The organism is Methanomassiliicoccales archaeon (assembly GCA_036504055.1).
Classification (GTDB): domain Archaea; phylum Thermoplasmatota; class Thermoplasmata; order Methanomassiliicoccales; family UBA472; genus DASXVU01.
The window spans coordinates 56537-114207 of the sequence record DASXVU010000034.1 but is presented as its reverse complement, the minus strand read 5'-3'; the positions used below and the strand labels follow the sequence as shown (position 1 = coordinate 114207).

Annotated in this window: 40 protein-coding genes and 2 tRNA genes (2 of these 42 running past the window's edge); 21 read left to right on the top strand and 21 right to left on the bottom strand. The window is 56.6% G+C overall.

Features of this window, described 5'->3' with window-relative positions:
• Together VGK23_08465 and VGK23_08460 are read left to right on the top strand one after the other, a co-directional pair.
• Positions 1-5138 carry the 3' portion of an ATP-dependent helicase gene (locus VGK23_08465; GenBank protein ID HEY3420569.1) on the top strand. It extends 244 nt beyond the left edge of the window, so the window shows 5138 of its 5382 coding nt (coding positions 245-5382); its start codon lies beyond the left edge, outside the window; its stop codon occupies positions 5136-5138.
• 174 nt (positions 5139-5312) lie between these two features.
• On the top strand, positions 5313-5699 hold the full coding sequence (locus VGK23_08460; GenBank protein HEY3420568.1) for a helix-turn-helix domain-containing protein: 387 nt from the start codon (positions 5313-5315) through the stop codon (positions 5697-5699).
• On the opposite strand, the gene VGK23_08455 is transcribed toward VGK23_08460, so the two are convergent.
• The 3 genes from VGK23_08455 to VGK23_08445 are packed head-to-tail and all read right to left on the bottom strand — an operon-like array spanning position 5696 to position 7747.
• Positions 5696-6499, bottom strand: coding sequence for a DNA glycosylase (locus VGK23_08455; protein ID HEY3420567.1), 804 nt, complete (start codon positions 6497-6499; stop codon positions 5696-5698). The two genes, VGK23_08460 and VGK23_08455, sit on opposite strands and share 4 nt — an antisense overlap.
• Positions 6496-7320: a class I SAM-dependent methyltransferase gene (locus VGK23_08450; protein ID HEY3420566.1), complete on the bottom strand. Its 825-nt coding sequence runs from the start codon at positions 7318-7320 to the stop codon at positions 6496-6498. Before VGK23_08450 ends, VGK23_08455 begins: the two co-directional genes overlap by 4 nt.
• Positions 7265-7747, bottom strand: a complete 483-nt coding sequence (locus tag VGK23_08445; GenBank protein HEY3420565.1) for an adenosine-specific kinase — start codon at positions 7745-7747, stop codon at positions 7265-7267. Before VGK23_08445 ends, VGK23_08450 begins: the two co-directional genes overlap by 56 nt.
• 104 nt (positions 7748-7851) lie before the next feature.
• On the opposite strand from VGK23_08445, the gene VGK23_08440 reads away from it, so the two are divergent.
• The gene (locus tag VGK23_08440) at positions 7852-8682 is read left to right on the top strand and encodes a TIM barrel protein (protein ID HEY3420564.1); all 831 of its coding nucleotides are present in this window, start codon (positions 7852-7854) and stop codon (positions 8680-8682) included.
• A 54-nt stretch (positions 8683-8736) separates the two neighbouring features.
• Entirely contained in the window at positions 8737-9813 is a 1077-nt protein-coding gene (locus VGK23_08435) for a zinc ribbon domain-containing protein (protein ID HEY3420563.1), read from the top strand.
• Positions 9814-9828: 15 nt separating this feature from the next.
• On the opposite strand, the gene VGK23_08430 is transcribed toward VGK23_08435, so the two are convergent.
• Positions 9829-10872: a DUF835 domain-containing protein gene (locus tag VGK23_08430; GenBank protein ID HEY3420562.1), complete on the bottom strand. Its 1044-nt coding sequence runs from the start codon at positions 10870-10872 to the stop codon at positions 9829-9831.
• A gap of 158 nt (positions 10873-11030) precedes the next feature.
• On the opposite strand from VGK23_08430, the gene VGK23_08425 reads away from it, so the two are divergent.
• A tRNA-Thr gene (locus VGK23_08425) sits at positions 11031-11105 on the top strand.
• 11 nt (positions 11106-11116) lie between these two features.
• Here the strand turns inward: VGK23_08425 and thiC are convergent.
• Positions 11117-12391 carry a phosphomethylpyrimidine synthase ThiC gene (gene thiC / locus VGK23_08420; GenBank protein ID HEY3420561.1) on the bottom strand — a complete coding sequence of 425 codons (1275 nt, stop codon included), beginning with the start codon at positions 12389-12391 and terminating at the stop codon, positions 11117-11119.
• 268 nt (positions 12392-12659) lie between these two features.
• On the opposite strand from thiC, the gene gyrB reads away from it, so the two are divergent.
• From gyrB to VGK23_08395, 5 genes are all read left to right on the top strand, one after another.
• On the top strand, positions 12660-15092 hold the full coding sequence (gyrB, locus tag VGK23_08415) for a DNA topoisomerase (ATP-hydrolyzing) subunit B (GenBank protein HEY3420560.1): 2433 nt from the start codon (positions 12660-12662) through the stop codon (positions 15090-15092).
• A 10-nt stretch (positions 15093-15102) separates the two neighbouring features.
• Positions 15103-19260, top strand: a complete 4158-nt coding sequence (gene gyrA / locus VGK23_08410) for a DNA gyrase subunit A (protein ID HEY3420559.1) — start codon at positions 15103-15105, stop codon at positions 19258-19260.
• A gap of 189 nt (positions 19261-19449) precedes the next feature.
• Complete coding sequence (locus VGK23_08405; protein HEY3420558.1) at positions 19450-20127, top strand: ATPase domain-containing protein; 678 nt, start codon at positions 19450-19452, stop codon at positions 20125-20127.
• Positions 20128-20146: 19 nt separating this feature from the next.
• Positions 20147-21322: a hypothetical protein gene (locus tag VGK23_08400; GenBank protein ID HEY3420557.1), complete on the top strand. Its 1176-nt coding sequence runs from the start codon at positions 20147-20149 to the stop codon at positions 21320-21322.
• Between the two features lie 188 nt (positions 21323-21510).
• Positions 21511-27132, top strand: coding sequence for a CARDB domain-containing protein (locus VGK23_08395; GenBank protein ID HEY3420556.1), 5622 nt, complete (start codon positions 21511-21513; stop codon positions 27130-27132).
• Positions 27133-27328: 196 nt separating this feature from the next.
• Here the strand turns inward: VGK23_08395 and VGK23_08390 are convergent, their stop codons facing one another.
• The 5 genes from VGK23_08390 to VGK23_08370 are packed head-to-tail and all read right to left on the bottom strand — an operon-like array spanning position 27329 to position 33723.
• A complete protein-coding gene (locus VGK23_08390) occupies positions 27329-29053 on the bottom strand; it encodes a type II/IV secretion system ATPase subunit (protein ID HEY3420555.1) in 1725 nt (574 codons plus the stop codon).
• Position 29054: 1 nt separating this feature from the next.
• Positions 29055-29972 (bottom strand): type II secretion system F family protein, encoded by a 918-nt coding sequence (locus tag VGK23_08385; GenBank protein ID HEY3420554.1) that lies wholly within the window; start codon positions 29970-29972, stop codon positions 29055-29057.
• A 9-nt stretch (positions 29973-29981) separates the two neighbouring features.
• Positions 29982-31022, bottom strand: coding sequence for a type II secretion system F family protein (locus tag VGK23_08380; protein HEY3420553.1), 1041 nt, complete (start codon positions 31020-31022; stop codon positions 29982-29984).
• Positions 31012-32736, bottom strand: a complete 1725-nt coding sequence (locus VGK23_08375) for a type II/IV secretion system ATPase subunit (protein ID HEY3420552.1) — start codon at positions 32734-32736, stop codon at positions 31012-31014. The genes VGK23_08380 and VGK23_08375 overlap by 11 nt, the downstream gene beginning before the upstream one ends.
• A gap of 12 nt (positions 32737-32748) precedes the next feature.
• Positions 32749-33723 carry a hypothetical protein gene (locus VGK23_08370; GenBank protein HEY3420551.1) on the bottom strand — a complete coding sequence of 325 codons (975 nt, stop codon included), beginning with the start codon at positions 33721-33723 and terminating at the stop codon, positions 32749-32751.
• 285 nt (positions 33724-34008) lie between these two features.
• On the opposite strand from VGK23_08370, the gene VGK23_08365 reads away from it, so the two are divergent.
• Positions 34009-34081 (top strand) — tRNA-Phe (locus tag VGK23_08365).
• Positions 34082-34151: 70 nt separating this feature from the next.
• Positions 34152-34577, top strand: coding sequence for a hypothetical protein (locus VGK23_08360; GenBank protein HEY3420550.1), 426 nt, complete (start codon positions 34152-34154; stop codon positions 34575-34577).
• A 49-nt stretch (positions 34578-34626) separates the two neighbouring features.
• On the opposite strand, the gene VGK23_08355 is transcribed toward VGK23_08360, so the two are convergent.
• A complete protein-coding gene (locus VGK23_08355; protein ID HEY3420549.1) occupies positions 34627-36567 on the bottom strand; it encodes an ATPase domain-containing protein in 1941 nt (646 codons plus the stop codon).
• Positions 36568-36852: 285 nt separating this feature from the next.
• On the opposite strand from VGK23_08355, the gene VGK23_08350 reads away from it, so the two are divergent.
• The 4 genes from VGK23_08350 to VGK23_08335 all read left to right on the top strand — a co-directional run bounded on the left by VGK23_08350 (position 36853) and on the right by VGK23_08335 (position 40966).
• Positions 36853-38907 carry a histidine kinase N-terminal 7TM domain-containing protein gene (locus VGK23_08350; GenBank protein ID HEY3420548.1) on the top strand — a complete coding sequence of 685 codons (2055 nt, stop codon included), beginning with the start codon at positions 36853-36855 and terminating at the stop codon, positions 38905-38907.
• 118 nt (positions 38908-39025) lie between these two features.
• A complete protein-coding gene (locus tag VGK23_08345; protein ID HEY3420547.1) occupies positions 39026-39199 on the top strand; it encodes a hypothetical protein in 174 nt (57 codons plus the stop codon).
• Positions 39200-39267: 68 nt separating this feature from the next.
• Positions 39268-40347 carry a deoxyhypusine synthase family protein gene (locus VGK23_08340; protein HEY3420546.1) on the top strand — a complete coding sequence of 360 codons (1080 nt, stop codon included), beginning with the start codon at positions 39268-39270 and terminating at the stop codon, positions 40345-40347.
• A 55-nt stretch (positions 40348-40402) separates the two neighbouring features.
• Positions 40403-40966 (top strand): DUF531 family protein, encoded by a 564-nt coding sequence (locus VGK23_08335; protein HEY3420545.1) that lies wholly within the window; start codon positions 40403-40405, stop codon positions 40964-40966.
• Positions 40967-40972: 6 nt separating this feature from the next.
• On the opposite strand, the gene VGK23_08330 is transcribed toward VGK23_08335, so the two are convergent.
• Positions 40973-42295 carry a hypothetical protein gene (locus VGK23_08330; protein HEY3420544.1) on the bottom strand — a complete coding sequence of 441 codons (1323 nt, stop codon included), beginning with the start codon at positions 42293-42295 and terminating at the stop codon, positions 40973-40975.
• 1 nt (position 42296) lies between these two features.
• The gene (gene purM, locus VGK23_08325; GenBank protein ID HEY3420543.1) at positions 42297-43322 is read right to left on the bottom strand and encodes a phosphoribosylformylglycinamidine cyclo-ligase; all 1026 of its coding nucleotides are present in this window, start codon (positions 43320-43322) and stop codon (positions 42297-42299) included.
• A 111-nt stretch (positions 43323-43433) separates the two neighbouring features.
• Between purM and VGK23_08320 the strand changes: the two genes are divergently transcribed.
• From VGK23_08320 to VGK23_08305, 4 genes are all read left to right on the top strand, one after another.
• Entirely contained in the window at positions 43434-44114 is a 681-nt protein-coding gene (locus VGK23_08320) for a class I SAM-dependent methyltransferase (GenBank protein HEY3420542.1), read from the top strand.
• Between the two features lie 85 nt (positions 44115-44199).
• Positions 44200-44844 (top strand): RlmE family RNA methyltransferase, encoded by a 645-nt coding sequence (locus VGK23_08315; protein ID HEY3420541.1) that lies wholly within the window; start codon positions 44200-44202, stop codon positions 44842-44844.
• A gap of 45 nt (positions 44845-44889) precedes the next feature.
• Entirely contained in the window at positions 44890-45156 is a 267-nt protein-coding gene (locus VGK23_08310) for a hypothetical protein (GenBank protein HEY3420540.1), read from the top strand.
• Positions 45157-45167: 11 nt separating this feature from the next.
• Positions 45168-45797, top strand: coding sequence for a fumarylacetoacetate hydrolase family protein (locus tag VGK23_08305; protein ID HEY3420539.1), 630 nt, complete (start codon positions 45168-45170; stop codon positions 45795-45797).
• Here the strand turns inward: VGK23_08305 and VGK23_08300 are convergent.
• From VGK23_08300 to VGK23_08290, 3 genes are all read right to left on the bottom strand, one after another.
• Entirely contained in the window at positions 45794-48535 is a 2742-nt protein-coding gene (locus VGK23_08300; protein ID HEY3420538.1) for a DEAD/DEAH box helicase, read from the bottom strand. The two genes, VGK23_08305 and VGK23_08300, sit on opposite strands and share 4 nt — an antisense overlap.
• A 132-nt stretch (positions 48536-48667) precedes the next feature.
• Positions 48668-49870 (bottom strand): heterodisulfide reductase-related iron-sulfur binding cluster, encoded by a 1203-nt coding sequence (locus VGK23_08295; protein ID HEY3420537.1) that lies wholly within the window; start codon positions 49868-49870, stop codon positions 48668-48670.
• A gap of 200 nt (positions 49871-50070) precedes the next feature.
• On the bottom strand, positions 50071-50589 hold the full coding sequence (locus VGK23_08290) for a ferritin family protein (protein ID HEY3420536.1): 519 nt from the start codon (positions 50587-50589) through the stop codon (positions 50071-50073).
• Between the two features lie 105 nt (positions 50590-50694).
• Here VGK23_08290 and mgtA point away from each other — a divergent pair, with 105 nt between their 5' ends.
• Positions 50695-53223, top strand: a complete 2529-nt coding sequence (gene mgtA, locus VGK23_08285; GenBank protein HEY3420535.1) for a magnesium-translocating P-type ATPase — start codon at positions 50695-50697, stop codon at positions 53221-53223.
• 29 nt (positions 53224-53252) lie between these two features.
• On the opposite strand, the gene VGK23_08280 is transcribed toward mgtA, so the two are convergent.
• The 5 genes in view from VGK23_08280 to VGK23_08260 are tightly spaced (at most 43 nt apart) and all read right to left on the bottom strand, a layout consistent with a single transcriptional unit that may run on beyond the window.
• Positions 53253-53933 carry a hypothetical protein gene (locus VGK23_08280; protein HEY3420534.1) on the bottom strand — a complete coding sequence of 227 codons (681 nt, stop codon included), beginning with the start codon at positions 53931-53933 and terminating at the stop codon, positions 53253-53255.
• On the bottom strand, positions 53933-54862 hold the full coding sequence (locus VGK23_08275) for an Ig-like domain-containing protein (GenBank protein HEY3420533.1): 930 nt from the start codon (positions 54860-54862) through the stop codon (positions 53933-53935). The genes VGK23_08280 and VGK23_08275 overlap by 1 nt, the downstream gene beginning before the upstream one ends.
• Positions 54863-54905: 43 nt before the next feature.
• Positions 54906-55604, bottom strand: a complete 699-nt coding sequence (locus tag VGK23_08270; GenBank protein HEY3420532.1) for a hypothetical protein — start codon at positions 55602-55604, stop codon at positions 54906-54908.
• A complete protein-coding gene (locus tag VGK23_08265; GenBank protein HEY3420531.1) occupies positions 55605-57626 on the bottom strand; it encodes an Ig-like domain-containing protein in 2022 nt (673 codons plus the stop codon).
• Positions 57627-57643: 17 nt separating this feature from the next.
• Positions 57644-57671: the end of a hypothetical protein gene (locus VGK23_08260; protein HEY3420530.1), read on the bottom strand. The gene runs 641 nt beyond the window's last position; only the last 28 of its 669 coding nucleotides appear in the window; its start codon lies off the right edge, out of view; it ends in the stop codon at positions 57644-57646.

Sequence of the window (57671 nt, the reverse complement as noted above, 5' to 3'; positions counted from 1 at the left end):
TGGAGGACAAGATCTACGCGGTCTATATCTCGCCGCTGAAGGCGTTGGCCAATGACATCAACAAGAACCTCGAGGAACCGCTGCAGCAGATAAACGACCTGGCTGTACAGAAGGGAATGGAAGCACCGAAGATCCGGGTCGGTGTGCGTTCCGGTGATACCTCGCAAGCGGAGAGACAGAAGCAATTACGCAAACCCCCGCACATATTCATCACCACGCCGGAATCTCTAGCGATGGTGTTGGCTGCCCCCAAGTTCCGTGAGAAGTTCGCTAGTGTTGAATATCTCATCATCGACGAGATTCACGAGGTCTGCGATTCGAAACGCGGCGTGCATCTGTCGTTGACCATCGAAAGGCTTCAATCGCTCTGCACGAGGCAGATCACCCGTATCGGCCTCTCCGCCACGTTGGCACCGATCGAGCATATCGCCTCCTATCTGGTCGGATACGACGATGGCCAGATGAGGGACTGCAACCTGATCGAGATCAAGACGAAGAGGAGCCTGGACCTCCAGGTCATCTGTCCCACCGAGGACATCACGACGCTGCCCTATGAGATCGTGAACGCCAAGATGTATGACATGCTCCGGGACATGATCGAGGCGCACAAGACGACACTGATCTTCACGAACACCAGGAGCGGCACGGAATCGGTGGTCTTCAAGCTCAAGGAGCGAGGGGTGGAGAGCATCGAGGCGCACCACGGCTCTCTCAGCAAAGAAAGCCGGCTGGACGTCGAGGACCGGCTGAAGAACGGCGAGCTCCGATGCGTGGTGTCATCGACGTCCCTCGAACTAGGCATCGACATCGGTTCCGTCGACCTGGTCTGCCAGATCGGATCCCCGAAGAGCGTGGCCAAAGGCCTGCAGAGGATCGGACGGTCAGGGCACTCCCACGGAAAGACCCCGAAAGGCCGAATGCTGGTGTTCGACCTGGACGACCTGGTGGAATGCGCCGTCCTATGCCGTGCGGCACACGACCGGAACATTGACCGGGTGACGATCCCGGAGAACTGCCTGGACGTTCTGGCACAGAGCATTGTCGGAATGTCGCTGGAAAAGCGCTGGGAAGTGGAGGAGGCGTTCGAGGCGATCAGGCGCTCCCACTGCTACCGCAACCTGCCTCGGGAGCAGTACATGGAAGTGCTGCGCTATCTGGGTTCGCGGGACGCATTCGAAGGCGTCTACTCCAAGATATGGTACGACGAGACGGAGATGCGATTTGGCAAGAAGAAGGGCGCCCGGATGATCTATTTCATGAACCTGGGCACGATCCCCGAGGAGGCGCACTACAAGGTCTTCACCGAAAAGGGATCGCTGATCGGCGACCTCTCGGAGAAGTTCGTGGAACGCCTGGCCACCCGGGACGTTTTCGTCCTCGGCGGACGCTCCTACGAGTTCGTCCGGGCCAAGGGCATGAAGGCCTTTGTCAAGTCTGCATCCGGCCGGAAGCCCACCGTTCCATCCTGGTCCGGGGAGATGCTCCCGCGCTCGTTCGATCTGTCCCTGGAGATCGCCCGTTTCCGCCGGGAGATGGCCGGGCGCCTGGACGACCCAGACGGAAAGACCATTGAGTGGCTGGTGGAGGATTTCGACATCGACACCGGCTCCGCCCGTTCGATACTCTCGTATTTCCGTGAGCAGAAGAAGGTCTCACTGATCCCAGACGACAAGATGCTTGCGATCGAAGGTTACCGGGACATGGCCGACAACTCCTCCCTGATCTTCCATTTCCCCTTCGGGAGGAGGGTCAATGACGCACTCTCACGAGCCTATGCATTCGAGCTGACCCAGCGCCTGGGCGGGAACGTGTCCGTCTCCATCGTGGACGACGCCTTCATGGTCACCACGCAGAGGGGGGTGGACCTGGAGTCGGTAAAGGATATGGTCTCCAGCCTGAACCTGGACAATGTGCTGCGCCGGGCGGTCAAGGATTCGGAGCTGTTCAAGCAGCGTTTCCGGCATACCGCCGCCCGATCCTTCATGATACTCCGCAACTACAAGGGACGCGAAGTGTCGGTGAACCGCCAGCAGGTGCGTTCGCAGTATCTGCTGGACTACCTGATATCGGCCGAGGGCGTACCGGTGATCGAGGAGACCTTCCGGGAGATACTGGAGGACGTGATGGACATCAAGAACGCCAAGGGCATCCTGGAGCAATTGGAACGAGGGGAGATGACACTATCGTTCATCCCCTATTCCAGCACCCCGTCGCCTTTCGCCGCGAACGTCGTCCTGGCCGGTACATCGGACATAGTCCTGATGGAGGACCGGAGCTCATTGCTGAAGCAGTTGCACCGGAAGGTCCTGTCAAAGGTGATGGGGGCAGAGGCGAAGGAGTTCGAGTTCGAGGAGGAGCAGGTGGCCACATACTTCCGCCAGAAGGTGGGGGCCATTGAGGACAAGGCCGGTATCTTGGAGCTTCTGCGCCGGGCCGGGCCGATGCACATCTTCAAGGAGAAAGGGAAGAGCGTGTATCCCTTTGCCACCCCGTCCAGGGAACAGATAGATCGTTGGGCGGAGGAGCTTCTGGCCGAAAAGAAGATCGCCTCGGTCTTCAACGAGGACACCATGTTCGTGGCGGCCGAGCAGATGCCCTTCTACGCTGAGGTCCTGCGCAAAGAGCGTCCGTTCGGTGAGCTGGAGCAACGCATCCTATCGTTCCTGACCGAGGAGCGGACCCATAAGCAGATCGAGGCGTTCGCCCAGGCGGAACCGACCAAGCTGCAGCGGGCCCTGAGGAACCTGGAGTCCTCGTTCCGGATCGAGCGTCCCCGCTACTCTGACGGCAAATGGACCTATATTGCCCGGACGGTCCCGCCCCGGTCCCGCCAGGAGGCGCTGGACCACGCCCTGACGACGTACCTGGAACTGTGGGCCCCGGCCACGGTGGAGGAGATCGCCTATACTCTAAACCTTAACGAGATGGAGACGAAACGCGCCATAATGGACCTGGTAGAGGAAGGCATCGTGGACGAAGGCAAGTTCGTCATCGCCGAGAGCACGCAGTACATGCTGAAGCGGGACCATCTGCGCCTCAGGAGCAGCAATCTGTCATCGTACGACAACCGCACGGTCGAGTCGTACCGGCGCCAGAAGACGCACGGACCATTCCGTTCCATCGTGGAGTGCATGCAGATCATCGGCGAGGCCGGTATGCCTTTGGACGTCTTCAACCGGGTCGAGAGATTCGACATCCACGACTGGCAGGAGATGCGCCGGAACGGCGAATTGCTACTGGGCCGTTTCATGCGCGGAAGGGTCCGCTATGTTCTGGCGGAAGACGGGCCGATGTACGCAGCGATGTTCCGCAGTTCCGAGCTGAGCGGTCTGGACAACACCATACTCCGCGAGCTGGAGCTCTGCGGAGGGCTGAGCCTTAGGCAGCTGGCGTCCATTCTGGACATGGACAAGGAGGTGCTCAAGGAGGCGGTGGACCGTCTGGACAGGAACCTGTACCTGGTCCGCAAGTACGAGGAAGGGGAGGACTGGGCGCGGGAGAACATCTACATCCCTTATCACCCGAACGAATACCAGGGCGATGCCCCGGCGAAAATGGTGGAACGCTACCTGCGGGCCTACGGGCCGGTACAGCCCTATTCCATCGGCACCGCGCTGAACATGATGTCCGGCGAGGTGCGGGAGCTGCTGCGGAAGCTTGATCTGGCGACCATATCTGTGGGCGAGACCCGCACCGAGATGGTCATGCTGGAGGACGAGCTGCCTGCTTTGGACCGCTTCAAGCACTCGGAGGAAGGGGTCCGGGTGGTGTCCTTGTACGATCCGGACGTCCAGCCAATGTGGGCGGAGATCGCCTCCCGCTACGGGGAAGGCTGGATATTCCCCATCCTGTCAGACGGCCGGCTGGTGGGCGCCATTGAAAAGTGGGAGATGAGCGGCTGCACCGAGGTCCGCTCGTTCGACCTGGAAGACCCCAAGATGCTCCCTGACGCACTGGAAGCCATCGACGGGATGATGAAGTTTTATGGGCTGGTAGGATATGACGTGGTCCGCATCCGGGAGGTCCTCGGCACCCCGGTGAACGACCTGGACGAGGAGACCTCGAACATCCTCCGGTCGAGGGGATACATCAAGTTGGACGGCATGTATGCCAAGGGGAACATGGTGCCCCTTCAGGTGAGCGAGAGGGACTTCATCTCCTACCTGATAGGCAAGCAGCACATCGGCGCCGGAAGAAGGTTCCCGGACGAGATCGAGGCGGTCCGGTACATAGGCGGTCTGCGCTCGGATGCCGCTGCCTACCTGCGGTCCGAGGTGCGGATCCCGCTCAAGAAGCTGGCCGAACAGGGAAACCTGATCAAGGTGTGGGCCATACCGGAATATGCCACCTATACCTCTCTGGAACATGCCGCCCTCTACCGAAAGGTGCGCAGCGAGACGCTCTCGGCGGACATGGCCAATTTGCTTCGAATAATCGAGGAGGAGGCGCCCATCAGTAAGCACAAGCTCTTCGACCTGTCTCCGGTCGGGCATCGCCGCAGCTATGACGCGCTCAGGTCGCTGCTCCGTTCGACGATCGTGTATGCGGATGCGCACGGCCTTCTCAGGCCGGTCCCGGACAATGGGATGGATCAACACGAGGCCAAGAAGGAGCTGATGCGGATGGCGTTCCGCAACTATGGCATATTCAGCGCGGAGAACCTGTCCCGATTCCTGGGATTCATCATGCCGATGCGCGAGCTCCGCACGATGTTGGCCGGGCTGGAACTGGACGGCCTCCTGGTCAAAGGGTTCCTGCTGGAAGGGGACGATACCATGCATTGGATGCTGGCGGAGGATGTCGATTCCATCAAAGGCATCGAGGCCCCGGATCGGTTCGTCCTCACCTCCGATGATAACCTGGCATTCTACCTCCAATATCCCTGGATCAGGACCAGGTTCGGTTGCACCTGCAACGTCATCTTCGAAGGGGTGGAGATGAGGGCGGCTTATAAGGCACGCACCAAGGGCAAGGACATCTTCATAACCCAGTTCATCGGCGACCGAGAGGCAAGACGGACTCTGAACGACCACATAAGGACACTTGGCCTTACCCTCCGGGACGAGGAGGGGGACCGCCTCGCCGAATGGGAGATACAGGAGTTCTTCGAGAAGACCCATCTCGGGGAAGAGGATTGAGTCCGCAAAGTCAGGATCGACCCAGGCCTTAACAGGGTTCAAAAAACTGCTGCCTGGAAGGCGGATCGCGAGGCGAGACATGTCATAGCATGACGGGGTATGCATTTATCGGTCCGGCCGCACAATGTTAGCAATAGTTTAAACTAGCCTACAATGATATTCCTTCAGATTCTTATGAAGATTCCGTGCGAGCTCATCGTTTGGTATGTTTTGCCCTCTATCAGGAGAGAACTCGCAAGGGAATTGGTCGAGAAGCACCACCTGAGCCAGGCAGAAGTGGCAAGGCGGTTCGGCGTGACCGACGCAGCGATATCCCAATACCTCAAGGCGAAGAGGGGCACCAGTAAGGAGATAGAGAACTCCGGGAAGTACGAGGAGTTCAAGCACGAGGTCGAGGTGGCCGCGGTCCGTATCATGAACGGATCCGACATGGTCACGGAGACGTGCCGCATCTGCGAGATGGTCAAGAAGAGCGGGATGTTGATCAAGGTCTACGAGATCCACACCGGTCTCAAGGCTCCGGACTGTGTCTGTCCAGAGGTCAATGCGCCTCTGCTCTAGGTCGGTCTTTTCCTCTGGAACGAATAGTAGATGTACTCCTGGGCATAACCGGCGAACCGGCCAAAATAATCCCTGCCATACCGGTTCACATGTCGGTAGGTGCCTCTGACCCCATACATCTCTTCCATGGCCTTTTTTATTCGAACGTCCACCGGGAAAGCCTCCAAGTGGTCCAGGCTGAACACCGCGACGCAATCCGCCACCTTGTCTCCTATGCCAGGGTATGATTTCAATTCCTTGTGGCATGCTTCGTAGTCGACGTTCCTCAAAGACTCCAGATCGATCTCCCCGCTATCCACCATCCTGGCGAACTCCACGAACCTGCCGCAGCGGAAGCCCAGCCCGCAGGTCTCGGCCTTCTTCCTTCCGCAGGCGATCTGGTCCGGGCGCGGGAATGCGAACGAGCCGCCAGGGAGGGGATCGCCGAAGGTGCGGCACACCTTTTCGATCATTTTCTGTATGCGGGGAATGTTGGCATTCGTTGCCAGGACGTAGGAGGCGGCACATTCCCAGGGGTCCTGGCGGATGAGACGAAGACCAGGGCGGTCTGACACCATGGTGCTGATCATCGGGTCCTTGGATATCTCGGAACGGATGAGGTCCAGATCATCATCGGAACGGAAATAGCGTTCCAGGGCGTCGTCTCCTAAGTCTCCCCGGGCCACAATGGTCTCGCCGACCTGACGTAGTTGGACCTCCACACCCTTCAATACGCCGTTCCAGGTCTCTCCCACCTTACGCCAGCGGAAGACCTGGCCGCAGCCCAGCGTGCTGTCAAGGTCGATCGGCCCGACCTTCATGCCGATTTCCTGGCCACGAACACCATGATGTCGCTGGTCTTCTTGAACGGCGATAGCAGATAGTCGCCGTACTCTTCGGCAACCTCCAGCCCGCAGCGTTCCATCAGATCGACGACCTCCCTCTCGAACATGTACCGCAGCGTCATCGTGGCGGTCACCCGGCGCAGCGGTTGGTCCTGCCGGGAGATGTCATAGAAGTAGTGGATGGTGGTGGTCTGTTCGGGGGTGTTGAACTCCTGTGCCTCCATCTTGGTGATGATCTCCCCCTGGGAGGTGATCCTGGTGCCGCGATGCCTGAGCAGCCCTTCGGGCCGGTCAAGCCTGGGGTTGAAGATGCTCAGGATGAAGAGCCCGTCCTTGGCCATGTGATCGACCACGTTCTTCAGCGCCGCCTCCTGTTCCTCGGTCTCCAGCAGGTGCAGGAAGGAATTGAACGGAATGATCACCAGCTTGAACTTCTTCTTGCAGACGAAGTTCCTGACGTCCCCGTGGCCTATGTGGACGTTCTCCTGGATCGATTCTGGAAGGGTCTCGATCTTCGCCGTCAGCTTATCCAGCATCGCCTCTGACGCGTCAAATCCGGATATCTTGTAGCCTTCCTTGGCCAGCGGGAGCAGTGTCCTTCCGGTGCCGCACATGCAATCCAGAATGGGTCCTCCGGTACGTTCCGCCATCCGCTTCAGGAACTCGACGTCCTCGGTGAAGTCCTCATACCATATGTCGTAGTACTTGGCGGTGACCTCGTACTGGTCCAGGTAGTCATCGTCAGCGCTTGTATCCGATCTTGCGGAGGAATTCTCTTCTTTCTTTGATGTTGGCATCTTTCTCCACTCCCATTGGCGATCTACCGTCGATAACCCCGATCACGCCGCGGCCCTCGCCCTCCTTGGCGACGATGACCTTCAGCTCGTTGGCCGTGGCACAGAATATGGAGCACACCTCGGGCACTGCCTTGATGGCACCTAGCACGTTCACCGGGAAGGCGTTCCTGAGAAGCACCACGAACGTGTGCCCGGCACCGATGAGCATGGCATTATCGGCCGCCACCCGTTTCAGCTCCTCGTCATTTCCCTCGACCCGTACCAGCCTGGGGCCCGACGCCTCGCAGAAGGCGATGCCGAACTTTGCCGACGGCGTGGAGTTGACCATCGCCTCATACAGGTCCTCGGCCGTCTTGATGAAATGCGACTGCCCGATGATGACGTTGCAGTCAGGCGGGATCTCCACCGGCACTCCTTCTGTCTCCATGTCCTCTCCAGGGATACTAGGGGCATACCGAATAGATAGCCTTTTTGAGTCCAGCCCTACCGTGTTGGGTCAAATCATATATCGGCCGGAGGCGATGAGCCATCATGGTTAGGTTCGGGCCGGCGGGCTATCCGAAAGGGGCGAAGGACGGAGCCGAGGCCGTCGGAATGGTCAGGGAAGCGGGCCTGGATGCGCTTGAGCTTCAGTTCGGGCGACAGGTGAACTTGAGCGACCAGCGGGCCGAGGCCATCAGGCGCAAGGCGGAGGAGACGGACGTGATGCTGAGCGCCCATGCCCCATACTACATCAGCTTCAATTCGGTCCCAGAGACCTATGAGAAGAGCAAGGAATGGGTAATGCGCACCGCCCGGGCGGCCGCAAAGGCCGGGGCCTGGATCATCGTCATCCATGCCGCTACCTACGCCGGAAAGGAGCCGGAGATCGCCACGGCAGCGGTGATGCGCGGTCTATCCGAATGTCTGGAGCAGATGGAGAAGGAATCCCTGGACGTCGTGCTGGGCCTGGAGACCATGGGGCGGGGGAGCACCTGGGGCACCCTGGAGGAGATCGGGACCGTGACGCGGGCGCTGAAGGGGGTGCAACCGGTGATCGACTTCGCCCATATCCACGCACGTTATGGCGGCTCCCTCCGCACCGAGGACGATTTCCGGAAGGTGATGGACGAACTTACCCGGATATGGTCAGGCAGACTTCATTGCCATTACAGTTGCATCGAGTACACCAGGGCCGGGGAGAAACGGCACCTGCCGCTCAGCGCCAAGGATCCGGACTTTTCCCACCTGGTGCCATCTCTGTTCGGCCTTGAAAGGGAATGCACCATCATATGCGAAACCCCCTTGCCCGTCGAGGACGCGCTGGCCATGAGCAATGAGTATGGCCAGACATATTCTCAGGAAGGGCACCCACGTAAGTAGCAATAAATAATCTAAGGTTAATTGGATAGAAAATAGCGGTCGAGTCGTGATTCGATGACAGGTTCTAGTTCACCCAACGACGCAGAGAAGGAATCGTTCGAGTTCGACTGCCCAGAGTGCGGGACCCACATCTCCGGCGATTCGACAAAGTGCCCCAAATGCGGGGTGGAATTCCTGATCGAGGAGGTCTCTGAATCGGAGTGTCCTGAATGCGGCAAACAGATACCCACGGACAGTGACGAATGCCCTGCCTGCGGCGCCAAGTTCGAGGTTGCGCCCGAGCGCGAGGAAGAACCGAAACAGGGACAGAGTGAAAGAGAGAAAGATTTGGAGATGCAGAAGGAGCAGGCACGCATCGAGGCTGAACAGAACGAGGAACTGAAGAAGCAGTTCCCTGTGCTGGTGGCCGAAGTGAAGCCGCTTATGGCCATGGCCAAGGACTACGACATCGATACATCCGAGTGCCGGAGGATGATCGACAAGGCCGTACGTGCCGGAAAACAGAAGGATATCTCCACTGCGGTACAATCCGTCAAGGAGTGCCGTTCGTCCGTGCGCTTCGCCATTGAGGAGAGGCTTGCCCGGGACCTGGAGCATCTGGAAAAGCTCGTTGGAGTGGCCAGATCCATGAACGGCGACACGTCAGAGATGACGGAATCGATCGGCCGGATGCGGGAACAGACATCGAAGGGAGAGCTCCTGGCGGCATTGGAGGAATCCAAGAACGGCCGTAAGATAGCAGAGAAGGTCACCGGGAAATATGTTGAGGCGCACGACATCTGTGAGTCGCTCGAGAAGCTCGTCCAGAACTCTGAAAGGTTCTACGTGGACGTAAGACAGGCAAGGAACCTGCTCAAGGAGGCCCAGGAGGCAGGAGAACGGGGTGACTGGAGCATGATGGGTATTTTGTCGCGTAAGGGCCGCGAGGACATCATGAAGACGTTGCCAGAAGTGCTCAAGAGCGAGATGAGGAAGGCCAAGAGCACTCTCTTGGACTACAAGGCCGACGGCAAGGACGTGACCGTGATGGTCAAGATCCTGAAGGACGCCGGCATGGGCATGAAGCGGGAGAAGTACGAGGAAACGCTGGACCGGCTCATCGAGTTCAAGGCAGAGATGAAGCGGATCTGAACACTTCCTTCGTGATCAACGGTCCCGCACCACCCGCAATTCCCTTTCCAGGACGGAACGCTCCTGGGCGCTTAGCGAGTTCGGGTCGACGGACAGAAGGAACACCGCCGAGCGCTCCGATATCTTGTCCACCAGGTTACGGATGAATCTCACCGCTCCTTCGAAGGTGTTGCAGCTTATCAGGTACTGCAGATCGTCCACCAACACCACGCTCAGCTCGTTATTGAGGATGAACTCCTCCAGGACCACCATGATCTTCTCCAGTGACGGAGGTATGGTCTCCTCCTGGGTGGACTCATGGTCGGTCAACCAGAGCAAGCGGGGCTTTGCTCCGCTGATCCTCGAGCGTAGAAGTCTGGGATTGATCCGGGTTATGCCGATGCCCTTGTAGTTGTCGTCCACCATTGAGGCGAAGATCCCGTAGGAGAAGTCCCTTGTCTGTTCCTCCACCAGGTATGACTCGCCCTCCACGATATCGATCTCCAGTTCGTGGTATCCGGCCTTCCTGGCGCCTCCTTCGGCGTTCCGTTTGTGATGCTGCACGATCAGGTCCTTGATCGAGTCGAGAGAATCCGTTTGAGGTGCCGGTTGATGGCAGGGGTCGCTTTTAACCCCCAACGAGACCGGCTCCGGCTGATGGACCGTCTCTTCCAGCCGGTCATGGTAGAAATTATCGAGGAAATGTGGAAGGTCCACACCATCCTTTGCCTCACCGATGATCTTCTTGATCTCCTTCAGGTCCTTGAGCGCGTGCAGTTCTAGCTGCGACTCCGGGCACAGTGCGTCCCCGCAGGTGAACTCCACCGCCCTTTCTCCCCGGTAGGTCATCTCCACGCTGTTATTGCCTGACGGGCGGAAGGCGTACAGAGCCAGGATCGCCTTGCCGACATCCACAACTATGACGCCGTTGGTGGTGTCCTCGTCCAGGGTCATCCCGGTCATGAGATATCCGGTGAAATGGGGGTCCCTCATCAGGTCCAGGAGGGATCTCAGGGACTTCTGGCCTCCGCGCCGCTGCTCGACCAGGACGCCAGGCGGGACACCGAACTGAGGCTGCAATAATATCGGGGAAACATGAGCCGGAGCGCTTAAATCGTTTTGCTAATGCGTTTGCATTCCCGGATTTTGAGCTCAGAAAGCACCATCTGTCAGCAGAACCGCCATGCTGGAACCGCAAAGAAACCTTTAAATGATGGGAACATTTGTTGGAACCAGACGCCACTGTAGCCTAATGGCGGGGCGAGTGATTCGTAATCACTAGGTTGGGGGTTCGATTCCCCTCAGTGGCTCCATCTTCTCCCGATCAATCGGTCTTTTTCAGGTATTCCCCGACGATCCTCATGGCGCAGACGTCCCCGCACATGGAGCAGCCTTCCTTCTGTTCCGTCTTGCCCCGGGACCTATAGCGTCTGGCCTTCTCCGGGTCCAACGATTCTGAGAACATGCCCTCCCAGTCCAAGGCCTTACGCGCCCGGGCCATGCGGTCATCCCTTTCCGTGTCGATGCCGCGGGCGATGTCGGCGGCATGGGCGGCGATCTTCGAGGCGATCAGGCCCTCCTTTACATCGTCAAGATCGGGCAACCCCAGGTGTTCCGCCGGGGTCACGTAGCAGAGGAAATCAGCTCCGGCGAAAGCGGCGATCGCCCCGCCGATGGCGCCGGTGATATGGTCGTAACCGGGTGCGATGTCCGTGACCAAAGGCCCCAGGACATAGAACGGTGCCCCGTCGCACACCGTCTTCTGAATTCGGACGTTCGCCGCGATCTGGTCCATGGGGACGTGTCCAGGTCCCTCGACCATGGTCTGTACGCCGGCCTTGCGGGCGCGCTTGACCAGTTCTCCCAATATGATCAGCTCGGAGATCTGCGCACCGTCACTGGCATCATGCAGGCAGCCGGGCCGCAGGCCATCCCCCAGCGATAATGCGAACTCGTACTTCCTGGCCATCTCCAATAGATAATCGTACTGCTCGTAGAGCGGGTTCTCCTTGCCGTTATGCAGGATCCATGCCACCAGGAACGATCCGCCCCGCGAGACCACATCTGTGATGCGGTCGGAATGCTTGAGCCGGTCCACGCTGTGCTTTGTGATGCCGCAGTGAACGGTCATGAAGTCGACGCCGTCCTTGGCATGCTTCTCGATCCCGTTGAATATGTCATCCTCCTTCATGTCCACGACGGCGCTCCTGCGTGCTGCCCGGAGCCCTTCCTGGTAGATCGGGACGGTGCCGATCGGGACCTTCGTCTCCTTTAAGATGAGTCTGCGAATGGCATCAATATCACCGCCGGTGCTCAGGTCCATGATGGCATCGGCGCCGTAGCGGACAGCGAGCCTTGCCTTGGCCAGCTCTTCCTCGACGTTGACGATGTCCCGGGAGGTGCCAAGGTTGACGTTGACCTTGACCCGAAGACCTTCCCCTATGCCGCAGGGCGCTGCGCCGTGAATGGGGTTGAGCGGAATGACCACTCTGCCGGAGGCGACCAGCCTTCTCAGCTTCTCTGGGTCCATCCTTTCGTTCTTGGCGACCGCATTGGTCTCCTCGGTAGGACCGCCCTTGGCAGCCTCCATGATTGTCATGTTCCGGCAAACCCCTTCCCGTCTAAAAGACATTTCCCCGGACCGTTCGCAAACTGGCGTCGGCGATCGTGCTGAACGGTGCCCATTAGACCCGAAATCCAGGCATTATTTCTACACCATAGCCAGATGAGGGTATCATTTAAATACCGCGATGCCATTAGGTTTTATATAACAGAAGGATGGGAGTCTACCACTTTTCCCAGGGCATGGAAACGTGGTTGGGAAGAGTGCAGGGACATCAGGTTAACAGTTCATCGGAGTTGACATTATGGAGGATACTAGCTACACGGCCGAGAGCATCCAAGTGCTCGAAGGCCTACAAGCCGTTCGAAAGCGGCCGGGCATGTACATCGGGAGCACGGACACGAGAGGGCTCCACCATCTGGTGTATGAGATAGTCGACAACAGCATCGACGAGGCGATGCAGGGTTTCTGCTCCCGCATCGAGGTCACGATCAACCTGGACGGCAGCTGTACGGTGGCCGATGATGGCAGGGGCATTCCGACCGGCATCCTGCCCAAATACAACCGACCAGCGGTGGAGATGGTGCTCACCACCCTTCATGCTGGCGGCAAGTTCGACCGGAAGTCGTACAAGGTGTCCGGCGGGTTGCACGGTGTTGGAATGTCCGTGGTGAACGCGCTCTCCGAGTGGCTCGATGTGCGCGTACGAAGGGAAGGGAAGGAGTGGCACATGCGCTGCGAACGCGGTATACTCTCCAAGCCCCTGGAGTTGGTGGGCGAGTCCACCGACACGGGCACGACGATCGCCTTCATGCCCGACCCGGAGATCTTCCCGGACCGCAACTTCGACGACGAGGTCCTCGCTTCCCGGCTCAAGGACCTGGCGTACCTGAACAAGAACGTTGCCATCTTCTTCAAGGACCTGCGGAACGGACGCGAAGAGAAGTACCATTATGAGGGGGGCATCATCGAGTTCGTGCAGTCGATCAACAAGAACAAGGTGGCGCTGCACGAGAAGCCCATATACCTGATCGCAGAAAAGGACAATGTGATCGTCGAACTGGCGATGCAGTACACCGACGCCTACAGCGAGGCGTTCTATTCCTTCGTCAACAACATAAACACCATCGAGGGCGGGTCCCACGTGAACGGGTACCGTTCCGCGCTGACCAGGACGATAAACGATTATGCCCACGAGTACAAATTCATCAAGGAGAGCGAGGAAGGCCTCACCGGTGACGACGTCCGGGAGGGGTTGACCGCCATCCTCAGCCTCAAGGTGCCCGAGCCGCAGTTCGAGGGACAGACCAAGACCAAGCTTGGAAATTCGGAGATCAAAGGGATCGTCGACTCGGTACTGAGCGCCAAACTGAAGGAGTTCCTGGAAGAGAACCCGAAAGTGGCGGAGAAGTGCATCGAGCGGTCGATCCTCGCCGCACAGGCCAGGGAGGCCGCGCGCAAGGCAAGGGAGCTGACCAGGAGGAAGGGGTTCCTGGAGTCCGCGGCGCTGCCGGGAAAGCTGGCCGACTGCGCTGAGCGGGACCCGTCCAAATGTGAGATCTATATCGTCGAGGGCGACAGCGCTGGAGGGTGCTTCTCAGGCGACACCAAGGTGGCACTGGCGGATGGTCGGGAGCTCACCTTCGTCGAACTGGTCGCAGAACACGCTTCCGGAAAGGAGAACTACTGTTATACCGTCGGCAAGGAAGGCAACGTCTGCGTGGAAAGGATCGCAGAGCCGAGGATGACCCGGTCGATGGCGGAGGTCGTCGAGGTCACGCTCGATAACGGCGAGAGCATCCGATGCACACCGGACCATCTCTTCATGATGCGGAGCGGCCGGTTCAGGATGGCGAGGGAACTGATCGAAGGGGATTCGCTGATGCCTTTCCATTGCGAGGGGTATGATTCAGAACCGAAGGTCTGGAACCCCACCAGCAGCGAATGGGACTTCCTCAACCCGTCCATGGAACCGGTCTCCGCCGATGGCACCATAAAAGAGGTGCTTTCATACTGGAACCACAAGGTAGTGTCGGTGAAGCCGTTCACTGAGAGGATGGACGTCTACGACATCGAGGTCCCCGGAACCCACAATTTCGCATTGGCGGCCGGGGTGTTCGTTCACAACAGCGCCAAACAGGGCCGAAACCGCGAGTTCCAGGCCATCCTGCCCCTTCGCGGCAAGATACTGAACGTGGAGAAGGCGAGGATGGACAAGCTCCTCAAGAGCAGCGCCATCCGCGACCTCATCACGGCGCTCGGTACCAATATCGGAACCGAGTTCGACCTGGCCAAGGCCCGATACCATAGGGTCATCATAATGACCGATGCCGATGTGGACGGTGCGCATATCCGGACGCTGCTGCTGACGTTGTTCTACCGGTACATGAAACCGCTGGTCGAGAACGGATACATCTACGTGGCCCAGCCGCCCCTTTACAAGGTCTACCGTGGACAGAAGGAAGTGTATGTCTACACCGACCAGGACATGCAGAAGGCGGTGGAGGAGATGGGCAAGGGTGCGAACGCACAGAGATACAAAGGTCTGGGTGAGATGAACCCGCACCAGCTCTGGGAGACGACGATGGATCCCACGACCAGGGTGATGAAGCACGTCACCATCGAGGACGCTGTCAAGGCGGACGAGATGTTCACCGTGCTCATGGGTGACGCGGTCGAACCGAGGCGGGAATACATCATGTCCCATGCCAAAGAAGTAGAGAACCTGGACGTGTGAGGTGAGCTAAATGGCAGACAATGAAGAGCAGAACAACCAGCCCGCCGAACAGAACGTTCCGGAAAAGAAGGAAGAGCAGATCGCACCTGTAACCGAACAGATAGAACCAGCCGCCGCTCCGTTGGCCCCAGAGGACAAGAATGCCGGCTTCCAGGTGGTCCCGAAATCGATCGAGATCGAGATGAAGAAGTGCTATATCGACTACGCGATGAGCGTGATAGTCGGCAGGGCACTGCCGGATGTGCGTGACGGTCTGAAGCCGGTGCACCGGAGGATCCTCTATGCCATGAACGACCTGGGGATCACCTCGAAATCCGCTCCAAAGAAGAGCGCCAGGGTGGTCGGAGAATGTTTCGTCCCGGGAACCCGTGTTCTCACCGAGAAAGGATTGCTTCCGATCGAGGACATACAAATCGGTGACCTGGTCTACACCCAATCAGGCAAGTGCCCGGTCACCGAACTCTATGAGATGCCAGAGCGTGAGCTGGTCAAGATCACTCTGGAGAGTGGAGTCAGCATAACGGCCACTCCTTCCCAGATGATCAAGGTGATCAATCGCTCGCTGGAATATGAGTGGAAATTGGCGAGCGATCTGACATCTGAAGACCACGTCGTCATGAGAATGGACTATCCAGATGATCTTTCCCCGGTCAGATTGCCTGACTATGAAGGGAAGGCGATCTATCTCAATGAGGACATCGCCTACCTGGTCGGTCAATTCCTGTCCGATGGTTGGTATGAGGCAAACTACAGTGGCGCTGGAAGGTTCAATTTCTTTTCCACATCTGTCAGTGTTGCAGATCGGGTCAGAGACTCTCTCGAGAACGCTTTCGGATACAAAGCGAATGTAGAGGCCAAAACCTATAACGCGGTACACAACCAAGGTCCTGGCTATGTTGGGACCGCATATCAGGTCAGAGTCAACAGCAAAGCTCTCAACGTATACTTGGCGGACACATTCGGAATCGATTCGACGTGGAAAGCACCGACGAAACGCATCCCCGAGCAGTTCTACCAATCTCCGAAGAATGTATTGAGCGCGCTCCTGTCCGGATTGATCGATGGCGATGGATCGATCCATACCAACCGCTCGACGGTGCACTATGGAACAGTCTCAACTGCCCTTGCTGACGGGGTCCAGATAATATCCCAGCACCTTGGGGTCATGCTCAAGCGGTATCGGACATTGCCTGAGAACGCCGAACTCCACCAGATCGATGATCGCTATACCAAGCTAAATCACGAATTCTTTGCACTGGAAGCCAGTGGAAGGTACTCTAAGGTACTGAGCGGCCTGCTTAACCTGGCATGTGATGATAAGAGAGAGCGGTTGGAAAGAATCGCATCCGCACCGCAAAAAGTGGTTAGGTTCGACCAGATCCCTTATTCCGCAGACGTCATATTCTCTGAGCTGTCCAGATACCATATCGGTAGTGGATGGTATGAGGACACAGAAGGCAGCAAATTCCGTGCGGGGATCAAGTTCCCTGATGGGGCGAAGATCAGATATTCGTTCGACCTAAAAGATAAGAACCTAGGGCGGACCCAGATCGTTGATTGGGGCATCCAATCCAAATTGCAGAGGATCGGTTCGGAACTAGCTCCTGTTCTGGAAGAGATGCTTGATAAGAACCTATACTTCCAGAGGGTCGAGAGCACAGAGGCCGCTTCGAAACAGAAGACCTATGATATGCAGGTCGCCGGAGCCCACGAATTCGTAGCAAACGGAATACTGGCACACAATTGCCTTGGAAAATATCATCCGCACGGCGACACCGCCGTCTACGACTCGATGGTCCGCATGGCCCAGACGTTCTCGCTGCGTTACCCGCTCGTTGATGGGCAGGGCAACTTCGGTTCGGTCGATGGCGATTCCGCCGCGGCCATGAGGTACACCGAATGCCGTCTCCAGAAAACAGCAGAGGAGATGCTGGCCGACCTGGACAAGGAAACGATCGACTGGGTCGATAATTTCGACGGTTCGTTGAAGGAGCCGTCCGTTCTCCCGTCCAAGCTGCCGAACCTGCTGATCAACGGCTCGTCCGGCATAGCGGTAGGCATGGCGACCAACATACCGCCGCACAACTTGCGCGAGATCGTCGATGCCATCATCTATCTGGCAGACCACCCCGACGCAGAAGTGATGGACCTGATGCAGTTCGTAAAGGGTCCAGACTTTCCGACCGGCGGCATCATCTATGGCATCAACGGCATCATCGAAGCTTACCAGACCGGCCGCGGCAAGATCAAGGTGCGCGCCCGCACCATCAGGGAAGAGGTCGAGGGCAAGCAGCGCATCATCGTAAATGAAATACCCTACCAGGTCAACAAAGCGACCTTGATCGAGGCCATCGCCGAGCTGGTCAAGGACAAGAAGATCGAAGGCATCACTGACCTGCGCGACGAGTCCGATCGTGACGGAATGAGGATCGTCATCGAGCTGCGGAAGGACGTCATGGAGGAGGTCGTCCTCAACCAGCTGTTCAAGCATACCCAGATGGAGGTCACGTTTGGCGTCATAAACATCGCACTGGTCGACAACCAGCCCAAGGTGCTCACCTTGAAGGAGATGATGCAGCACTTCCTCGACTACCGGGTCAATGTTGTCACCAAGAGGACCCAATACGATCTCAGACAGGCCCAGAAGAGGGACCACATCCTGCAGGGCCTGATCAAGGCGGTGGACGTGCTGGACGAGACCATACGCATCATCCGTGCGGCCGGATCGCCGGAAGAGGCGAGACAGGGCCTCATTGACTTCCTGGTCATAGACGAGGAGCAGGCCAAGGCCATCCTCGACCTGACCTTGAGAAAGCTGACCGGGCTGGAACTGGTGGCACTTCGCGCCGAGTATGCGGAGATCGAAAATCTGGTCCGCGAACTGGAGGCCATCCTGGCATCCAAGGAAAGGATACTGGGCATCGTCAAGAGCGAGGAGCTCGAGATCCGGGAGAAGTTCGGGGACGACCGTAAGACGGAGATCGTGGCCAACGCCCTGGACTTTGATATCGAGGACCTGATCCCGAACGAGGACATGGTGGTCATGGGCACCTCCGACGGGTACATCAAGAGGATACCGCTGGACACCTACAAGCAGCAGAGGCGCGGCGGCATTGGGCTCATCGGCATGGAGACCAAGGAGGAGGACAACGTGACCGACATGTTCGTCACCCTGACCCATAACAAGCTCATGTTCATAACCAACCTGGGCCGGGTCTATGTGCTCAAGGCCTGGCAGCTGCCGGTGGGCGGCCGCCATGCCAAAGGAAAGCCGATCGTCAACCTCCTGCCCAAGCTGGAGGAGGGCGAGAGGGTGGTCAAGACCATGCCGGTCAAGGAGATCGGCGGCGACAGCTATCTGGTGTTCGCCACCAAGAAGGGCGTCATCAAGAAGACGCCGCTGGAGGCGTATGTGAACGTCCGCTCAAGCGGCATCATCGCGGTCGGATTGGAAGAGGGCGATGAGCTGGTCGACACCAAGATCACCGACGGCACCAAGGAGATCATACTGGCCACGGCGAATGGCCGGGCCATCCGGTTCTCCGAGCGGGACGTCCGGCCCATGGGCCGGCCGGCGCACGGCGTCCGCGGCATCAGGCTCGGCGAGGGCGACCGGGTGGTCAGCATGGCCATCGTCACCCAGGACGCCAAGCTGCTCACCGTGACAGAGAACGGTTACGGCAAGATATCCATCGTCGGCAAGCGCGGTGCTGCGGAAGAGTCCGGTATCGAGGCACTGGAGGGCATAGCCGAGGAACTGGCCGAAGAGGAGATCGAAGAGGCCGAGGAGACAGAAGAGGTCTGTGAGGAGGAGCTTCCGGGCGCCGAGGAGAGGGACGAGTACCGGAAGACCCGCCGGGGCGGAAAGGGCGTCAAGGCCATCAAGGTCTGCGAAAGGAACGGAAAGGTGCTGGCCGTGCTCGAGGTGTCCGAGGAGGACGAGATCATCCTGGCCAGCAACAAGGGCAACATCATCCGTTTCCCGGCATCCGACTTCCGTGTGCTGGGGAGGGTGACCATGGGGGTCAGGGCGAAACGCCTGGAGGAAGGCGAGAAGGTCATCGCCGTGGCCCGGCTCGTCGGAAAGGGCGAGGAACAAATGGTGGAAGAGACGGAGGCGAAGGGAGATTCCCTCCGGGTCGAGGGCGGCGAGGAAGGGGAAGAGTAACCCGTTTTCGCCCCCCCCCTTCTGGGGCCTTCCCCGGACCATTTTTCCAGCATAGCCAGTCTACCAGATTCGGGACACTTTCAAAATTATCAGACTACGGTGCCCAGCCAGAAAAGGTTTATTACCTGACCGCCGATAAAATAGCAAATCCGGGCGGTCGATAAAGTGTTCAGGAATTCCATTCAAGGTTTGGACAAGGTATTCAGGACGGACATCGAGGTCCCCAAGGTGGTGCTGATCACCGGCCCCCCAGGCTCCATGAAGACCTCGTTCTGCTACTCGATGATGTCCTCATATCTGGACAAGACCAACGAGTTCGGCCTTTACATCACTCTAGAGGAGACGGCCGACAGCCACATCAGGAACATGAGGTCGCTGAACCTGAAATTGACATCGAACCTCGAGATCTCCGATTTCACCGACCTGCGCGAACTTGACGAGATCGTAGAGGTGGATTCGCCGACCGATTATCTCCAATTCATAATACAGACCATAGGATACTACAAGAAGAAGCATGGAGACCGGTTCACAGTCTTCAGCCTGGACTCGCTCGGGGCGCTGTATTCCCTGATGGACGATGTCAAGGGCATGCGCAAGAAGATGTTCTACTTCTTCAAGACGCTAAGGGATTACAATCTCATGTCGTTCATCGTCATGGAGCGCAATCCCGGCACACCTTCCGACCTGCTCGGGAACGAGGGATTCCTGGTGGACGGGATCATCGAGCTAGGCCTGGACCGTACCCGGGGAAAGCTGGTACGGTACATGCGCGTTGAGAAGATGAGGGCCACCGAGCATTCGATGGAACGCCACACGATGGAAGTGGGCGATCATGGAGTCACGATTCTAGGGCCGACATTGGCCTAGGGAAATGCGGGGAATACCAATGGCAGATGATTCAGTACCGATATGGCAGGTCATAGAGGAGTTCAAGGACAAGATCAAGAACCAAGAGGCAGACCTCAAGAAGCGTCGCGAGGACCTCGATGGGATGGAGTCCAGGCTGCATTCCGACGAGCGCGATCTGGCCGACAGGGAGGGAGACCTGGGGAGAAAGGAGTCCGAGCTCAAGAAGCGAGAGTCGGACCTTGCGCCCAGGGAGAACCGGGTCGCCAAATTCCAGGAGGACCTGAACCGGATGCAGACCGACCTGCAGGGCAGGGAGGAGGACATCCAGGCAAGCCGGGAGAACCTGGACCGGCGTCAGGGGGAGATCGCAAGGCAGGAGTCCGAACTGCTCCGGCTGACCGAGCTCACCTCCGGCTATGAAAAGCGGTTGCGTGACTCCGGAGAACGCATTTCCAAGATGGAAGAGCGCATGCTTTCCGGAGAGTCAGACCTGAAGAAGATGTTAGAGTCGATGAGCGCCAGAAGGGAGGAACTGCTCGCCAAGATCAAGGTCGTGGAAGAGCAGGGAGATCTGCTGGCCAACAGCAAGAAGCTCATGTTGGACGAGCAGAAGCGCTTCGTCGAATGGGAGCGCACCCTGACGGAAAGGGAGAAGGCCCTCACCCAGAGGGAAGCGATGGAGGGACGCCGCGCCAAGACAACGGTCAGACCGGTCATTCCCGAGCCGGCCTTCGAGGAGGCCAAGCCCGAGGAGATGATGGAGGAGGACAACGCCGCCCATATGGAGGCCAGTGTCGAGGACGATGCCCCTCAGATGAAGTCGATCCCGGCGCCCATCGAGGAGCCCGAAGAAAAGGCAGAGGAACCGGCACCGGCCGAGGAAGAGGAGATCGCCCAGGAGGCACCGGCCGAGGAGCGGAAGGAGTTCGAGTGCCCCAACTGCGCCACCATCATCGATTCCAAGTCAGAACACTGCTGGGCCTGCGACGCGAAGCTCAAGGACGGCAAACTGGTCGAGGCCCCAAAGAAGAAGGACTCTCGCAAGCCCGAACCGAAGAAGGAAGAGCCTGAGCCGAAACACATCGAGGAACCGGCCGAGGAAGAGAAGCACGTCGAGGAGGAACCGGCCGAGGAGCACAAGGAGCAGGAAGAGGAAAAGAGATCAGAAGTGAAACGCTCCGTTTCTATACGAAAGATAATCAAGAGGAAGTGAGGTCTCTCCCCTCCCTATCCTTATTCTTATGCTCCCATTTTTCGCGAAATGATAATTTGATTTTACATATGTGGCTAATATGATATTAACGCGCCACATTTGTTTCAAAGTGTGATAGAAGTAACCATCTATTTATAGACTCAAACAGTATTTTCCAAAATACCAATGGTCGTCAATCAGGTGTTATAATGAAGCTGGGTGCTGGGTTCAACAAGCTTGTTAGCTTCGCAATCGTATGGTGCATGGTGATCTCGTCCTTCCTCGGGGTATTGCTCATTGCCGTACCTGAGGTGGGGGTATCGGCCCAGGGGGAGGTCCTGAATGGGGACACAATAGTTGGTACCGGATATGGTGATAACTTCACGATCCACGATGATGGCGGGAAATGGATCCAAAATAGCCTCACCATAAGGGCCGGCGGCATGGTCCAGATCATCAATTCAACAGTGATATTCTCTTCATCATATTCAGGAGCCACACCGGTTGGGGCGGGTATCAATGCATTGACCCTGACCATAGAGGATGGCGGCATACTGATACTCGACAACTCAACATTGACCGTTGACACCATCAGAAGCAGTATCATTCCAGCACTAGGAGTGGTTGTCAGGCACGGTGGCTACCTCGAGTCACGGATGTCGAACATATCGTTCTCGGGACACCTTCTGGTCGACGATGCCAGATTCTCACTGATCGATTCCACCATTTCCGGAGCGGAGCTGGCTTACAATTCGGTCTACTTCCCGACCAAGGTTTTCAGCAGTTCCCCGGTCATGCTGTTCATGTCCAGCGAGGTATCCATGATCGGCTCCAGGGTCCTGAACATGTACGACAACGGAACATACAACTCCGTTACGGCCAATCCGGGACCTTACAGTTTCAATTACCAGTTCGCCAAGGACAATAAGGCTCGACAGTACGTGGACTACTTCCTGGAGAGGGATGTCAACGCCGCGTTCGATCCTATTTTAAGCACAGTCACTGGCCAGAATGCACTGTCGATGACAATGAACGACACCAGGAACGTGACCGTCGCAGCCACCCAGAGACTTGTCACGACCGGTTTCGACATGGGCGGATTGGTGTTCGAGGCAACGGACATCGTCCCTGGAGGCATCGTTCTACACGTGAGCTATAAGACCAGCACAAGTGCGGCGGCCGGTTCTCACGGCGTATTCTCCTACACTCCGCAGTATGGGACCGCGACGCCCACCGCAATTGACATTGTCCCCACGTTCCGGGCTGACGATCCTTCTGGAACGAACTTTAACGTCACCGACGATCAAGTCTTGCCCGACATGGCCGCTCAGAGCCTAAGCAAGATGACACTGGACTACACCAACACCAAGGCTGGCAACGTTTACATCGACAGGATCTGGGTAACGATCGATCTGAAGCTGCCGACCTACCGCAACATAACCATAGGCGGATCGACGAACCTGGTCGTTGCCGACACCTACATCCCGCTCAACAACATCAATGAGAACAACGGGACGGATGCGACACAAGGCGCCTACCACAAACTAGTTGCCTTGGATCAGTCGATCGCCAACTTGTACGGCATGACCGTCCAGAACAGCACCGGCGGATACTTCGGTACCAACGTCTTCAAAACAAGGAATCTGGCAAAAGTAATTACGGCGAATGGTACGAACGATGGAACTGGAGAGAATGTTAATGGGCTATACGCTCAAGGCGATGCTCTGACTTACGATCTATCCATCGGACAAACAATGAATATCGTAAAGTATAATATTGGAGAATTGACGGGCTCGATAAAGAGTTTAACGGTATCATTTGTATACTATACTGAAGCCTCATACGCTCAAACGAACTATATCCAGTATTCATTTGGTGGGTCAGCACTGAAGAATACCAACATGAGACCTTCTCTGAACCTAGGTCAAACAACTATTGGACCTTTCGATCTTTATGCTAATGGTGTAAATTCCATCGACAAACTGAGAACACTTACACTGTCATTTGCTAACGCCGGTGGGGCAACGATCCATTTTGATCGTATGTTCATTAATATTCAAACTCAACCACAAGTAGCACTCTACCGTTGGGTTTCCTTAGAAGTTACCGACAACCAACTAATACCGGTTGGAAACGTCGGTGTGACGTCCAGTAATGCGGGCACTGGAGCCATAGCATATTATCTAGATCAATCAGGCGCAGTGGCGGCACCGCCACAGGCCATTCTCAACTATCTAGGCAAGACCGCAGCCAATTTCAACAGGACCGCCACCTCCGGAATGGTAACGATCCCGTTGCTCAGCGATGTGCTGAACAGCTCCAACCTAAGGAACGGAAAGGCATTCGATTATAACCTGGTCTTCAAGTACCGGACCCAGAGCCAGGTCCTTTATGTGATGGATGACAGCAATGGAGGAATATCGACCAACTTCAGGCATTTCCCTAATATGATCAATAATGTCGATGAAAGGGATGTGATGTTCCCGACGCTGTCGGTGATCCACGGACCGACGATTCTCACCGGAACAATGGTATGGGTCATCAGCGGCGATGCCCCCGTGTCGATAAAAGGCGACATCGAGGTCAGGGACAATGCCAGGCTGATCATCACATCCGGCCTTCTTAGCATCCTCAATGATCACCCGAACCAGTTCAAGATAACCGTCTCCGGATCAGGGTCGATAGAGCTCACGTCTGGAACGATAACCGCGAACAGTGAGATGACGATATTCCTGAAGGACAACGCTGTCATGTCGGCCCGTAACGGATCGATCCTGACCGGATTCGTCAACATCAATATTGATGGTCATTCGAAGGTCACCCTGACCGACAGCAATTTTGTGGCCTCGAACATCACTGCCCCCTCCACATCGTTCGGCAACCTGACCGCCACCAACGTCACTTTGCAGGCTGGCATAGCCAACTTCGGGGGTCAGGCGACGGCAGTGCTGACGAGCGTATCCATCCCGGCGATTCACCTCCAGGACGATGCCAGGGCCTGGAGCTACCGTCTGTTGACCGTGACGGTCATGGACGGGACACTGGTCCACGGGATAGCCGGAGCGTTCGTCGAACTGGACCGGTCGACCGGTATGTCCTATGCAACCGCCATCACCGGTGCGGACGGTAAGGCCACGTTCAACCTGCTATCCGATTGGATCAATCGCTATGGCGCATCCCATTTCAATGACAACTACCGGGTGAACGCCACCTACTGGTTCCACGGTGTCCGATACGATAGCACCGGAGCCATCAACGCACGTTACACCCAGGTCTCTCCGGACGGGCTCATCAACAATGACAATGGCAGCGAGATCGCCAAGAGCGACATCGCGATCAATGTGAACATCCTCGGCGCCTTGCCCGAGCTGGACCCGCCCTTCTGGGCGTCCGATTATAGCCCCGCCAGGGGCGCTTCGGTGGGCCTAATTGCCAACATAACAAATAATGGAGTGGTGAACGCTTACAGCGTTCTTGTCCGCTTCAAGGACCTGACCACCGGTGCCATAATTGCGGACCAGACGATCACGTCGATCGCCCCAGGCGAGCACTCGAACATAACGGTCCTCTGGACCGTGGTCTATCCGGTCGGGAACCATACCCTCAATGTCACCGTCGACCCGTTCGGAGCCATCCCGCAACTGAACCGCAGCAACAACTGGAACCAAACGACCGTATCGGTCCAGGGTGTCCCCGATCTGAGCGTTCTCCCCGGCCAGATCTCCATCAATCCGGCCATCGTCGAGACCAACTCCACGGTGTCCATCCGGGCGGACATCGTGAATGGCGGAGATGATATGGACCAGACGGCCGTGATCCGCTTCTACGATGTGTTCCACGGCCTCAGGATCTCCATCGGCAATTTCACCTTACCCGCCATACGCGGCGGCCAGACCGGAGTGGCCTTCGCTACCTGGCAGCACATGTTGCCGGGCGATCATAACATAACAGTCGTGATCGATGAGAACAACACACTCCTGGAGGCCTCCAAGGGCAACAACATTGCCGGCGTCATCGTCAAGGTCATGAACTACCCGGACCTGGTGGCCACGAACCTCCAGTTCAAGCTGTCGAGTTCCGGGTCGGTGGTCACTCAGGTGTTCATCGGAGACTCCGTTATGCTTAGCGCGACGGTGATGAACACGGGCGAATACGTAGCATCGGACTTCCTGGTCCGTTTCTGGCTGGGAACTGCTAGCACCGGCACGAAGATCGGTGATGTGGTGGTCCCGAGCATCAACGCAGGTGCGACAACCGACATACAGATGGGCTGGATCGCCGCCTCCGTCGATGGATCGGGCCGTAACCAGAGCCGCATGATCACGGTGGAGGTAAATCCCTTCACCCACGGCAATGACACCCCGGTCATGGAGATGACCTATGAGAACAACATAATCTCCAGCTCGCTGCTCGTGGTGGACAACCGGGCTGACCTCTGGTTCCCGGCCGGTGTGTCCGTGAAATCGTCGTCCGGCAGTAACTCGACGTCGCAAGCGGTCCAAGGCCAGACGATAGACATAACATTTGTAATGGGCAATGAAGGCCTGAAGGCAGCGAACGGGGCGGTCCTCGAGATATACGTGAAGGACAGCGACAACTACAAGCACCTCCTGATGAGCATGATCCGGGACCTGTCCGGAGGCGCATCGGTCCAGATATCCTTCCCGTGGGTGGTGAACGTCACATCTGGCACCTATTCTTTGGTGGTGGAGATGAACTCGAGGCACGTGATCGAGGAATCCAACTACACCAACAACATCGACAGCCGGGCGTTCGCGGTCAACATACCTAACCCGATGATCACCATCAGTGTCGGTTCCAAGACAGACTTCCAACCGGGGGAATCGATACCGGTGTCCGGAATGATCACCAACAAGGACGGCAGCTATGCCCTGGCCAACCAATCGTTGACCATCAGGCTGCTGGACTCTGCCGGTCTGCCAGTGGGTGACGCTATCACGACCAAGACCGACGGCACCGGGGCCTATAGCAGCTTCGTATTCGTGCCGACGGACCGGTCCGGCTCGCACTCGGTGAGCGTGACGATGAACTCAGGTGCGGTCTACTCGAATTCGGTCCCGATCAACGTCATGAAGATATTCAACGCACAGGGTGTCCCGCTCTGGGTGTTCGCGATCATCGCGATCATAGTGATTGCGGTCATCCTGGTCTTCTCGGTCTATCTGTACAAGTATGGATTGGGCAAGATGGTGGAGTGCGGCGAATGCGGCGCGCTGATCCCGGAGAGCTCGAAGCGCTGCCCACGCTGCGGCACCGAGTTCGAGGCGGATACCGCAAAGTGCTCCGAGTGCGGTACCTGGATACCGTCCAGGTCGAAGGAATGCCCCGAATGTGGAGCGAAGTTCATGACCGAGCCGGTTGAGGAGATATCCACCGACGACTACATGTCCTCCATGAGGAGGCAGTACGACGAGTACATCAACGGGTTCAGGGAACAGGCCAAGGCCGCCCTGGGGAAGAAGTACTCCGAGGACAAGTTCATGGACTGGCTCAAGACCGAGCCGGCGTATGTGACCTTTGAGGCCTGGGTGGCCAAGAAGGAGGAGGACCGAAAGGCAAGCTCCCTGCCCTGCCCGACATGCGGCACCCTCAACCCGAAGGGCGCGACCATATGCTCCAAGTGCGGCACCGTGTTCGACAAGGCTCTGGAAATGGCATCGGCGGCAGAGTCTGGAGAACAGGCCAAGCCCTTCCGTAAGATCGTCAAGCGGTCATCGGACCGCAAGATGGTCCCCAAGAAGGTAGTGAAGGACAACCCTGAGACAGAGCACTCGCCTGAATCGGTGCCAGAGGAGCAAAAGAAGGAGTGATCCGCCTTCCCTCAAACCCTTTAGACAAACCCATTTCCCTATTTCTCTGACCTTCTTTGGCAGCGGCAAGCTATTGCGTTGAAAGGAAATGCGATCGACAAGTCGGAACGTGCGGCATATCCACAGGATGCCTTGTACGCGGGAACGATCTGATTGCCGATATAATGGAATATAAAAAAAGCCCAAAGCCCCAGGTTCACTGGGGAGGGGGCAGCTGTGTGGCGGTCATCTTCTCCCGGATCTCCTTCATGGCGCGCTCCGGGTTCTTGTAGTATGCCGAGATAATCCTGGCCACCTGTTTGTAGTTGTCCACGCCGATCTTCTTCATGTACTCAAGGATCTCGACCCGGCGCTTCACCTCACGCTCCATCTCCCTGGGGGACCAGGACTTGATGGTCCTCACCTTCTCGAAGATGTACGAATGACCGGAAAAGTTGAAGGTGTCGTCCGCCGGGTTCCAGCTGAACACCGCGTTGGTGATCAGTTCCCCGGTCTCCGAGTCCATGCCGACGATCTCGGTCAGGGACTTGACCCTCCTGGTCATCTTCGTGCCGACCTTTACCTGGGCCTGCAGCATGACGATGTCCAGTGCGGTCATCAACGCCCTGGGCAGGTTGATCGGGTCGTTCTCCATCCTGTGCACCATCGCCTGGACGTCCTCTGCGTGGAACGTGGAATAGGACGTCTTGCCGGTGGCCATGGCCTGGAAGACGACGTATGCTTCCTTGCCTCTCACCTCACCGACCATCAGGTAATCTGGACGCTGCCTCAGCGCCGCGGTCAGCAGGTCGAACATGTCCACCGATCCGGTGCTGTTCATCTTCTTTCCACCGAAACCTTCCCTGGTCAGTCCAGGTATCCAGTTCTCGTGGGGCAGGTTCAGTTCCCTGGTGTCCTCAATGCTGATGATCTTCTTCTGCGGCGGAATGAACAGCAGCACCGCGTTCAGGGTGGTCGTCTTGCCGGAAGCGGTACCGCCGCAGACCAGCATGGACGAACCGAACTCGGTGGATATCCAAAGATAGGCCATCATCTCCGTGCTCATGGTCTTGAACTTGAGCAGGTCGATGGGCGTGAACGGATTCTCCTTGAACCGCCTGATGGTGAAGGACGATCCCCTCTTGGTGACGTGCATGCCCAGCGTCGCGTTGAGCCTGCTCCCGTCCGGGATCGTGGCGTCCAGCATCGGGCTGGCGACCGAGATGTGCTTTCCGCACTTTTGGGCCAGCCAGACCACGAACGAGTCCAGTTCCAGCTCCTTCTCGAACTTGACGTTGGACTTGATCGAACCGTATTTACGGTGGAATATGTAGAGCGGGATGTTGACGCCGTCGCAGGAACAATCCTCTACGTTCGGGTCGAGCATCATCACGTCTATCGCTCCGTAACCGATGAAGTCCCGCCGCAGGTAGTACAATATGCGTTCCTTGGACAGCGCATTCGGGCTGACGTCGAAGATCCTGAGGAGCTCGTCGGTCGCCTTGCGCAGTATGTCCATCTTCTCCTTGCCCGTCTTCCTGACCGGCAGGTTGAGCGTGACGATGAGGGAGGACTTCAGCATATCCAGCAGGTAGGTCTCGTCCTCAGTGAGGTGCGGCTCTATGACCTCATAGATGTATTCGGAGGAAGTATTGTCGAACTTGATCCGCACGAACGAATATGGCTTGAAAACGGGGGTCACCTCGACCTCGTCCACGTTGACATCCGCTATCTTCGGCACCTCGGTGATGACCTCCGAGTCGAGCTCAGGCTGTATCTTTCCGGAAGGGAGCATGACCTTCATGGGCCGGCCCTTCACCTTCAGCAGGAACCCGAGGTACTTACTGTTGAACCCCTGCATGGCGGTCATCTTGACCGCGGGCTCGTGATCCCCCTTCAGGACCGCATCGATCTCAGCCATCGGTTCTTTTGAAGCTTCCATCTCAGGTACCCCCCAACTTGGTTCCGAGCAGGCCGAGCAGCAGCATGATGAAGGAATGCCTCAGCCCATTGGCGATGCGGCCGTCTTGCAGCACGCCCGCCAGTATGCCGTCCCCGAAGGCGTGGATGACGACCGATATGACGAATATCAATTGGATCTGAGGGATGATCTCGGTCTTGATGGTGGCGGGCATGTTCGTGATGCCGGCCGCCTCCGCTCCCGCAGCCACTTGCGCTCCGGCCTCCGCCATCTTCGGAAGGAAGGTGGCGTTCAGGATGAAGATGGTGGCCAGGAACACCGCGAACGCCACGTATATGACGACGGTGTAGGTCGACATCTCCAGGCTGCGCTCGCTCTGGTCGAGCATGGTCTCGCGAGAGTCGTGCGCGACCATGGTGAGGACATCGGCAACGCTGCCGCCCGCGTCGTTGGCCTTGATGATGATCGATATCATACGGTTGACCAACGGCGTGTTGACCCGTTCCGCGAACAGTTTAAGAGCTTCGGCGGCCGGAACACCCCATTCGATCTGGGCGGCCATGCGCTGGATCTCCGGGGTGAGCGGCCCATACCTGCCTCGGGATGAGACCTTGATCGCCTCCGCCAGGGTCATTCCGAAACGGCCTGCCTCGGCGACATCCCTGAGGAAGTCCGGAAGGCGTGCCTCGATGTTCTTGACCTTCTTGTGCCTGTAGGTGGTGTAGAAACCGTATGGTCCGGACACGCCCATCAGGCCCAGCGCCACATAGTCGATCCAGTTCAATGGCGTTTCCAGCCCGCCGATGGCGTCCAGGAATCCGATGAGGAAGAACATCACGCCTACGACGATGCCGATGATCAGCATGGTCTTGGTGAGGTCGCTCTTATCGTTCTTGAGCTGCTTCAGGTCCATTATATCCAGGTTCTTTTCAGTGGCCATTGGAGCACCTCACATTGTCGACTCCTTGGTCGAGTTCCATATGAAGAAGATGAATCCGAACTGGGATACCGGCACCATCAGCCCTACCACCGCGTAGAGCAGCATTATGGTGGTCCCGGCACTTCCCCCGCCGCCTGGCACGATGGCCATGATGGCCATGATGACGATCAGGAAAAGCGGGAATGCGACGACCACGGTGACGAACGATTCGGCCATCAGTCCCAGGCTCTCCAGCTGGGCCCTGATCTCCAACTTGTGCTCCTTCTCGAACTGCTCCGCCTTCTGCAGGAAATATGGCTTTAGCTGTCCGCCGGAGGTGGAGGTGGTCACCACCCCCTGAAGGAATTCCTGGAATCGTTGCGAGGGCGTGCGTTGTGCGGCCTTGCCGATGGCGGTCAGGATATCGATGCCCAAAAGCTCCGTGTCCCTGGTGATCCATTCTGATTCTTTCTGGATCTCCCCGTATATCGGCTGGCGGGACATTTCCTTGAAGATGACGTCGATGTTCACGTCGGCCGAGGCCATTGCGGAGATGAACGACATCGCCGGACCGATGCGCTTGTCGATGTCGCGCTTTCGGGCCTTGGCCTTGGAACCCGGAGTGCTGTTGACGATCACATAGGTCATGAGGGTGGGGATCACCACCACCATCACGGAGAAGAATATGGTCAGGGCCGGGCTGATGTTCAGCACGGCTATGAATACCGCCCCGAAGAACACGCTGATCAGTATTGTTATGATGGCGACCAGCAGGGTCGTCATCCATACGTAGGCGACGAACTCCTCCTGCCTCATGCGCATGTGCGCCTGTAGGAGCAATGACTCCTGCTTGGGATTGGGCTTGGCCCGGAGACGCACGATCTTTCCGATCGTCCTCCAGCAGAATTCCTGGTACTTGGTGAGCTTGACATAGTCCGGCACGACGCCCTCGGGCAGTCTGATCACCCGCGGTCCCAGTTCCTTCTTGTGCTCCCCAATCTTCTTGGTCTTCATGTAGGTGCTCTTGCTGGAATCCACCTTAGAGAACAGATCTGAGACTTCAGGCGACATTCTTTCCCTCCTCGGTCTCCTTCCTTACCTTAGTGAGCGTCTTCTCGGGGTCCTTGTAATAGGCATTGGTGATGGACCAGATCTTGCGGTAGTCGGTCATGTCCTTGAACACCATATAATTGATGATCTCGATCCGCCTCTGGAACTCGGTCATCATCTCATCATGGGTGAGCGACTTCATCTCCATGATCTTGTCGAAAAGGAACGAATGGCCCTTGTAGATGAACCGGTCCGTTGCCTGGTCCCATTCATAGACGGTGTTGGTGATGAGCTCGTTCGTTTCCGGTTCGAAACCGACGATCTCGATGACCTGCTTCATGCGACGGACAAGGTCGTTGCCCACCCGGACCTGTGCCTGGATGAGCACGTTGCGCAACGCGGTCAGCAATATCCTGGGGCAGTTGATGGGCGGGTTCTCCAGCCTGTTGACCATGGACTTCACCGAATCGGCGTGCATGGTGGAGTAGGTGGAGTGTCCCGTCGCCATCGCCTGGAACATTATGTACGTCTCCTTTCCCCTGACCTCTCCGACGATGATGTAGTTCGGACGCTGTCTCAGCGCTGCACGGACCAGGTCGAACATGTCGATCTCGCCGGCGGACTTGCCATCCTTGTCCTTCTCCCCCACACCGGTACGGGTCATGCCCGGTATCCAGTTATCGTGGGGAAGGTTGATCTCCCTGGTGTCCTCCATCGTCACTATCTTGGCGCCTGGCGGGATGAAGAGGGCCAGAGAGTTCAGCGCCGACGTCTTGCCGGACGCCGTGCCGCCGCACAGGATCATCGATTCGCCGTTCTCGACCCCCAGCCACAGGTACGCCATCATCTCCGGGGAGACGGTCTTGTACTTCAGCAGGTCGACCGGTGTGAACGGGCGGTGCTTGAACCGCCTGATGGTGAATGTAGAACCGCGCGTCGTCACCTCACGCGAATAGGTCGCCTGGACCCGGTGGCCCTCGATGGTGGTTCCGTCAAGGATGGGGCTGGACACGGAGATCTGCTTCCCGCTCCTCTGTGACAGGGTGACGACGAAATTGTTCAGGGCGTCCTCGTTGTCGAATATGATGTTTGAACGAACGGACTCGTACTTCCGGTGCGAGACGAAGATGGGGATGTTGTAACCGTCACAGGAGATATCCTCGATGTCGTCGTCACTCATCATGACGTCGATGACCCCGTGACCGACGAAGTCACGGATGATATAGTAACCGAGCTTCTTCTTGGTGATCGGTTCGATCTTGATCCCCCGGGTCTGGACGAACGAGTCCACGCTCTCCCGCAGATATTCCTCCTTGTCAAGCGAGGTGAGCTTCTCCCACTCGTAGCCAAGGGTGCGTTGCAGGGTGTCCTTGACCAGGGCAAGGAGGTCCTTTTCCTCCTTGTTCAGTTCAGGCTCGATCGCCTCATACAGGTATTCACTGTTCTCATTGTTGAACGTGATCCGCACATAGCTGTAAGGTTCCTTCACCGCATATGTTTCCAGGACCTCGATGTTGGGGTTCTTGATCTCCGGGATATCGGTGACATGGGAGCCCTTCTGGAGGCGCTTCTGTTCCACTACCTTGGCCGAGAGCATGACCTTGATCCCCCGGTTGGGGGCCACCTTCTTAAGGAAGCGCATGTAGCTCTCCTTGGCCCTCTCCATGGTGCTCACCTTTGACTGCGGCTCCAGCCTCCCGTTGCCGCCTGCCATCGGATCTGCTTCAGTTGTCATTCTGGAACCTCATTAAACACTTATTTCGACCTGGACGGAGGCACGGCTGAGCGTCAGCGTTCCCGTGTTAATAACCTGAAGGGTGACCATATGGGACTTGTCCGCCAAGAGCGTGTCCGAAAGTATCGCTTCATTGGTGACTCCGTTCTTAAAGGTGAACGTGGTAGTGCTCCCGATCTTAACGGGTAGGCTGAGGTTGGCGAGCGGATCGGCTGCCTTCAAGGTCGTCTTCAAGAAGTTCATGAGCGACCCGTTGTATACCGTATTGAACTTGTATACGGTAGAGTTTTGGTTCGCATCGGAGCCCCAATGGGGGGTATACGTTTGCATGTCCAGGTAGATGAGGTTTATGTTGACACCGGCCACACCGGTCCCGACCATGGTGGAGTTGGTCCCGTAGATGTCGATCTGGGTGAAGATCACGTTGAAACTGTTGCCCGACTTGGTTATCTCCAGAGAGGGTGAGGCCTTCATCGCCTCGCCCACGTCCTGCTTCACGATCAGGGCGCCGTTCTCGTACGCCAGCCACTGGCCGACGTAATACCGGTTAGGCGCGTAGAACTCCAGCTTTCCACCGCCCATTTCGTTGATGGGTATCCTTTGATTGTTGGATGTGTAGTTGAACTGGACGTTAGCGCTGGTGGAGCTGGTCCCGACCGGTCTCAGAATGATCGCACCAGCGGTGGCAGAGGCGAACAGAGGAATGCCGTCCGCTCCCATGGTGATCGGTTCGTAGGTATTGATCGAGCTGGCCCCGGTGACCTGTTTATTGACGATCAGAGTGTTGAGCGTGTTGACGATTAGGTTGTCGATCTTGCCCTTGACCTCTCCCATCTGGCTTTGGGCCTCGTTCATGTGCAGCCGTTCGTTCTCCTTCATCCAGATCGGGATGTAGGTGTTAACGAACATGGACATGAAGGTCAGGAATATCAGCAAGGCCATGATCGTCCCGATCACCGAGGCTACTCCCTCCTCATCCCTGCGCATGCATCGAGCTCGGCTCGACTTGCTCAGAATCCTTTTTCTAAAGGCAACTTTGACCATGCTGGTTCCTCAAAATCGTATCGTGAAAGAAGTTGATCGTGAGTATTTAAACATTCTGAGCTGTCTGGCTATTTGCGAAATTAAGGTTTTCTTAAAGCGATATATCTGCCACATCCCCTTTTTTGCAATATGTCAAGAGGCTTTCAAAGTGTCGATTTTTCGAACATTTTGCCCGGGACTTGGACATGCCAACCTTTATAATGGTCTTCCACTTTCTCTGACCGCCAAGCCGCAGTAACTCAGCTGGGAGAGTGCAAGGCTGAAGACCTTGAAGTCGCTGGTTCGAGCCCGGCCTGCGGCACTTCTTATCCTTATCCTATGGAAGCATAACAAAGTTTGATATCGCTTGCACCGATAGGGTGCACGTGATTATGCAGGTCAAGTCCTTCGAGATGAGCGTCATCGAGGCGAAACGTTTCTCCAAGGCGGGGGAGCGCATGACCAATATCCGGATCGATCAGAACAGCAGCATCACCCAGGTGGTCAGGGTGTCTGATGAGACGATCTCGGTGGACTTCCGGTTCACAGCCAACTACGCCGGGATGGGCTTCATCAAGATCGAAGGCCAGCTCATATGCGATGGTAACGCCAATGAGATCTTGACGGAATGGTCCAAGGATGGATCGATGCCGGTGGACGAGGCGAACGTTGTGCACAATACCGTAGTCGCAAATTGCCTTCCCACGGCCCTGTTGGTCGCCCGTGACATCAAGCTCCCGCCGCCTTTCCCGTTGCCTCATATCAACGTTCAGAAGAAGGGCGGCATAAAGCCGGGCAGCGGGGTCGAGGTCGCGTAGTCGTCTTCTGATGACCACATCCAATCCTGTTCGGCTGACCGAATTTTCTTTACCTGATGTGATCCAGAGCGAACGAGCCGATCTGCAGGGCATGCTTCGATGACGTGTACCTGATGTAGGCACGGGATTGGACCTCGCTGATACCCTGGATCGAGAAGAACGTCTTCAGCTGGTCGACCTTGAAATCGATCATGCCGTCCATGATCGAGCCGAGCATCTGGATCTCCTGCTCGCCATGCATTCCCTTCTCGACGGTGAACATGGAGACCGCCTTGTCCCTCTTCCTCTTGCCGCACAGCGGCGATAGGAAACGGAAGGCGGTGTTCGGATCGGAATATGCGATCAGGGTGGATATGGAACGGAAAGCCATGCGATAGTACTCGTGGGTTTCCCGGAACGCCTTGGTTATGTTCTCGACCGCCTCGGATATCTTCTCGTGGTCGGTCGGCTCGTCTATGTAGGTGGTGAACTCGTCCTTGGACTCGTCACCCATCGAACGTGAGAACGCATCGATGTATCGGACCAGTCCCTTCCTTTCGTACTCATCATAGCCAGACAATACGAACTTCATCTCCTCTCGGATGTCCTTGGGGGTCTTATCGGTGATAACCCACAACGCTGGAATGCCTTTCTTCAGGCCTTCCGCCACGAATGAATTGACCATGACCTCCTTGCCGACGAACGGCGGCCCGTGGACCATGATGTTGGAGCCGAAGGGTATGCCGCCCAGCAGCAGGTCGTCCAAACGGGTATTTCCCGTCTTCACCTTGGCCTGGGTGGCCTCCAGGACCCGGTCCTTCTCCCTGGCCTTGATCTCGTCCTCGATAAGCCCGGACTCGCGCATCCGGATCTCCTCGCCCTTGGCGTTGAGGAAACGTTCCTTGGCCCGCAGGTCCTCTTCCTTCTTCTGAACCTCGTTCCGGAGCTCCTCGATGCGCTTCTTGAGCTCCACCTCGTCGGTGCCCGAGAGCTCCTTCCGGGTCTCCTCGAACTTGCGCTTCTCTCCGGAGAGGACCTTCTCCCGATACATCATGTCCTCCTCTCGGCGGTTGAGCTCATCCTCCTTATACGTGATTACGTCCTTGATCTTCTTCAGCTCGTCGTCCTTCTCGCGTATCTGGATCTTCATCTGGTCCAGTTCGCCCTGCATGATGGCAACTTCCTTCTCCTTGGCCATCATCTCCTCGTACTTCTGGGCCACTGCCTTCTCTATGTCCGGCTTTCCCATGTTGGACAACTTGAGTTTGTCATCCTTGAGCTTCAGGTCCATCGAGAGGCGGAGCAGCTCCTTCTCCATGTCCTGGATACGGCCCTGCAGCTGTTGCTCCTTGTATCTCCATTCGGCCTCCTTCTGCCTGAGCTCGGTATGGAAACGCTCCTCCAGGTTGGCCTCCACCTCTTTGGAAGCGTAGCTCGACGCATCACGTTGCCTGAGCTCGAGCTCCCTCATCCGGGTCAGGAGCTTGGACTCCTTCTCCTTGAGCTCGATCTCCTTCATCAATAGGGAGGATTTATCCTCTGAGACGTTGACGAGCGATTGCTCGAAGTGTTGCTTTATGTCGTTGTTCAGTTTCTGAAGCCGATCGACCTCAAGCGCCAGCTGGTCCTTCGCCTCGATCAGCTCCTGCAATTTCCGGCCTAGATCGATCTCGACATCCTTACCGGTCTGGTCCGAGGCATTGTCCAAAAAGGCCTCTGCCAGTTTCTGCTTCAGCAGGCGCAGTTCATCCTCATATTTCTTCAGTTTCTCATTGAGCTCGGCGACGTATTCCGAGCTGGCCTCCACAGCGGCCGCCTGCTTGTTATCGGCTGCATGCGGATCTTCGGCACCCTCATCGAGCCAAGCAAGAAAATCATCCCCGCCTTCCAGCCAAGACCTCAGGTCGGCTCCTTCAATTTCCTTAGAAGCGGGGCTGACCTCAGCGGTTGACCCCCCTGGGTCCAAGCGAACTTCGTGTTGGACGGCGTCCAATTTCTTGCTAGAAGCCATTTAAATACCTGGCCGGTGAATTTTGAATCGACTCATGACGGTCCAGCCATCTATTTAAGATATTTCATGAGGTTCTTGGAATGGATATTAAGGGTGGCCAGTCATTCAAGGAACGGTCCTCGACCTTATCCGGTCGGAAGAGGTATTCTCATTCATGGACCCGAACGCGATCAGACGATAATCCACCGGAATTCAAAAGGATAGCAGGTCAGATTCTCCGTACCCGTTTTTCGGTCCAGATGGATTAAATATCCCGGCACATAATTTGAACAGCGAGACCGACCGATGGCCATCAGCACGATCCTGTTGCCGCAGCTTATAGCCACCATGATTCTGGCAGCGACCTTCGCTTTCAGCATCCGTTTCAAGGATGTTCCGGAGGCTAAGTACTTCCGGGCGGCCATCGCGATAGGTTTGGTCTGGGCAGTACTGTACGGGCTAGAATTGAACGCAGGTCTCCTGTCCGACAAGGTGCTGTTCGCAAAGGTCCGGTTCCTTTTCCTTCCTTTCATCACCTTGACCTATCTTCTGATGGCGGCCAGCTATGCTGGGAAAGCGTTCTGGCTCTCCCGGAGGAACGTGCTTCTTCTTTCAGTAATACCGTTCTTGACGATAATCGCGATGCTGACCTCTGACTACACCCACTTGTTCCGCTATGATTTCGGTGTTCGTGATGTCGGTGACTTCAGCGTCCTTACGTTCACGACCGGCCCATGGTACTGGATATATGTGCTGTACAGCTATTTGCTGGCGATAGCCACGGTCTCGTTCCTCATGGGAACGATCAAAGGGTCTCCGCTCGTCTATTCAAGACAGGCCGCAATCCTGATCCTTGGGACCCTGATCCCTATCGCAATCGATCTAATGTTCAACTTTGGCATCACACCGATCCCAGGTTACAGTCTTGCATCCAGCTCTATGATGGTTACCGGTGTTCTGTTCTTTTGGGCACTCTTCTCCTTTCACATATTGGACATCAAACCGGTGGCCCGGTCCGAGGTGGTCGACAAAATGTCCGACCTGTACTTGGTGGTGGACGCCAAAGGCCGATTGGTGGACTTCAACAAAGCTTCGGCAGCCAAGCTAGGCCTTAGCAGGACCGGCGGCGTCGGCATGGAACTGAGGACGATCATGCCTTCATGTTCAAGGTTCCATGATCATCTGGGAGGCAGCTCCGATTTCGTAGAGGAATTGATGGGCATACATGATGGGGACGATGTGGTCTATGAGGCGACCGTGATCGGCCTTTCCAATCCTGGGTCACCCGACAACAAACTGATCCTTCTGAGGGACATCACCCAGAGAAAGAAGGCCGAGAACGAGCTTAGGCTGAGCAAGGAGAGATACCGTGAACTGTTGGACTCGTCACCTTTCCCGATTACCATTGCCAGACAGGATGACGGGAGGCTCCTCTTCATCAATCGAAGGGCCGAACATCATTTCAAGATAAGCAAGGAAGCAGCCATCACGATGATGATCCAGGATTTCTATGATGATCCGAGCATGAGGAAGAAGGTGCTGAAGTCCATCGACGAAGAGGGTCGGATGGAAGATTTCGAGCTCATGATGAGGGACGTGGAGGGCAACACCTTCTGGGCATTCACCTCTGCCATATTGGTCGATTACCAGGGTGCCGAGGCGGTATTTGCCGAGTATAACGATATCAGTGAGATGAAGCGTCTCAGCGCCTCGGTCCAATCCGTCAACATGAAGCTGAACCTGCTTTCCACCATCACCAGGCACGACATCAGGAACGACCTGATGGTGATCAACGGTCATGTGGAATTGGCCGACACGGAGAGGGACCCGTCGAAGCTCAAGGACCATCTGGCCAAGATAAAGGTGGCATGCCGCCGGATGGACTCATTGATCGAGTTCGCCAAGACATACCAGAACCTGGGCAGCGAGCCCCCTGGCTGGTACCGGGTCGGTGACATGTTCGATGAGGCGCTGAACCAGCTCAAGATGGTGAACATCACCGCCAGCGCATCGGTGGGAGACCTGAAGATATTCTGCGATCGGCTGGTGGGGAGGGTCTTCTATAATCTCATAGACAACTCATTAAGGCATGGCGGCCATGTTTCCAGAATAGGAATAGAGTTCCACGAGTCCGAACAGGGGGCCGCTCTGGTATATTCCGACGACGGGATAGGAATTGTCGATTCCGATAAGGCGCGGATTTTCGAGCGGGGGTTCGGCAAGAACACTGGATTGGGGATGTACCTAACGAGGGAGATATTGGCGATAACCGGCATGACCATTGCAGAGAAAGGATGTCAGGGTCAAGGGGTCAGGTTCGAGATCCGGATCCCGAAGAACATGTATCGGGCCAGGAAATGAGAAAACCTACCCTGGCCGAACTGGAGGATGATATCATTATCGGTACACCTCCAAAAAAGGATATATATTCTCCGACCTATCTTAGAGGGAATCGGGATATTGGCCAGGAGTGGTGAGGATGGAGAAGACCGTGCATGTAAAGTTGGACCGCAACAGCGACTTCACTTTGCGCGAGGTTCTCAAAAAGATCGAGGAGATCCAGGCCGAACACCCTGAGTTGGATGTATTTTTTGACGGTGACGATTACGCCATTTGCAGCCGGCCCAGGAAGGCGCTGGAGAAGCAAGAGTGATGTGTCATCGATCGATGTCATTCTTTAAGTTTGAAATAGTAGATTCATATGTAATTGGGGGTTAAACTTTGGCAAAGAAAAGCTCATTGTCCAAGAAGACTGTGATGAAGGAGAAGGTCAAGCACATTGACTTTGACAACATTTCGACCGTCAAAGACCTAATGGAGGCATATAAGGACAGCTCGATCCAGAGCCGCGCCCTGGCCACCTGCGGAATCGCTTATGAGAAGGCGCTGAAGGACCCCGCCAGGCCGACCATAATCCTCGGATTGGCCGGGCCGCTGGTGGCGGCCGGATTGAGGAAGGTAATCGCTGACATGGTGAAGTACGGCATCGTCGATGGCATAGTCACGATCGGCGCCATACCCTACCAGGACTTCTACCAGGCACAAGGCTACTCGCATTACAAGACCTCTCCCCGGGTCGACGATCTGGCGCTCAGGGAGCTTTTCGTAGATCGGATATACGACACGCTGGTCGATGAGGACAAGTTCCGGGAGACCGATGCGGTCATCGGTGACATAGCCGAGAAGCTCGAGCCTAGGGGATACTCGTCCAGGGAGTTCATGGAGATCCTGGGCGACCATGTCAAGGACAAGAACTCCATCCTGTACAACTGCCGCAAGTACGGAGTGCCGATGTTCGTTCCGGCGCTCAACGACTCGAGCATCGGGATCGGCCTGACCGGGCTGTACCAGAGGGCTCGCGCGGCCAAGAAACCGTTCATGCACATGGACCCGATTCGGGACAACTGGGAACTGACCCAGATGAAGATCAAGGCGGAGAAGACCGGAGTCATATACATCGGCGGCGGCGTTCCGAAGAACTTCATACAGCAGACCGAGGTCATCGCCGAGACCCTGGGCTACGACAAGGGCGGCCACCACTATGCCATCCAGATCACCATGGACGCGCCCCAGTGGGGCGGGCTGTCCGGCTGCACATTCGAGGAGGCACAGTCCTGGGGAAAGATCAACCGGGACGCGAACAAGTCCGTCGCCTACGTCGAGGCATCGATCGGATTGTCCCTGCTGGTCGGCTACATCCTGCAGTCCGGTGCGTGGAAGGGCAGGAAGCGGCTCAAGAACACCTGGGACGAGGACATGCTCACCTCGGTGAAGCAGGTCCAGCTCAACATCGAGAAGTAAACATCTTCAGGCCTTCGGGCCTGGAACAATCCTTTCTTCATTCTATGGACGCAACATGAAAGAGACACGCCGGCTGGGCAGGGCGACCATCGCCATCTACAACTCCTATGACCCGAACAGCTTCCGCGAAGCGCACCGCCGTATCCTAGCCCGGGCGGGGCCGCTGGCGTTGGCGTTCGACTTCAATTTGGTGACCATCGGTTTCCCCTTCCCCCAGGATCTGACGACCCCGCAGGAGATCGCCGATTGGGTCTCGACCACGACATCGATCGGAGAGGACGGAAGCTACCTGAAGAACGTGGCGTCAAAAGGCCGTTTTTCCACGGTCGCGTATCCGGGCAAGGGATTCCAGCCGCAGCTGGGAGAGGTCGTGCTCACGACATGCAACCCGGACAAAAAGAAGAAACGCTCTGTCGACGAGGTGGTGGAGATGTTGCTGAACGGAAGGAGCATCTGCCTGGTCTTTGGTGCCGGGCCGAAAGGAGTTCCCAAGGACATCCACGAGATGGCCCCCAATCACATGGACATAACGTTCGGCGAGTATTCGATGGAGACGTGCACGGCTCTGGGTGCCTGCGTCGCCGTCATCGCACATAAAGTACACGACCGGTCAAAGTAGTCGACATCAGTCCAGGTCGATCGGCTTGAACGCGCTCATATTCTCGCTCCGTAAGACGCGTCCAAACACGTTCAGCCGCTCCAATGAACGGTCCAGGTCGAAGCGCTGGTAACGCTTCTTTCCCAGTTCGTCCTTCAGGTCCTGTACCGTTACATACTCCTTGCCCTGCTGCCTAGATATCTTTCTGACGTATGATAACAGGATGAGATCGTTCGCATCCAACTGTCCTGATACCTGAGACCTGACGCCCTTCCTTCCGAAAGAGCTCTTACCTGGCCCGAACTGGTCCTTCTTGGTGTCCAGGAATTCGCGGTAGAGGTCAAAGAAGACGTCCCTGCTCTTGGAGAACGACGAATCATCGATCTCCTCTCTGCCCTCGAGCCTGCATAGCGCCATGGCCAGCTTGGTGATGGCATACCGGTCAATCGGCAGGTCCAGTTCCACCGATTCCGGTTCCACCTGTTCCTTCACCAGCCTCATCCCGGCTTCGATCTCGTTGACGGAGGAGCGTTTGATGACCGGGTGCAGCATCAGAGAGTATAGCAGGTACTCCAGGACATCCAGGTTCTGCTCCTTCTCGACGCCGACCTTGTGGGCGTTGATGATGGTGGTAGGCACTTGGACCGGCAGCGGGTCTGCGATCGGGTTCATGACCGTCAGGAAGTTGAACGAAGTTTCCCTTGCCGACGTCTGTCCGAGGTTCTCCTGCAGTTCCCCGGTCTGCTCTTCCCTCTCAATGACGTCGAAGCGGTAGCGATCGCTCTTCCCGGTGAACTCGACAGGCAGGTTGTTGCGGATGGTCGATTTCAGATCAAGCAGGGGGCCTTTTTTCGTGGATAGGCAGATCGACTGGGCGCCGATTCCGCCGTTCCCGTAGACATCCGAGGGGCAGGAAAGCAGCTGCAACGCCAGGGATTTCCCCAGGTCATCATATTCCGCGTTCCTCCATTGCTCGGTCAGGAAATACTGGAAATCCTTAGCGTCTATCCGGGGCCTGGGAAGCCTGAGGACGCCCTTCTCATAGCTCCGTACGTCCCGGTAGGAGGCCTTGAACGACGGGAATACCGACCCATCCTCGATCTTGATCCCCGCCCATCGCAGCGGACCGACATTGAGGTCGACCAGCTCTCCTTCGTGCAGATGTATGTCCTCGGGAACGTAGTAGTAGCTGTCCGAATAGTGCTCTGAGAACGGTGAACGCCTTAGCCGGATGACGCCCTCCGCTATGAACTTCACCCAGCCAGCGTGCCGGTCGGGCCTCATCAGCTCCCGCTCGAAGCCGGCGAACTCCGAGCCTAGCGAACGGGAATTGAGGGAAATTCGTTTCATTTCAATATGTCTCGTAGTGAACGCCTAATGACGGGATTCCGACCCCGCTGCCCTTGGATGCCTGGCCGACGACCTTCGCCCCTTCTCCCAGGACCTGCAGAGCCTTCTTCACATTTTCCTGCGGCAACACTATACCGTAGCCCATTCCCATGTTGAACGTCTTGTACATCTCAGTGGGGCTGACGTTGCCCAGTTCCGAGATGATGTCGAACACCGGTTGCGGTTTGATAGGTTCCGATATCTCGAAGAAAACTTCTTTCTTCAGGCGGACGAAGTTCTTCAACCCGCCCCCGGTCACATCTACCATGCCATGGACCTTGACCTTGTCGACCAGTTCGACCACTTTCTTGACGTAGAGCTCGGTCGGTGTCAACAACTCCCTACCGATGGTCTTTCCCAACCGGTCGAACTTCTGGTCCAGCCCGATCTCGGCCGATTCCAGGACCTTCCTGGCCAGGGTCATCCCGTTGGAATGTATTCCAGACGACCTGAGCCCGATGATGGCGTCGCCGATCTGGACCCCGCTTCCATCCACGATCTTGTCCTTATCCAGCCAACCCAGTGCGGTGCCGGAGAGATCTACGCCCTTCACGATCTCCGGAAGGACCGCTATCTCCCCGCCAACGATGTCCACGTTGCAATCCTCGGCGGCCTTCTCCAGGCCGATGCCGATCTGTTCGGTGATCCTCTCGTCCGGCTTATCGATGGCTATGTAATCCACGAACGCGAACGGCTCGGCGCCGACGCATATCGTGTCATTCACGTTCATGGCCATGCAGTCGATCCCGACCGTGTCCCATTTGTCCAATGCCTCAGCGATCAGCAGTTTGGTGCCGACCCCATCCGTGCACAACGTGAGGATAGTGCCCTCAAAATCGATCAGACTGGTGAACTGTCCCTTGATGTCAATGACCCTTCCTTTTCCAGTCCTGCGGTAGGTGAGCCTGTTGACAAGTGATGCGATGGAACGGGACTTTTGTTCAATATCGACACCCGCACGGGCGTACGTCCAGTCATTCTGTGTCATGTAAGGCACCGGAGGTAAATCGGTCCGGCGTCTAAATAGTCTTTCATCGACGCCAACATCTCATCAGAGGACCGCTATCTTATCTATGATCTAACCCCATTTCCGAGGGAAATGGACGAACGCCCGCTCCCTCATGCTCCTGGCGACTATGATGCCCAGATCATCAGAACAATTCCATACTATGATCAGATCGCCAAGGAAACGATAAACCTGGTCCGGTCTTTGGAAAGGCCGCCAAGGCTCTGGCTCGATACTGGCTGCGGCACCGGCACGTTGGTGAATTCGGCCTTGAACGTCTTTCCTGACACCCATTTCATCCTTGTCGACCCATCCGATGTGATGCTAGGACAGGCACGTAGAAAGCTCGGTGGTCAAGCGAGGGTGAGGTTCCTTAAGCCCTCCTGCTCTCAGGAACTGAAATGCTTGGTGACCGAAAGGCCAGACGTGATAACGGCCGTACAATGCCATCACTATCTCTCCAGAGAGGGGAGGAAGAGGGCGGTGGCAGCCTGCTACGACCTACTGTCCATTGGTGGTGCATACGTCACGTTCGAGAACGTGAGGCCGTTCACCGTTCAGGGCATCGATATCGGAAAAAGGTACTGGGAACGTTTTCAGTTGGAGAGCGGCAAGAGCAGGACGGAGGTGACCGCTCATCTGGCCAGATTTGACAAGGAATATTTCCCGATAACTGTCCAGGAGCATCTAGAGCTTTACCGGGAGATCGGATTTGAGGCGGTGGAGATGCTTTGGTATTCATACATGCAGGCCGGTTTCTATTGCATCAAATAGGTCTTCGGAGCTAGTGATTCTTAACTCAAGGCCGAGGAGTCGCAATGACAAACATTTTATCTCGGGATTGCATCGAACGGATGTTATGTCGAAGAACTGGCTCTCGGCCCGCCGAAAGGACTTCTACTACCGTAAGGCGAAGCAGCTGGACTATCGTAGCCGTGCCTCCTTCAAGCTCATCCAGATCGATGACCGTTTCCATATCATGAAACCTGGACATGTGGTCGTGGACCTGGGGGCGGCTCCGGGTGGTTGGCTACAGGTCGCATCTGAAAGAGTAACGGAATCTGGCCATGTCGTCGGAGTGGACCTGCAGAGCATTGCGCCCGTGGACGGAATGGTGGAGACGATCCGAGGGGACATAAGGAAGCAGGAGACCGTCGATAAGCTACTCTACATGATCGCAGGGAAGGCCGACGTTGTTCTTTCCGACATGAGCCCCAACATATCCGGGGCCTACAACACTGACCAGGCCAGATCGGTCGAGCTTTGCGAGTATGCACTGGCGTTTGCCAAGAAGACGCTGGTCGATAACGGCACACTGGTCATGAAGATATTCGAGGGTCAGGACACCAAAGAGTTCGTCGCCGAGGTGAAGAAGTACTTCGACAACGTGCGCATGTTCGCACCGAAGGCATCAAGGGACAGCTCGTCCGAGATGTACATCATCGCCAGGAAGTTCAGGGGCGAAGGTCACATCGAAACCGCGAACGCGAAGGAAGACGATTAGGCGGCTCCGTAACCGTTAAAGGAGCGGAGTTTGGTATTACTCTTCATGTTGACGTACATCACCGTCACGTTCAGTTCCGAGGGAAAACGCCCCTCGGAGGTACTGGACGCTCTCCGGAACCTGGGTTTTGAACCGACCAAGGGCAACTATGACGGCATCTACAAATGGGACAAGAATGCCACCCTTGACGACGCGATCTATTTGGCGGACAAGGTGCATGCCACTTTGAAAGGGATGAACGTTCTGATGAAGTTCGAGACCGTGTCCGAGCGGAGAGATGCCGGGACGGAAGGGGTAGATCCGTTCCAATAGAGGGCGCCCAGATGAGGAAAGGTAAGATCGTCTGCATCGGCCAGAACTATCGGGAGCATATCAAGGAGCTCAAGAATGAGGTGCCCTCCGAACCGGTCATCTTTCTAAAGCCGATGTCGTCAAGGATCGGCAATGAGGAGGCCATCCTCATTCCCGGTGGCGTCGGCCGGGTCGATCACGAGGTCGAACTGGCGCTGGTGATAGGCCGGACCGGGAGGGACATCCCGAAGGAAAGGGCGATGGACCATGTCTCCGGTCTGGCGGTCTTCAATGACGTTACCGCCCGGGACGTCCAGAACGCCTACCGCAAGGCAGGATTGCCCTGGACCCTGAGCAAGGGCATGGATACCTTTGCGCCTATGTCCGAGCCCAAGCCTCTGCCGGCAACGCACGGCATCCACGATCTGGAGATATCGTGCCGCGTGAACGGAAAAGTAAGACAGCAGGGCAACACGTCGATGATGATCTATACGCCCGAGGAGCTCATCGCCTTCATCTCCAAGTGGATGACGCTGGAGGAAGGGGATGTCATCGCCACAGGGACGCCGAGCGGTGTCGGACCGATCGTTCCCGGGGACCTGATCGAGATGAGGATCGAGGGCGTCGGAACGCTCACCAACCCGGTCCGCGCGAGACCTTAGTCCCAGAAGCGCTTGGTCTTGGCGTAGTTTATCTCGGCGCTGAGGATCTCCCGCAGGAAGTCGTCCTCGCTGTCGAAGAACCCGGTCAGGACCCTGGAGGCGGTGTCCGGGCCGATCCCTCGTCCTGCCAGCGCTGTCAACGCCTTCTTGCTGTACTTCAGGACCAGGCTGGCGTTCTTGAATAGCTTTCGCAGCTCCTTTTCCTCGTCCTCGGTGAGGTCCTTCTTCTTGGCCAGCTTTACCAGGTCCTTGTTATAGGGATTGAGGGCGGCGATCATATGGCCACCGCACTTGGGACAGACGATCGCCCTCGGAGCCTCACGGATGCGGAGACGCCACTGCGAGGCGCAGCTCAGGCAGGACATGTTCATCTGCTCCTCCTCCAGGCGCTTCTTGAGCGCCATCAGGATGGAGTGGTCGGCACGCTGAGGGGTGATGAGCTCTTTCGAATGTGATAGTCCTGCCCTTCCGATCGGCGTCAGCCCGCAGACCTGGAACTCCAGGTCGCCCGATTCGATCCTGCGGACCACCTCCACCGTCCCATCCAGATCGAAATCTTCCCATAGGACCCTGGCCACCGCCTCATCGAAGATCGGACTGTTCTCGTACGCTTCGACCAGCCGTCCGAAGTTCACGCTCTTATAGTCCGCGTCCTTCTCCACTGCCCCGAACTTCTTGGCCACATACACGAAGCGCCAGCGAAGGTGGCTGGAGTTCTTGATGACCATGCGCACCAACGCCTCCACGGTGTCGGAGCGTATGCCTTTCAGAGTATCAATGATCATGTCCGGTTTGATGTCCCTGGGCAGGTCCAGTATAATCCGGTATGGGTCGGTGGTGACGCCAACCGACTCGCCCAGCCGGGCGGTGAGAAGTATGGACAGCATCTTTGACAGGGTCTCGTTCACCTTGGTGCCGAAGCACATGTTGAGGATGGCTAGACGCTTTCCGATCTCCAGTGTCACCTTCTTGTCTGTCGGCATGGGGGATTTGGACCGCTGTTCGACGAAGTAGTCCTTGACGGCCTTTACCGATGATGAGTCGCCGTTGTATCCAGAATAGTTCTCCACACGGCGAAGCCTACCCACCTCCTGGGCCACGTCGTATGGGACAGGTATGTCCTCGCCTACCCAGGAAGGGATGGAACCGATCTCACGGACCTGTTCTACCAGTAGTTCGTCCTCCCGTACCTCGACGATGCGCCAGGTCCTTCCCCTGGTAATGAACGTGGCGTAAGGTTCAGCGAAGGAGACCACGAACGATTCGTCCAACGTGCCGACGATCTTCCTGCTGGAAAGCTCCCGGATCATGTATGTCCGTTCGTCCGGGATCATCGATATGTTGTCATAGAAGTATTTTCGGCCGCGAGCCGAACGCCGGTAATCATCCCGATCGACGAACACCAGTCCTATCTTGGCGACCTGGTCCAGGATCCCGTCGAACTGTTCCCGGGTAAGGTCCCGGAACGGATAGGTGCGGACACAGGCGGCGTAGGCATCGTCCTTGTTGACCTTCCCCTGCATGGTCATTGCCACAAGTTGGTTTGCCAGTACGGTCATGGGATTAGGTCGGACCATCAGTGGTTCCAGTTCCTCGTCCAGCGCTTTCCTGGTTATTACCAGCGATTCTACGATCTCATCCGGGGAGGAGGCGACTATAGCCCCTTCGGAGAACGCCCCGACCTGATGACCTGCCCGTCCCATCCTCTGGATGAGCCTGGCCACCTGACGTGGGGAGTTATATTGGATCGCATAGTCTGCCGATCCGATGTCTATGCCCATCTCCAGCGAGGAAGTGCAGATCAGCCCTTTCAGCTTCTCCGCCTTGAAGTTCTCCTCCATCTCGATCCTGGTCTCCTTTGACAAGGAGCCATGGTGTACGCCGACCGAAAAGGCCTCGTCCCAGATATGATACCTGGCGGCGAGTGCCTCGGCGGTATCACGGGTGTTCACGAAAAGCAGCGTGGAGCGGTGTTCCTCGATCATCTTCCGGCAGCGGCGCATGCAAGCCGTCAACTGGGCGTCGCTCTGCAACGTACCCGCCAGGTCCCGGTCCTCGTCCGTTACCTCCGGGTACTGCACCGATAGCCGCATCTCCTTGGCTATCTGTGCCTTCACGATGGTGACCTGGCGTTTGGAGCCGCCCAGGAAGTTCGCTACCTCTTGGATGCTTCCTACGGTGGCCGACAGGCCGATCCTCTGGAAATCTCCGGCAAGATAGACCAAACGTTCCATCGCGATGGCGAGCTGTGCTCCGCGCTCATCGTTGGCCAGCTCGTGAATCTCGTCCACCACGAAGAACTTCACGTTCGTTAGGTGCTGCCTCAGGTTCTTGCCCGTGAACATTATCTGCAGCGTCTCCGGTGTGGTGATGAGAACATCCGGCGCAAACTTTGACTGGTGAGTCCTTTCCGATTGGGGCGTATCCCCATGTCGCACCGCCACCCTCAGATCGAGGGCGTCCCCGAATTCCTCCAAGCGTCGTAACATATCACGGTTCAATGCCCTGAGCGGCGTCACGTAGATGCAGCGTATGCCCTTCCCCTCGGTGGAGATGAGCTTGTGGAATATCGGCAGCATGGCCGCTTCGGTCTTGCCTATGCCGGTCGGGGCCACCAGCAATATGTTCCTTCCTGCCAGTATGTGCGGGATGGCTGCCCGCTGCGGCCCGGTCGGCTCGTGAATGTCCTTGTCGGACAGGACCTTTCTGATCCTTTCGTCCAGAAGTTCGAACACCATGGAAATTTGTCCAGTGACCAGATAACGAAAGTCAATGGATACTTGAAGCTTTGTGAAACAGTTCCGAAAATACTAATTTCTTTATAAATTGAAGAATGGGAAATGAAGGCCGGTCCTTGACCGGCTCTAGAGTTACTTTTTTTCCGCTGGAGCGGCCTGGGCTGCCGGAGCAGCGGCGGCCGGGGCTGCTGCGGGTGCGGGCGGAACGGGTTCCGTGGCCTCGAGCAGCATTTCGGACACGTCCATAATCTTTATCTTGGCGCCGATCTTCTTCGCACCCTGCTGTAGGTTGACGACGCAGAACGGACACGAGGTGGCCAGGATGTCGGCTCCGGTCTCGACTGCCTCCTTTACCCTCTCGGCCGCGATGTTGACCGCAGTGTCGTTGTTGGCGGACTTGAAGCCGCCTCCGGCACCGCAGCACTTGGAGTCCATTCGGATATGCTTCATCTCTACCAGGGTGACGCCCGGGATCGATTTGATGCACTCACGCGGTGAGTCGAACACCTGCGCGTGACGTCCCAGGTGGCATGGGTCGTGGTAGGTGACCTTGGCCTTGATCTCCTTGGTGAACTTGAGCTTCTTGTCCTTTATCATCTTCTCGGCCGCCTGCGAGAAGTGTTGCACCAGGAATGCCGGGCTCGTATAGTACTTGCCGTAGTCGTGCGAGGTGGTCTTGAAACAACCAGCGCAGGTCATGACCATCGATCTTGCGCCCGAGTGCTCGACGGTGGTGATGGTATGCTCCACGAAGTTACGGGTGAGCTTGGTCTGGCCAGTCCTCAGCGCCGGCGATGTGCAGCACCACTCGTCCTCGCCCATGATGTTGATTGTTGCGCCTCCGCGGCTCAGGACGGTGACTCCGGCCTTGGCTAGGTGTGGCGCACGGTAGGATGCGGTGCATCCGGCAAAGAACATGATGTCCGGCTGCGGTGAGCGGGGGATATCCTTGGGGAACCATGCTCCACGCTTCTCCATCGGCTCATCGTACGGGTTGCGCTTCTCCTCAAGCCTCTCTCTGATCTTGATGTGGGCGGGCAGCGGTCCATGGCCCTGCTCATGGGCCCATTCCCTGACCGTCTCCCAGAAATCGGCGAACTCGATGCTGACATGACATACCGTCCAGCATCTGGCGCATCCGGTGCACCAATATAGTGATTCTATGAACTCGTCGTCCAGCTTGATCTTGCGGCCCAGAAGGGTATCCAGAGCGCTCCTCTTGGCCAATTGGTTCAGATAGAAGACCTTACCTCTCGGCGAGTTCGACTCCCATCGGTTCTGATTGTAGGTATCGCAGACCTGGACGCAGTATCCGCACTGAAGACATGCAGCCATATCCCTTTCAAGGCTTTTTGGTAATTTGACCATTGAAATACCTCTATGAACACCGGTCGGTATCAGATGAAGAGCCGATAGCCGTTGGCAGGTTGGTAACTAAGCATGGAAGACGGATATAAAAATCTGCTGACGGACTGCCTCTATGCCTCGTTAAGGGCCATGTGGCCCTCGTCCGGCGATGGTCGGATCAGACCCTTCTAACCATCCAATATCGGGGTATAGGCGTACCAGCTGCCCTCAGTTTTTAGCATCATGAGCGATGATTCGAGGAGGATCTTGTGCTTCTCCTCGATCCGGGTCAGGGTTATGAGGATGTTCTTGATCCGGAGGTCATCCACCAGGGCTGACGCTTCCTGGTACATCTTGACGGAAGCGATCTCAACGTCGATCCCGATGTTCACCGCCCGGATCTCGTCGGAAACAGCAAGGCATGTACCCTCAGGAGGGAAAGGGAATACCTTTTTTGGCAGTATGTTCAAGAGCTCTTTCTCCGGTTCCACTTCATCCAGGTCCATCCCGGGGGAAAGATGCTGCATGACCTCTTCGATCGTCTCCTTGTGCGTGCGCTCGTCCGCCCCGAGCGACCTCATCAGCGCCTTTCCGTTCTCGTCCGATATACAGGTTGCCACTTTGGAATAGAACTGGATGCCGAAGATCTCGATCTGCCTTGCGGCTGAAAGGATGGATAGGACCGACATATTCGCAGGAGATGCCATAGGCTCGAAGTATCATTCGGGCTCGTCATATTTCTAGCTTTACTGTGGTCGGGCAGGTCCGTTTGGTCAGAAGTTTGATTAGTCAGGCGGTCACACGCAGATGGCATGGAAAGCCCTTCCGCGCCTAACCTCTCTACGCCTATTCCGATCAAGGGAGATGAGGGCACGGTCGCAACGCCTTCCGGCCTCTCATCCGAAGAGGCGGCGCGGATACTGGCAGAGCAGGGTCCCAACGAGATCGTCATAAAGAAACAGAACCTCATATTCCAGTATCTGACTTATTTCAAGAACCCGCTGGTCATCATACTTCTAATCGCTGGTTTCGTATCCGGTCTTTCCGGGCAAGGCGTTCAGGCAGGAATAATATTCTTCCTGGTCTTCGTATCCGTGACCCTGGATTTTTACCAGGAGAACAAGTCCAACCAGGCGGCCCAGAGACTTAAGGACAAGGTAACTAACACCGCATCGGTTTTAAGGGACGGGAAACCCCAGGACATCAAGATTTCATCTATCGTTCCGGGGGATGTCGTGCTGCTCTCTGCGGGCGATATCGTCCCAGCTGACGGGAGGGTGATCGTGGCCAACGACTTCTTCGTCGATCAAAGCTCCTTAACTGGCGAAGCGTTCCCGGTGGAAAAGTCCCACGTACAAAAACCGAAGGAGGGCGAGCCTGATGATAATGCCGTGTCCATGGGCTCCAGCGTGGTGTCGGGAAGTGCGACCATCGAGATCGTCAGGACGGGGGCGTCGACCCTTTATGGTCAAATAGCGAAGAAGTTGATGGGTAAGGAGACAGACACAGAATACACCAAAGGCATCAGACAGTTCGGGTACCTGATAACGGAACTGACGATTTTCCTCGTCCTCTTCGTATTCGTCGTGAACGCCGCCTTCAACCGGGACCTTCTACAATCTCTGTTGTTCGCCCTGGCACTGGCAGTCGGTCTCACTCCAGAACTATTGCCGATGATCATAACCGTGGTCCTTTCCAGGGGTGCCATCAAGATGGCGGGAAAGGACGTGATCGTAAAGAAGCTCTCCTCCATCCAGGATCTAGGTTCGATGGACATTCTATGCACTGACAAGACCGGGACGCTTACAGAGAACCGGATCGAGCTGATATTGCACGTGGACCCGGAGGGCAATGATGACGATTCCGTGCTGCTCGATGCCTACCTCAACAGCGTCTTCGAGACCGGGATAAAGAGCCCCTTGGACGCCGCTCTGTTGGAGTATCGGAAGATCGAAACCGCCCCATTCACCAAGGTGGACGAGATCCCGTTCGACTTCGTGCGAAAGAAGCTTTCCGTGGTCGTGGCAAAAGACAACCAACGAACACTGATCACCAAGGGCGCTCCTGAAGAGATATTCAAGTCATGCTCGAAATGTCGATTAAAGTCAGGAATGGTCGACATGGTCTCTGCCTTGGCTCCCGCCGAGGAAAGTTTTAGGGAGATGAGCGAGAAGGGTTTTCGGGTGCTAGGGATAGCCGAGAAGGCTCTGGACGGCGGTCGTTCCGTCTATGGGCCGGCCGACGAGAACGGCATGACCTTCATCGGTTTCCTGGCGTTCCTAGACCCTCCCAAGGAAAGCGCCGCCGAGGCGATCAGCCTGATGCGGTCTTCGGGTATAGATCTGAAGGTGCTCACCGGGGACAACGAGCTGGTGACCCGCCATGTCTGCGAATCGATCGGCGTGGAGGTTAAAGGGATCGTTCTGGGCAGTGATATCTCCAACGTCACCGACATGGCTCTGGCGGTCATTGTGGAGAGGGCCAATCTCTTCTGTCGAATGAACCCCGTTCAAAAAGAGAGGATCATCCGGGCCCTCCGAGCGAACAAGCATGTGGTCGGATATCTGGGCGACGGCATAAACGATTCACCTCCGCTTAAGGCAGCGGACGTGGGGATCTCTGTGGATACGGCGGTTGATGTGGCAAAAGAATCGGCGGACATCATCCTGCTGAAGAAGGACCTGAAGGTATTGGAGGACGGCGTCCTGGAAGGGCGCCAGACTCATGGCAACACGATGAAGTACATCATGATGGGCACTTCCAGCAATTTCGGTAACATGTTCTCGGTGGCAGCCGCCTCGGTGTTTCTAACCTTTTTGCCAATGTTGCCGATCCAAATACTTCTCGGCAACCTGATGTACGACCTCTCTGAGCTGACCATACCCACCGACAATGTGGACCGGTCATATATCGAGAAGCCAAGGCGATTGAGCGTGAAGTTCATTCGCAACTATACCATCGTGTTCGGCCTGATAAGTTCCGCTTTCGACCTAATCACCTTTGCCATATTGCTGTTCGTCTTCAATGCTTCACCTCAGCAATTCCAGTCTAGCTGGTTCATCGAGGGCTTGGCAACCCAGGTGTTGATCATCTTCGTCATCAGGACGCGCATCACGCCGTTCTACAAGTCAAAGCCCAGTCGGTTGCTGACCCTCAGCAGTCTCATCATCGTAGTCCTAGGGTTCCTCATCCCTTACACCCCTATCGGCGCCTTGTTCCAGCTGGTCGCACCGCCATTGGAGTTCTATCTGGCGTTAGTCGGGATCATCGCGGCCTACCTGGCCCTGGTCGAGGTGGTGAAGTTCTTCTTCTATCGGTATTATGTCAAAAGAGGATTCTGATGTAAAATTGAGGAAAGGAAAGTGTTTGATCACCGCTTCGGCTCTTCGATCCTTGGCAGGGTCCACTTGGCGTCCTTCTTGGCTATCCGGACCGTCAGCAATCTCATCCTTGCCGATAAGAAGATGCAGATCACGATAACCGCCAAGCTGATGATCGAGATTATCATGGCCAGATTCGCGTCCATAAGGAAGAACTTGATGTAGTCGATACCGACCGAGTTCAACAGCGGGTCGATCGTGCTCTCACCCTGGGTCAGGTGAGCCCCCATCGAACCTATCAATGCGGTGATTGCGAAACCAACTGCTGCTGTCGCGGTGTAGAACAGTGCGAAGCCCCCAGAGGTCCACAGCCGTTTGCCTACGCGCAACCGGATGATAACGACCATCGACCAGATGGCCGTCACCACGATGGTCAGCAGGATCTTGTTGGCGGTGATCGGATCGCTGTATAGGGCATCGAACGATGAGCGCGAATTGATCCCGGTGTAGGCCGAAAGCAGCAGAGCGAAGACACCGAAGAAGGCCCCCATTATCCCCGCGGCCTCGGTGTAACCGCGCAATCTGGTCGACCATCTGGAAAACATCCCACCGCGGCCAAAACGGATGACCAGCTGGCATAGGAACGTGACCGCTATCCCGATCATCGCCAGGGTGAGGAATCCGGTATGAAGTTCGGCGGTCAGTGAGTGCAATGCTGACATGGCTACCATCAGTCGCCGCCTCCCATCCTGCGCTTCTTCATTATTAGGATCAAGACCGTGATCACAGATATCACCGCGATCGACGACATCATAAGAGCGATGGCGGTCCATTGCCATGCGTTCTGGTCTAATATCTGGACCGCGGCGTTCGACACCGTTACCGTACTCTGAGCGTATCCGAATGTACCGTCCTTACCGGCTGCAGTGATGTTGATTGTGTGGATCCCATCAGCGTATTGCGTCGTGTTCCAGGTCCACATATAGGTGGCTGCTGTGAGGTTCGAAACCACAGCACCATCGATGCGAAGGACTGCATACGAGATACCCGCCGGGTTTACCAGGTTGGCGCTGATGTTCACCGATCCGGTAACTGAAGAGCCAGCTGTTGGCGAGCTGATCGTCACCGAGGTATTGCTCGGGGTTACCCCTCCACCCGTTCCCCCTACGTTGAAGATGAGTCCCTGGGTGTATATGGTCGCAGCATTCCCTCCCTGAGCATAGAACGCCTTCGAATACAGCGTATGGCTTCCGCTCCCCGGCGCGGTGAGGGTCCACTTGAACGAATTGGTACCAGCCACGACGGTCTTCTCAACATAATTGTTGGCCGTCGTCGAAGGGTCCGTAACGACGGTCCAGCCATCATTTATGGGCAGGGAGGGAGCAGTTAGGGCGGAGACTATCATGACTCCATAGAGCCGGCCCACGGTGGCGCCACCCGTCACATTCACCCAGACACTGACCTGTTGGCCTGCTGCCGGGTTCATCGGGCTGCCCCCCATCACGATCGTTGCTGAACCTCCGCTGTGTTTACTGGTTCCAGCACAGCCGATCTCTTGGTTTCCTGAACCTGCTCCGCCGTTGAACGCCAACACCGGGGCGATCAGAATGGCAGCCACTACAGCTACCAACAGCAGCCCAATCAATTCAGGTCTTTTCATTCAAGGCACCCCGTCGTGGTTGCTTGATCACGCGATGGAACGGTCATTCGTTTTCCTCCCTCTCGATCATCCTGGGCTCGCTCCATGTAGGCAGGTTGCCGTCATTCGCCCCTGGTCTGAGGCGCCAGAGATTGTTCAATCTGATCTGGACCAATGCCATGATCAGTGCACCGATGCCAAGGAGCGCTACGATGGTCATCAGAGCGGCATCGAACTCGACGGGCTTCGTATAGTCGAAACCGACCGTTCTCAGGATAGGCTCGATCGAGCTTTCCCCCTTTGTGATGTGCCCTCCCATGGAGCCTACCAGGACCGTCAGCCCATACGCTCCGAGCGTCAGCAACGTGTACAGTCCGGACATCTCGAACGAGGTCCAGAGCTTCCGTTTGAAGGTCAGCCTGACCACTATCACCGCCCCCCACAGGATGGTGGCGAAGATCGTGAACATGACCTTGTTCCGGATGATCGGGTCCTGCAGCAAGGTGCTGGCATCTTGGCTGCTATATCCCGTGTAGCCTGAGGCGAACAGGACTATGAACCCAAGGAACGCTCCTACTATCCCGGCCGCTTCCGCATATCCTCTTATGGAACGGGCCCAGCGGACCAATGTGCCCGGCATCCTCTTCTCCCAGGAGATAGCCAGTTGGCACAGGAATGTCAGGAATATGCCCGCGAAGGCCAGGGTAAGGAACCCCGAATGCAGTTCAGCGGTCAAGGCATGGATTGCCGACATGGCCACCATTTACCGCATCCTCCTCATCTTCGACCGGCGGAGCATCAGCACCGAGGCTACCAGGAAGGCTACTCCTCCGATCAGAAGCAGACTTCCGCCGATGATAGTGGCTTCCCACCGAGACAGATCGGTCGTGGGTTGCGGGACGCCGTTGCTGACGGTTATGGTTGCCTCTTTGTAACTGCTTCCGCCGGCGTTGACTGCGGTCACATTGACACTGTGCTGCCCATTACTGAGTCTTGTTGTATCGACAGTGAACGAGTAGGGTGCGATCGTTATGTTATCGATCACCGAACCATCGACCGAGAGGGTCACGTATGAGACCGGTCCAGTGATGGGCACCGTCACCTGGGTCGTTCCCGTCTGTGTCACGATATCCAAAGGCCCCATCGTCGGGGCCGTGACCGTCGCGTTGCCGAACGTGGCCGACACCGTCTGGAATCCCAACAGGTCCATCGTATCATAGGCGGTGACATTGATCACATTACTTCCATTAACGTAGCTAGATGTATCAAGGTTGAAATTGAAGGGCCCAGCGGATTTGTTGGCCACGATCGTTCCGTCCACCGACATGGTCACGAAATTCACGGCGTTGGTTCCCGGTGTCACGGTGGTATTCACCGAGATCGTTCCGGCCAGGACCTGCCCATTAATCGGATATGATATGATGACCGATGGTGGGGTTGTGATCACGACCCCGTTTGCGATCCTCACACTGATGGTGTGTGAACCGTTGTTCAAGTTGGCGTCCGTAGCCCGGATAGTCAGCGAATGCACTCCATTGGCGAAGGCATTCGTGTCAAAGGTGAAGTTATAGGGAGTGGCGGTCTTCGTCTGAACCGATGCCCCGTCCACGCTGAAAACCACTTGGGTTATTGGCGATGACGTAGGGCCGAGGGCCACCGTGGAGTTTACGGTCACGTTCCCGGAGATCGTGCTTCCATCTGTCGGTTGTGCGATCGAGACCGATGGACCTTGATTGACCACAGTGAATGATGTGACTGCTATTCCAATGCGGCCAAGGTTGTCTGTCGCTCTGACAACCATGGTGTGCGCACCATTTGTGAGTCCAGTCGTATCAAGTTGATAGCTATTATAGGGGGCCGGGACGGTTATCGGGCTGCCCGAATCCAACGTCAGCGTGACCGATCCGATTGCTGAAGAGGCAAGCGGTGTAACGGTCAGGGCAACGGGCGTGATGCCCGATACCGTCGATCCCGTGGCGGGACCGTCGATGACAACGGTCGGCCCGGGGTTGGCGAAGGTCACGGGGACGGAGGCTTGGCCCGTTCCAGCCGTCGATGTGGCAGTAACGATGAGAGTATGGGATGCGTTGGTGTACAACGTGGTATCCACCATCCATGAGGGGGTGGAAACCGTCTGTGGTGATCCAACCGCCACTCCGTCTATTGTCAGGGAAATGGATGGTGTCGCCGAGCCAGGCGTCACGGTTGCAGATACTGACATCGCTATGCCCGATTGAGTAGATGAAGCGGCGGGTGCGTTGATCACTACCGAGGGAGGGGTTCCAGTGCCTATCGTGAAAGACAATCCTTGGGTAAAGGTGGTGGAAGATGGGCCAGGATAGAACGCTTTGGCATACAGGACATGGGTTCCGCTGGCCGGGGCGTTGAGGGTCCATATGAAGGAGTTGACAGTGGTCGTTATTACCCTTTCGTTATAGTTGAAGGCCGTCCCCAAAGGATCATTGATGTTGGTCCATCCATCGACCGATGGACTTCCGGCCGTGGTCGCTAGGGAGGATGACAATATCACCCCCACAAATCTGCCGACCGTTCCACCGGTCACGTTCACCCAAACCGTGACCAGCTGACCGGCTTGCGGGTTCATCGGACTCCCTTCCATGGTGACGGTCGCAGCAGTTGAAGTGCTGTGCTTGCTGGTGCCTGCGCAACCTATCTGCTGGTCAGCATTGCCCACTCCTCCATTCCTCGCCAGGATCGGGCTCGTTACCATGATGGCAGCTACAAGTATGACCAGAAGCACTACCAGCGGTTTCGTTCCTTTCATTGAATGCACCTTTTCTCTCACTTTTTCCGTCTCACAGAAAGCCAG

Excerpts from the sequence above, each read along its gene's own strand:
- VGK23_08460 (HEY3420568.1), top strand. The coding sequence starts at position 5,313 with ATGAAGATTCCGTGCGAGCTCATCGTTTGGTATGTTTTGCCCTCTATC.
- VGK23_08455 (HEY3420567.1), bottom strand. The coding sequence starts at position 6,499 with ATGAAGGTCGGGCCGATCGACCTTGACAGCACGCTGGGCTGCGGCCAG.
- VGK23_08450 (HEY3420566.1), bottom strand. The coding sequence starts at position 7,320 with ATGCCAACATCAAAGAAAGAAGAGAATTCCTCCGCAAGATCGGATACA.
- VGK23_08445 (HEY3420565.1), bottom strand. The coding sequence starts at position 7,747 with ATGGAGACAGAAGGAGTGCCGGTGGAGATCCCGCCTGACTGCAACGTC.
- VGK23_08440 (HEY3420564.1), top strand. The coding sequence starts at position 7,852 with ATGGTTAGGTTCGGGCCGGCGGGCTATCCGAAAGGGGCGAAGGACGGA.
- VGK23_08435 (HEY3420563.1), top strand. The coding sequence starts at position 8,737 with ATGACAGGTTCTAGTTCACCCAACGACGCAGAGAAGGAATCGTTCGAG.
- thiC (HEY3420561.1), bottom strand. The coding sequence starts at position 12,391 with ATGACAATCATGGAGGCTGCCAAGGGCGGTCCTACCGAGGAGACCAAT.
- gyrB (HEY3420560.1), top strand. The coding sequence starts at position 12,660 with ATGGAGGATACTAGCTACACGGCCGAGAGCATCCAAGTGCTCGAAGGC.
- gyrA (HEY3420559.1), top strand. The coding sequence starts at position 15,103 with ATGGCAGACAATGAAGAGCAGAACAACCAGCCCGCCGAACAGAACGTT.
- VGK23_08400 (HEY3420557.1), top strand. The coding sequence starts at position 20,147 with ATGGCAGATGATTCAGTACCGATATGGCAGGTCATAGAGGAGTTCAAG.
- VGK23_08395 (HEY3420556.1), top strand. The coding sequence starts at position 21,511 with ATGAAGCTGGGTGCTGGGTTCAACAAGCTTGTTAGCTTCGCAATCGTA.
- VGK23_08390 (HEY3420555.1), bottom strand. The coding sequence starts at position 29,053 with ATGGAAGCTTCAAAAGAACCGATGGCTGAGATCGATGCGGTCCTGAAG.
- VGK23_08385 (HEY3420554.1), bottom strand. The coding sequence starts at position 29,972 with ATGGCCACTGAAAAGAACCTGGATATAATGGACCTGAAGCAGCTCAAG.
- VGK23_08380 (HEY3420553.1), bottom strand. The coding sequence starts at position 31,022 with ATGTCGCCTGAAGTCTCAGATCTGTTCTCTAAGGTGGATTCCAGCAAG.
- VGK23_08375 (HEY3420552.1), bottom strand. The coding sequence starts at position 32,736 with ATGACAACTGAAGCAGATCCGATGGCAGGCGGCAACGGGAGGCTGGAG.
- VGK23_08370 (HEY3420551.1), bottom strand. The coding sequence starts at position 33,723 with ATGCGCAGGGATGAGGAGGGAGTAGCCTCGGTGATCGGGACGATCATG.
- VGK23_08360 (HEY3420550.1), top strand. The coding sequence starts at position 34,152 with ATGCAGGTCAAGTCCTTCGAGATGAGCGTCATCGAGGCGAAACGTTTC.
- VGK23_08355 (HEY3420549.1), bottom strand. The coding sequence starts at position 36,567 with ATGGCTTCTAGCAAGAAATTGGACGCCGTCCAACACGAAGTTCGCTTG.
- VGK23_08350 (HEY3420548.1), top strand. The coding sequence starts at position 36,853 with ATGGCCATCAGCACGATCCTGTTGCCGCAGCTTATAGCCACCATGATT.
- VGK23_08345 (HEY3420547.1), top strand. The coding sequence starts at position 39,026 with ATGGAGAAGACCGTGCATGTAAAGTTGGACCGCAACAGCGACTTCACT.
- VGK23_08335 (HEY3420545.1), top strand. The coding sequence starts at position 40,403 with ATGAAAGAGACACGCCGGCTGGGCAGGGCGACCATCGCCATCTACAAC.
- VGK23_08330 (HEY3420544.1), bottom strand. The coding sequence starts at position 42,295 with ATGAAACGAATTTCCCTCAATTCCCGTTCGCTAGGCTCGGAGTTCGCC.
- purM (HEY3420543.1), bottom strand. The coding sequence starts at position 43,322 with ATGACACAGAATGACTGGACGTACGCCCGTGCGGGTGTCGATATTGAA.
- VGK23_08320 (HEY3420542.1), top strand. The coding sequence starts at position 43,434 with ATGGACGAACGCCCGCTCCCTCATGCTCCTGGCGACTATGATGCCCAG.
- VGK23_08315 (HEY3420541.1), top strand. The coding sequence starts at position 44,200 with ATGTCGAAGAACTGGCTCTCGGCCCGCCGAAAGGACTTCTACTACCGT.
- VGK23_08310 (HEY3420540.1), top strand. The coding sequence starts at position 44,890 with ATGTTGACGTACATCACCGTCACGTTCAGTTCCGAGGGAAAACGCCCC.
- VGK23_08305 (HEY3420539.1), top strand. The coding sequence starts at position 45,168 with ATGAGGAAAGGTAAGATCGTCTGCATCGGCCAGAACTATCGGGAGCAT.
- VGK23_08300 (HEY3420538.1), bottom strand. The coding sequence starts at position 48,535 with ATGGTGTTCGAACTTCTGGACGAAAGGATCAGAAAGGTCCTGTCCGAC.
- VGK23_08295 (HEY3420537.1), bottom strand. The coding sequence starts at position 49,870 with ATGGCTGCATGTCTTCAGTGCGGATACTGCGTCCAGGTCTGCGATACC.
- VGK23_08290 (HEY3420536.1), bottom strand. The coding sequence starts at position 50,589 with ATGGCATCTCCTGCGAATATGTCGGTCCTATCCATCCTTTCAGCCGCA.
- mgtA (HEY3420535.1), top strand. The coding sequence starts at position 50,695 with ATGGAAAGCCCTTCCGCGCCTAACCTCTCTACGCCTATTCCGATCAAG.
- VGK23_08280 (HEY3420534.1), bottom strand. The coding sequence starts at position 53,933 with ATGGTAGCCATGTCAGCATTGCACTCACTGACCGCCGAACTTCATACC.
- VGK23_08275 (HEY3420533.1), bottom strand. The coding sequence starts at position 54,862 with ATGAAAAGACCTGAATTGATTGGGCTGCTGTTGGTAGCTGTAGTGGCT.
- VGK23_08270 (HEY3420532.1), bottom strand. The coding sequence starts at position 55,604 with ATGGTGGCCATGTCGGCAATCCATGCCTTGACCGCTGAACTGCATTCG.
- VGK23_08265 (HEY3420531.1), bottom strand. The coding sequence starts at position 57,626 with ATGAAAGGAACGAAACCGCTGGTAGTGCTTCTGGTCATACTTGTAGCT.